This window comes from Sinorhizobium garamanticum (assembly GCF_029892065.1).
Taxonomy (GTDB): Bacteria; Pseudomonadota; Alphaproteobacteria; order Rhizobiales; family Rhizobiaceae; genus Sinorhizobium; species Sinorhizobium garamanticum.
In genome coordinates this window covers 344,480-402,150 of sequence record NZ_CP120375.1, presented here as the reverse complement: position 1 = coordinate 402,150, position 57,671 = coordinate 344,480, and the positions used below count along the sequence as shown (strand labels likewise).

General features: G+C 59.3%; 50 protein-coding genes and 6 pseudogenes (2 of these 56 running past the window's edge). 34 read left to right on the top strand and 22 right to left on the bottom strand.

All coding sequences use genetic code 11. From position 1 onward, the window contains the following. The 15 genes and pseudogenes from nifW to PZN02_RS31070 all read left to right on the top strand — a co-directional run. On the top strand, positions 1-216 hold the 3' portion of the coding sequence (nifW, locus tag PZN02_RS31130; protein ID WP_280663406.1) for a nitrogenase stabilizing/protective protein NifW. Its footprint begins 165 nt before the window's first position; only the last 216 of its 381 coding nucleotides appear in the window; the start codon falls outside the window, past its left edge; it ends in the stop codon at positions 214-216. A 181-nt stretch (positions 217-397) separates the two neighbouring features. Next, positions 398-1,246, top strand: a complete 849-nt coding sequence (locus PZN02_RS31125) for an electron transfer flavoprotein subunit beta/FixA family protein (RefSeq protein WP_280663405.1) — start codon at positions 398-400, stop codon at positions 1,244-1,246. A gap of 67 nt (positions 1,247-1,313) precedes the next feature. Next, positions 1,314-2,372, top strand: coding sequence for an electron transfer flavoprotein subunit alpha/FixB family protein (locus PZN02_RS31120; protein ID WP_425336390.1), 1,059 nt, complete (start codon positions 1,314-1,316; stop codon positions 2,370-2,372). Positions 2,373-2,382: 10 nt separating this feature from the next. After that, a complete protein-coding gene (locus PZN02_RS31115) occupies positions 2,383-3,690 on the top strand; it encodes an FAD-dependent oxidoreductase (RefSeq protein ID WP_280663404.1) in 1,308 nt (435 codons plus the stop codon). A 12-nt stretch (positions 3,691-3,702) separates the two neighbouring features. After that, positions 3,703-3,999: a ferredoxin family protein gene (locus PZN02_RS31110; RefSeq protein ID WP_280663403.1), complete on the top strand. Its 297-nt coding sequence runs from the start codon at positions 3,703-3,705 to the stop codon at positions 3,997-3,999. Between the two features lie 247 nt (positions 4,000-4,246). Next, positions 4,247-5,869 carry a nif-specific transcriptional activator NifA gene (gene nifA, locus PZN02_RS31105; RefSeq protein ID WP_280663782.1) on the top strand — a complete coding sequence of 541 codons (1,623 nt, stop codon included), beginning with the start codon at positions 4,247-4,249 and terminating at the stop codon, positions 5,867-5,869. Positions 5,870-6,054: 185 nt separating this feature from the next. Then, positions 6,055-7,662, top strand: coding sequence for an RNA polymerase factor sigma-54 (rpoN, locus tag PZN02_RS31100; RefSeq protein WP_280663402.1), 1,608 nt, complete (start codon positions 6,055-6,057; stop codon positions 7,660-7,662). A gap of 490 nt (positions 7,663-8,152) precedes the next feature. Beyond that, a pseudogene (locus PZN02_RS31095) lies at positions 8,153-8,522 on the top strand (IS66 family transposase); the annotation flags it as partial. A gap of 337 nt (positions 8,523-8,859) precedes the next feature. Next, a complete protein-coding gene (locus PZN02_RS32375; RefSeq protein ID WP_425336376.1) occupies positions 8,860-9,342 on the top strand; it encodes a tyrosine-type recombinase/integrase in 483 nt (160 codons plus the stop codon). Continuing rightward, positions 9,267-9,425 carry a helix-turn-helix domain-containing protein gene (locus PZN02_RS32370; RefSeq protein WP_425336375.1) on the top strand — a complete coding sequence of 53 codons (159 nt, stop codon included), beginning with the start codon at positions 9,267-9,269 and terminating at the stop codon, positions 9,423-9,425. The genes PZN02_RS32375 and PZN02_RS32370 overlap by 76 nt, the downstream gene beginning before the upstream one ends. Positions 9,426-9,952: 527 nt before the next feature. Beyond that, the gene (locus PZN02_RS31090; RefSeq protein ID WP_280663401.1) at positions 9,953-10,261 is read left to right on the top strand and encodes a DUF736 domain-containing protein; all 309 of its coding nucleotides are present in this window, start codon (positions 9,953-9,955) and stop codon (positions 10,259-10,261) included. Between the two features lie 137 nt (positions 10,262-10,398). After that, positions 10,399-10,665, top strand: coding sequence for a type II toxin-antitoxin system prevent-host-death family antitoxin (locus tag PZN02_RS31085; RefSeq protein WP_280663400.1), 267 nt, complete (start codon positions 10,399-10,401; stop codon positions 10,663-10,665). Then, positions 10,662-11,079, top strand: a pseudogene (locus PZN02_RS31080) (hypothetical protein). Before PZN02_RS31085 ends, PZN02_RS31080 begins: the two are co-directional and overlap by 4 nt. Positions 11,080-11,669: 590 nt before the next feature. Beyond that, positions 11,670-11,978, top strand: a complete 309-nt coding sequence (locus PZN02_RS31075; protein ID WP_280663399.1) for a DUF736 domain-containing protein — start codon at positions 11,670-11,672, stop codon at positions 11,976-11,978. A 558-nt stretch (positions 11,979-12,536) separates the two neighbouring features. Beyond that, positions 12,537-12,710: a hypothetical protein gene (locus PZN02_RS31070; RefSeq protein ID WP_280663398.1), complete on the top strand. Its 174-nt coding sequence runs from the start codon at positions 12,537-12,539 to the stop codon at positions 12,708-12,710. 33 nt (positions 12,711-12,743) lie between these two features. Here PZN02_RS31070 and PZN02_RS31065 read toward each other — a convergent pair whose 3' ends face one another. From PZN02_RS31065 to traC, 5 genes are all read right to left on the bottom strand, one after another. Next, entirely contained in the window at positions 12,744-13,001 is a 258-nt protein-coding gene (locus PZN02_RS31065) for a WGR domain-containing protein (RefSeq protein ID WP_280663781.1), read from the bottom strand. Positions 13,002-13,200: 199 nt separating this feature from the next. After that, positions 13,201-13,644 carry a thermonuclease family protein gene (locus PZN02_RS31060; protein WP_280663397.1) on the bottom strand — a complete coding sequence of 148 codons (444 nt, stop codon included), beginning with the start codon at positions 13,642-13,644 and terminating at the stop codon, positions 13,201-13,203. A 395-nt stretch (positions 13,645-14,039) separates the two neighbouring features. After that, entirely contained in the window at positions 14,040-16,016 is a 1,977-nt protein-coding gene (gene traG, locus PZN02_RS31055; RefSeq protein ID WP_280663396.1) for a Ti-type conjugative transfer system protein TraG, read from the bottom strand. Continuing rightward, positions 16,003-16,218 (bottom strand): type IV conjugative transfer system coupling protein TraD, encoded by a 216-nt coding sequence (gene traD / locus PZN02_RS31050; RefSeq protein WP_280663395.1) that lies wholly within the window; start codon positions 16,216-16,218, stop codon positions 16,003-16,005. Before traD ends, traG begins: the two co-directional genes overlap by 14 nt. Before the next feature lie 4 nt (positions 16,219-16,222). Further along, positions 16,223-16,519 carry a conjugal transfer protein TraC gene (gene traC / locus PZN02_RS31045; protein ID WP_280663394.1) on the bottom strand — a complete coding sequence of 99 codons (297 nt, stop codon included), beginning with the start codon at positions 16,517-16,519 and terminating at the stop codon, positions 16,223-16,225. A 257-nt stretch (positions 16,520-16,776) separates the two neighbouring features. Between traC and traA the strand changes: the two genes are divergently transcribed. The 4 genes and pseudogenes from traA to PZN02_RS31025 all read left to right on the top strand — a co-directional run. Next, positions 16,777-20,085 (top strand): Ti-type conjugative transfer relaxase TraA, encoded by a 3,309-nt coding sequence (gene traA / locus PZN02_RS31040; protein ID WP_280663393.1) that lies wholly within the window; start codon positions 16,777-16,779, stop codon positions 20,083-20,085. After that, positions 20,082-20,648: a conjugative transfer signal peptidase TraF gene (traF, locus tag PZN02_RS31035; RefSeq protein WP_280663392.1), complete on the top strand. Its 567-nt coding sequence runs from the start codon at positions 20,082-20,084 to the stop codon at positions 20,646-20,648. The genes traA and traF overlap by 4 nt, the downstream gene beginning before the upstream one ends. Continuing rightward, the gene (locus PZN02_RS31030) at positions 20,638-21,801 is read left to right on the top strand and encodes a conjugal transfer protein TraB (protein WP_280663391.1); all 1,164 of its coding nucleotides are present in this window, start codon (positions 20,638-20,640) and stop codon (positions 21,799-21,801) included. The genes traF and PZN02_RS31030 overlap by 11 nt, the downstream gene beginning before the upstream one ends. A 16-nt stretch (positions 21,802-21,817) precedes the next feature. After that, positions 21,818-22,038 (top strand): annotated as a pseudogene (locus PZN02_RS31025) (lysozyme family protein); the annotation flags it as partial. A 6-nt stretch (positions 22,039-22,044) separates the two neighbouring features. Here the strand turns inward: PZN02_RS31025 and PZN02_RS31020 are convergent. Together PZN02_RS31020 and PZN02_RS31015 are read right to left on the bottom strand one after the other, a co-directional pair. Continuing rightward, a pseudogene (locus tag PZN02_RS31020) lies at positions 22,045-22,365 on the bottom strand (DUF5615 family PIN-like protein); the annotation flags it as partial. 57 nt (positions 22,366-22,422) lie between these two features. Further along, a pseudogene (locus PZN02_RS31015) lies at positions 22,423-25,399 on the bottom strand (Tn3 family transposase). A gap of 165 nt (positions 25,400-25,564) precedes the next feature. On the opposite strand from PZN02_RS31015, the gene PZN02_RS31010 reads away from it, so the two are divergent. Then, entirely contained in the window at positions 25,565-26,158 is a 594-nt protein-coding gene (locus PZN02_RS31010) for a recombinase family protein (protein ID WP_280663390.1), read from the top strand. A gap of 28 nt (positions 26,159-26,186) precedes the next feature. On the opposite strand, the gene PZN02_RS31005 is transcribed toward PZN02_RS31010, so the two are convergent. Genes PZN02_RS31005 through PZN02_RS30995 form a run of 3 tightly spaced genes read right to left on the bottom strand, consistent with a single transcriptional unit; the run spans position 26,187 to position 31,839 of the window. After that, on the bottom strand, positions 26,187-29,321 hold the full coding sequence (locus PZN02_RS31005; RefSeq protein ID WP_280663389.1) for an efflux RND transporter permease subunit: 3,135 nt from the start codon (positions 29,319-29,321) through the stop codon (positions 26,187-26,189). Continuing rightward, positions 29,318-30,394: an efflux RND transporter periplasmic adaptor subunit gene (locus PZN02_RS31000; protein ID WP_425336374.1), complete on the bottom strand. Its 1,077-nt coding sequence runs from the start codon at positions 30,392-30,394 to the stop codon at positions 29,318-29,320. The genes PZN02_RS31005 and PZN02_RS31000 overlap by 4 nt, the downstream gene beginning before the upstream one ends. Beyond that, entirely contained in the window at positions 30,394-31,839 is a 1,446-nt protein-coding gene (locus tag PZN02_RS30995) for an efflux transporter outer membrane subunit (protein ID WP_280663388.1), read from the bottom strand. Before PZN02_RS30995 ends, PZN02_RS31000 begins: the two co-directional genes overlap by 1 nt. 151 nt (positions 31,840-31,990) lie before the next feature. Here PZN02_RS30995 and PZN02_RS30990 point away from each other — a divergent pair, with 151 nt between their 5' ends. Together PZN02_RS30990 and PZN02_RS30985 are read left to right on the top strand one after the other, a co-directional pair. Beyond that, positions 31,991-32,674, top strand: coding sequence for a response regulator transcription factor (locus PZN02_RS30990; RefSeq protein ID WP_280663387.1), 684 nt, complete (start codon positions 31,991-31,993; stop codon positions 32,672-32,674). Further along, positions 32,674-33,981, top strand: a complete 1,308-nt coding sequence (locus PZN02_RS30985) for a HAMP domain-containing sensor histidine kinase (RefSeq protein WP_280663386.1) — start codon at positions 32,674-32,676, stop codon at positions 33,979-33,981. Before PZN02_RS30990 ends, PZN02_RS30985 begins: the two co-directional genes overlap by 1 nt. Before the next feature lie 97 nt (positions 33,982-34,078). On the opposite strand, the pseudogene PZN02_RS30980 reads toward PZN02_RS30985, so the two are convergent. After that, a pseudogene (locus PZN02_RS30980) lies at positions 34,079-34,705 on the bottom strand (DUF433 domain-containing protein). Positions 34,706-35,570: 865 nt separating this feature from the next. On the opposite strand from PZN02_RS30980, the gene PZN02_RS30975 reads away from it, so the two are divergent. Genes PZN02_RS30975 through PZN02_RS32365 form a run of 8 tightly spaced genes read left to right on the top strand, consistent with a single transcriptional unit; the run spans position 35,571 to position 43,546 of the window. Beyond that, complete coding sequence (locus PZN02_RS30975) at positions 35,571-36,722, top strand: DegT/DnrJ/EryC1/StrS family aminotransferase (RefSeq protein WP_280663385.1); 1,152 nt, start codon at positions 35,571-35,573, stop codon at positions 36,720-36,722. 41 nt (positions 36,723-36,763) lie between these two features. Next, positions 36,764-37,516: an amino acid kinase family protein gene (locus PZN02_RS30970; protein ID WP_280663384.1), complete on the top strand. Its 753-nt coding sequence runs from the start codon at positions 36,764-36,766 to the stop codon at positions 37,514-37,516. After that, positions 37,517-38,299 (top strand): nucleoside-diphosphate kinase, encoded by a 783-nt coding sequence (locus tag PZN02_RS30965; protein ID WP_280663383.1) that lies wholly within the window; start codon positions 37,517-37,519, stop codon positions 38,297-38,299. After that, positions 38,296-38,850, top strand: coding sequence for a hypothetical protein (locus PZN02_RS30960; protein WP_280663382.1), 555 nt, complete (start codon positions 38,296-38,298; stop codon positions 38,848-38,850). The genes PZN02_RS30965 and PZN02_RS30960 overlap by 4 nt, the downstream gene beginning before the upstream one ends. Continuing rightward, positions 38,847-40,877 carry an aminotransferase class III-fold pyridoxal phosphate-dependent enzyme gene (locus PZN02_RS30955; protein ID WP_280663381.1) on the top strand — a complete coding sequence of 677 codons (2,031 nt, stop codon included), beginning with the start codon at positions 38,847-38,849 and terminating at the stop codon, positions 40,875-40,877. The genes PZN02_RS30960 and PZN02_RS30955 overlap by 4 nt, the downstream gene beginning before the upstream one ends. After that, positions 40,874-41,347, top strand: coding sequence for a hypothetical protein (locus PZN02_RS30950; RefSeq protein WP_280663380.1), 474 nt, complete (start codon positions 40,874-40,876; stop codon positions 41,345-41,347). The genes PZN02_RS30955 and PZN02_RS30950 overlap by 4 nt, the downstream gene beginning before the upstream one ends. After that, positions 41,337-43,049, top strand: coding sequence for a GMC family oxidoreductase (locus PZN02_RS30945; protein WP_280663379.1), 1,713 nt, complete (start codon positions 41,337-41,339; stop codon positions 43,047-43,049). The genes PZN02_RS30950 and PZN02_RS30945 overlap by 11 nt, the downstream gene beginning before the upstream one ends. A 2-nt stretch (positions 43,050-43,051) precedes the next feature. Beyond that, entirely contained in the window at positions 43,052-43,546 is a 495-nt protein-coding gene (locus PZN02_RS32365) for a GNAT family N-acetyltransferase (protein WP_425336373.1), read from the top strand. Between the two features lie 135 nt (positions 43,547-43,681). On the opposite strand, the gene PZN02_RS30940 is transcribed toward PZN02_RS32365, so the two are convergent. The 5 genes from PZN02_RS30940 to PZN02_RS30920 form a co-directional block, all read right to left on the bottom strand. Beyond that, a complete protein-coding gene (locus PZN02_RS30940; RefSeq protein ID WP_280663378.1) occupies positions 43,682-44,515 on the bottom strand; it encodes a phosphodiesterase in 834 nt (277 codons plus the stop codon). A 66-nt stretch (positions 44,516-44,581) separates the two neighbouring features. After that, positions 44,582-45,859 (bottom strand): ABC transporter substrate-binding protein, encoded by a 1,278-nt coding sequence (locus PZN02_RS30935; protein WP_280663377.1) that lies wholly within the window; start codon positions 45,857-45,859, stop codon positions 44,582-44,584. Positions 45,860-45,972: 113 nt separating this feature from the next. Further along, on the bottom strand, positions 45,973-46,845 hold the full coding sequence (locus PZN02_RS30930) for a carbohydrate ABC transporter permease (RefSeq protein WP_280663376.1): 873 nt from the start codon (positions 46,843-46,845) through the stop codon (positions 45,973-45,975). After that, positions 46,842-47,765, bottom strand: coding sequence for a carbohydrate ABC transporter permease (locus PZN02_RS30925; RefSeq protein ID WP_280663375.1), 924 nt, complete (start codon positions 47,763-47,765; stop codon positions 46,842-46,844). The genes PZN02_RS30930 and PZN02_RS30925 overlap by 4 nt, the downstream gene beginning before the upstream one ends. Next, on the bottom strand, positions 47,762-48,961 hold the full coding sequence (locus PZN02_RS30920) for an ABC transporter ATP-binding protein (RefSeq protein WP_280663374.1): 1,200 nt from the start codon (positions 48,959-48,961) through the stop codon (positions 47,762-47,764). The genes PZN02_RS30925 and PZN02_RS30920 overlap by 4 nt, the downstream gene beginning before the upstream one ends. A gap of 282 nt (positions 48,962-49,243) precedes the next feature. On the opposite strand from PZN02_RS30920, the gene PZN02_RS30915 reads away from it, so the two are divergent. The 3 genes from PZN02_RS30915 (at position 49,244) to PZN02_RS30905 (ending at position 52,599) form a co-directional block, all read left to right on the top strand. Continuing rightward, a complete protein-coding gene (locus PZN02_RS30915) occupies positions 49,244-50,098 on the top strand; it encodes a MurR/RpiR family transcriptional regulator (protein WP_280663373.1) in 855 nt (284 codons plus the stop codon). Positions 50,099-50,274: 176 nt separating this feature from the next. Then, on the top strand, positions 50,275-50,994 hold the full coding sequence (locus PZN02_RS30910; RefSeq protein ID WP_280663372.1) for an HAD family hydrolase: 720 nt from the start codon (positions 50,275-50,277) through the stop codon (positions 50,992-50,994). 96 nt (positions 50,995-51,090) lie between these two features. Then, the gene (locus tag PZN02_RS30905) at positions 51,091-52,599 is read left to right on the top strand and encodes an MFS transporter (protein WP_280663371.1); all 1,509 of its coding nucleotides are present in this window, start codon (positions 51,091-51,093) and stop codon (positions 52,597-52,599) included. Between the two features lie 216 nt (positions 52,600-52,815). Here PZN02_RS30905 and PZN02_RS30900 read toward each other — a convergent pair whose 3' ends face one another. Next, positions 52,816-53,055: a helix-turn-helix domain-containing protein gene (locus PZN02_RS30900; RefSeq protein ID WP_280663370.1), complete on the bottom strand. Its 240-nt coding sequence runs from the start codon at positions 53,053-53,055 to the stop codon at positions 52,816-52,818. 195 nt (positions 53,056-53,250) lie between these two features. Between PZN02_RS30900 and PZN02_RS30895 the strand changes: the two genes are divergently transcribed. Beyond that, entirely contained in the window at positions 53,251-53,574 is a 324-nt protein-coding gene (locus PZN02_RS30895) for a transcriptional repressor TraM (protein WP_280663369.1), read from the top strand. A gap of 3 nt (positions 53,575-53,577) precedes the next feature. On the opposite strand, the gene PZN02_RS30890 is transcribed toward PZN02_RS30895, so the two are convergent. The 5 genes from PZN02_RS30890 to PZN02_RS30870 form a co-directional block, all read right to left on the bottom strand. Beyond that, positions 53,578-54,288, bottom strand: a complete 711-nt coding sequence (locus PZN02_RS30890; protein WP_280663779.1) for an autoinducer binding domain-containing protein — start codon at positions 54,286-54,288, stop codon at positions 53,578-53,580. Positions 54,289-54,598: 310 nt separating this feature from the next. Further along, positions 54,599-55,897, bottom strand: coding sequence for an IncP-type conjugal transfer protein TrbI (trbI, locus tag PZN02_RS30885; RefSeq protein ID WP_280663368.1), 1,299 nt, complete (start codon positions 55,895-55,897; stop codon positions 54,599-54,601). 11 nt (positions 55,898-55,908) lie between these two features. Further along, on the bottom strand, positions 55,909-56,346 hold the full coding sequence (gene trbH / locus PZN02_RS30880) for a conjugal transfer protein TrbH (protein WP_280663367.1): 438 nt from the start codon (positions 56,344-56,346) through the stop codon (positions 55,909-55,911). Between the two features lie 3 nt (positions 56,347-56,349). Beyond that, entirely contained in the window at positions 56,350-57,162 is an 813-nt protein-coding gene (gene trbG, locus PZN02_RS30875; RefSeq protein ID WP_280663366.1) for a P-type conjugative transfer protein TrbG, read from the bottom strand. A gap of 16 nt (positions 57,163-57,178) precedes the next feature. Beyond that, on the bottom strand, positions 57,179-57,671 hold the 3' portion of the coding sequence (locus PZN02_RS30870; protein WP_280663365.1) for a conjugal transfer protein TrbF. The gene runs 170 nt beyond the window's last position; the window shows 493 of its 663 coding nt (coding positions 171-663); its start codon lies off the right edge, out of view — the gene reads right to left on this strand; the stop codon is at positions 57,179-57,181.

Genomic DNA, 57,671 nt, shown 5'->3' with positions numbered 1-57,671 from the left:
TACCTGGCCCGGGAGGATTTTTCCGATCTCGGCGATAGGACGGTGGCCGCCCGTGCGTGCGCCACACTCGAACGCGCTTACGAGGACTTTGCAACCTCGTCGCCGCTTGCGCGTAGAGTATTCAAGGTGCTCGAGGACCGCGATCCGGCTAAAGCCGCTACGCCCAGCCGCACCTTTGTACCCTTGGACTCCCTGAAGCCATTCGGGACTTGGTGAGTGCAGCAGGTTGCGACACGACAATGTCGCCGACGCGACAAGACTGTCACCGCGCCAGATTTCTCAAAAGGAAAATGGCCGAGACTTCAATCAGTTACTAATGGCAAATGCGATTGGCATGAATAATGCTGGGGGTAGACCAAAACGCCAAGCTCATTGTCGATCGGGAGCTAAAAACCACATGCACATCGTAGTCTGTATCAAGCAGGTGCCGGATTCAGCGCAGATCCGCGTCCACCCGGTGACGAACACGATCATGCGCCAGGGCGTGCCGACCATCATCAACCCCTACGACTTGTTCGCCCTTGAAGAAGCACTCAAATTACGCGACTCCCATGGCGGCAAGGTCACGGTACTCACCATGGGGCCGGCCATGGCAGAGGAAGCGCTGCGAAAGTCGCTTACTTATGGCGCCGACGGTGCGGTGCTCTTGACTGATCGTTGTTTTGCCGGGTCCGACACGCTGGCGACGTCATTCGCCCTTTCTAAGGCGATTGCGAAGATTGGCGATGCCTTCGGCACACCTGATATCGTCTTCACCGGCAAGCAGACGATCGACGGCGATACCGCCCAGGTCGGCCCCGGAATAGCCAAGCGCCTCAACTTCCGGCAGTTGACCTACGTCGCGAAAATTACCTCGATCGACCTTGCTTCGCGCGCGATCACGGTCGAACGCCGCTCCGAGGGCGGCACGCAGATCCTGAACAGCAGGTTGCCTTGCCTCATCACCATGCTGGAAGGCGTCAACGCGATTCGCCGTGGATCACTCGATGACGCCTTGCGTGCCGCATGCAGCGAGATCGTCAAGTGGAATGCGGCCGACGCTGGTATAGAGGAGATCACGAAATGCGGCCTGCGCGGTTCACCGACAGTCGTCAAGCGCGTTTTTGCTCCTACCCCGCGGGCGCAAAGCGCGGTGCAAATCGAAACTAGCGATAAGACACTTCGCCATGTCGCTGACGAGGTGGTTGCCTCAATCTTAACCCAGCAGCCGGCGCTGGAACTTGCGCTTTCATCCAACCTTGCGTGAACAGCAGGAGCAGACGATCGTGACTCAAATCCCCGAAACACCACCTCCCGCCAGCAGCCGGGCTGGCATGAAGAAGGAGCTGCCCGAGCACTTTAGGGAGTACCGGCACGTCTGGGTCTTCATGGAGCTGGAACGCGGCCAAGTCCACCCCGTCTCGTTTGAACTGCTCGGCGAAGGCCGCAGGCTAGCTGATCAACTAGGTGTTCAGCTCGCCGGCGCCGTTCTCGGACCGCCGGGAGAGGCAACCTCCCATGCGGTCACCGAGGCCTTCGCTTACGGTGCAGACCTTGTCTACCTGCTCGAGACGCCGCTTCTCACAGACTACCGAAACGAGCCTTTCACCAAAGCGCTGACGGATCTGGTCGTCACCTATAAGCCAGAAATCCTGCTTCTCGGTGCGACCACGCTCGGCCGCGACCTCGCCGGTTCCGTGGCGACGACCCTGCTGACCGGCCTCACAGCTGACTGCACCGAACTTGATGTGGATACGGACGGTTCGCTCGCGGCCACTCGACCAACGTTTGGCGGTTCCTTGCTGTGTACGATCTATACGCTAAATTGCCGCCCGCAAATGGCAACCGTGCGACCAAGGGTGATGCGAATGCCGCTGCGGACCAACAAGCCGGTTGGGCGGGTTATCCGGCACGACCTGCCGATGGTCGAGGAAGAGATCGCCACCAAAGTGCTTGGCTTCCTTTCCGATGGCAAGTCGGAGACAGCCAATCTCGCGTATGCTGACGTCGTGGTGGCCGGTGGGCTTGGCCTCGGCGCAGCGGAGAACATGCGGCTCTTGAAGAATCTCGCGCGGACGATCGGCGGTGAATATGGCTGTTCTCGACCGCTGGTCCAGAAGGGTTGGATGCCGGTTGATCGGCAGATCGGCCAAACTGGGAAAACCATCCGGCCGAAGCTCTACATAGCGGCCGGGATTTCGGGAGCAATCCAGCACCGGGTTGGCGTCGAAGGAGCTGATCTCATTCTCGCCGTCAACACGGACCCGAATGCCCCGATTTTTGAATTCGCCCATCTCGGCGTGGTGGCCGATGCGATCGGTCTCCTGCCGGCATTGACGGAAGTCTTCAGCAGGCGACTGGCGCCGAGCAGGCGTGTGAAGCTTGTGACTTGAGGGATAAGGCATGACCCATAAAAATTTTGACGCAATCGTCGTAGGTGCCGGCATGTCAGGCAATGCGGCTGCTTACACTATGGCTAGGCGCGGCCTAAGGGTGCTGCAGTTGGAGCGGGGGGAGTATGCGGGCTCCAAGAACGTTCAGGGCGCCATAATGTACGCGAACATGCTGGAGACGATCATTCCGGATTTCCGGAATGACGCACCTCTTGAGCGGCACTTGGTCGAGCAGCGATTCTGGATAATGGACGACACATCACATACAGGAATGCACTACCGGTCGGACGACTTCAATGAGTTGTCGCCAAACCGCTACACGATCATTCGCGCCCAGTTCGACAAATGGTTTTCGCGCAAGGTGCGCGAGGCAGGCGGGACGGTTCTATGCGAGACGACGGCGACTGAACTGGCCAGGGACAGTAGCGGCAAGGTGATAGGCGTCCACACTGATCGGGCCGGGGACGTAATCCAGGCAGATGTGGTCGTGCTCGCGGAAGGCGTCAATGGACTCCTCGGCACCCGGGCCGGTTTGCGTGAGACGCCGAAGCCGGAAAATGTGGCACTCGCGGTCAAGGAAATGCATTTCCTGCCCGAAGAGGTCATCGCAGAGCGCTTCGGCATGACCGGAGATGAAGGATGTGTGATCGAAGCGGCCGGGACAATCTCGCGCGGAATGCCCGGTTTGGGCTTCCTCTATACAAACAGGGAATCAATCTCACTCGGCATGGGCTGCCTCGTCTCCGGCCTCGCCGCGACCATGGAAAAACCATATGACCTCCTTGACGGCTTTAAGCGCCACCCTTCCGTCCGGCCTCTAATAGCGGGCTCGGAGGTCAAAGAATACGCCGCGCATCTCATTCCCGAGGGCGGCTTCAAAGCAATCCCACAGCTCTTCGGTGACGGTTGGGTCGTCGTTGGCGACGCGGCGCAACTTAACAATGCCGTGCACCGCGAAGGGTCGAACCTGGCGATGGCGTCGGGCCGCATGGCCGCCGAGGCAATCTCCCTCATAAACAGCCGTGGGAAGCCGATGACTAAGCACAACCTCTCCCTTTACAAAGCCATGCTGGACAAGTCGTTTGTTATGAAGGACCTGAGGAAGTACAAAGACATGCCCTCTCTGCTCCACACAAATTCTCGAAGTTTTTTCATGACCTACCCACAGCTGATATCGCAAGCCGCGAAGAACTTCCTCCGCGTTGACGGCACTCCTAAGATTGAGATGGAAAAGGCGACCACGGCCGCCTTCATCAAGGCACGTTCCCGGTGGGGTCTGCTCAGTGACGCAGTTCGCCTAGCCTTTGCGTGGCGCTGAAGGAGAAATGAGATGAAGACGGCAATCGCGGAGCGCATCGAAGACAAACTTTACCAAAACCGCTATCTGGTCGACCCGGGGCGCCCACACATCAAAGTGCGACCGCACCAATCGCCAAGCCCGAACCTGCTCGCGCTGACGCGAGTCTGCCCGGCTAATTGCTACGAGTTGAATGAATCCGGGCAAGTGGAAATCACTCCGGATGGCTGCATGGAGTGCGGCACATGTAGAGTCTTGTGCGAAGCGAGTGGTTACATCGAGTGGAATTATCCGCGAGGTGGGTTCGGTATCCTCTTCAAGTTCGGATGACCAGTCTAAGCTCGATTCACAACTTCTGAAACGGCGACCAGCATAGGGAACGAGCGTGCACGGATACTCGCCAGGAAACCATCCCGCCGTGTCCCAATAGATTGGATGGGTCTCATGCGCCCGGAGTGTCAACTAGATTGCTAAGAGTAAGAAGAGGACTGGACAATGCCTAAGGTGCTCTCATCGCTCATGTACTGCAAACGCGATTGATGGAGTAGGACCAGTGGCTGAACTGTCTCGAAAAAACATGCACAAACAGGACATGTTGTCCACCGGAATGTACCGGATATCAAAGTCTTTATTTGCTCCCACTGGTCTTGAGATCACGCTTGCGAATTTCGTAAATACCCTCTCCTTGCTTCTGCCAATGCGCCACTGCGGCATCGTCGTTCCGGCCGCTGACGGAGAGCCAGAGATAACCGTAACCTCCGGCGCTGGGCATGAATCTCCGGGAGCCGCTCACTACATCGTACCTAGGGTCGCAATAGACCGAATCATCGCGACCGGCGCGCGGCTCGTCATACCGGACGTTAGTACATCGGAACTATTCCAAGCCGAACTTCTATCGTCTTCAACCGGCAATGTTCCGGGTACGTTCATCGGTGTTCCGATGAAGGTCGATCAAAAAACGCTTGGAATATTATGGATCGAGCGCGCCAGAAACGTTACCTCCAATAATGATTGCGAGGAGGAAGTACGGTTCCTGACTATGGTCGCCAATCTTGCAGGCGCGGCCATCCGGCTCTATCGCAGTCTTAGAAGGGATGGCCAACCATTCGCCGAAGAGCAACAAGCACCGAAGAATTCCCGTGACGAGGAGAGGCAGGGCTCCACCCGGCATCGGCCTGTCAAAATCAGCTGGATTGTCGGGGAAAGTCCCGCACTCAAGGCGGTGGTCGAAACCATCACGGTCGTGGCAGAGACCAATTCAACCGTCCTTCTCAGGGGCGAAAGCGGGACTGGCAAGGAATCCTTTGCCAAGGCAATCCACGAACTCTCATCCCGGCGAAAGAAGCCCTTCGTCAAGTTGAATTGCGCCGCACTGTCTGAAGGCGTTTTGGAATCGGAGCTGTTTGGGCATGAGAAAGGTGCTTTCACCGGGGCTATCTCTCAGCGAGCAGGCCGCTTCGAACTCGCGGACGGCGGAACGTTGCTGCTTGATGAAATCGGCGAGATTTCGCCGGCATTTCAAGCGAAGCTGTTACGTGTCCTGCAGGAAGGTGAACTGGAGCGAGTCGGCGGCACAAAGACGCTGAAAGTCGACGTCCGACTCATATGCGCCACCAACAAGGACCTCGAGACGGCTGTCGCGAACGGGGAGTTCAGGGCCGACCTTTATTACCGCATCAATGTGGTCCCCATCACTTTGCCGCCACTTAGGGAGCGCGACGGTGACATTCCACGACTTGCGAAAGTTTTCCTTGACAGATTCAACAAGGAGAACGATCGCGAACTTACCTTCGCGCCCTCAGCACTGGAGTTCTTGGCGAAATGCGACTTCCCCGGCAACGTTCGCGAGCTAGAAAACTGCGTGCGAAGGACCGCGACACTCGCCCGTTCAACAACGATTATCGCATCAGATTTCGCCTGCCAGAATGGACAGTGCCATTCTTCACTCCTCTGGAAACGAGCTGGCGGTTGGCCTTGCGGCAATGCCATCAATGAGTTTACTCCCGGTAATCGAACCGCGATTGGACCGCCGGCCAACTCCGCAGGAGAAGCACCGCATCTGACCGATCGTGAGCGGCTGGTCAGCGCTATGGTGGAGGCCGGCTGGGTTCAGGCCAGGGCTGCTCGTATTCTCGGCCTGACACCGCGGCAGGTCGGCTATGCCCTGCGCCGGCATGGCATCCGGGTGAAGAAGTTCTAAGCTGCCGGTGAGATCAAAGCGTCGCCAGTGTCGCCGCTCTCCTGCCTCTCCGTTTGTCCTTAAACACGACTGATTCGAGACACAATTTGACCGCTGTCGCAGTCTGACATTTTTGGGCCAAATTGATAATGGCCCGTCTAAAAGAGACGTTGGCCGCGGAGATTTCACGGGAGCATCGCATCAGCATGGCCTTGTCCGCCAGCCTTCGTCTGCGCCAGTCACAGTCGCTGGTCATCACGCCGCAACTGATGCAGTCTATCCAGCTGCTGCAAATGACCCATCTGGAGCTGACACAGTTCATCGCACAGGAAGTCGAAAAAAATCCGCTGCTCGAATGTCAATCCGGCGATGAAATGGTGATCCCGCAGGATCGCGCCGGCCGCGAGGAAGCGGCATCCCTCTCCGTCGACACGGGCAGCGACACCGGAAGCGACGCGGACGAGGCTGGCACCCAGCGCGACCTTTACGATAGCGCCACATCGAGCACCAGCGAGAGGCTCAGTGAACAGCTCGACGCTGACTTCGCAAACGTCTTCCCGGACGACACGACGCCGCAGCGCGCCGATGCTCCGGAGTTGCTCGGCCAGTGGAAATCGATGCCCGGCGGGGGCGACGGCGACAATGGCGAGGGATACGATCTCGACGATTTTGTCGCCGGCCGAAAAACTCTGAGGGAGACCCTTCTCGAACAACTTCCCTTCGCGCTCGGCACGCCCGGAGACCGACTGATTGCCCAACATCTCATCGACCAGCTCGATGAAGCAGGCTACCTGCACGCTGACCTGGCGGAGACGGCGGCCAGGCTCGGCGCGGCGACAGAAGACGTGACGCGCGTGCTGCTCGTCCTGCAGCAATTCGATCCGCCGGGCGTCTTCGCACGCAGCCTCAGCGAATGTCTCGCCATTCAGCTGCGCGCGCGCGACCGCCTCGATCCGGCGATGGACGCGCTCGTCGCCAATCTGGAGCTTTTGGCGCGCCGCGATTTCGCCAGCCTCAAGAAAATCTGCGGCGTTGACGAGGAAGATCTGATCGACATGCTCGCCGAAATCCGCAAGCTCGACCCGAAACCGGGCACCAGCTTCGAAACCTGCGTCAGCGAGGCGATCATACCCGACGTCACCGTACGCGCGGCGCCGAACGGTAGCTGGCTGGTCGAACTCAATCCTGACGCCCTGCCCCGGGTTCTCGTCAATCACGACTATTTCGCCGAGATCTCGCGCGGCACCCAGAAAAACAGTGCCGACCAGGCCTTTCTCAGCGAATGCTTGCAGAGTGCCAACTGGCTGACGCGCAGCCTCGACCAGCGCGCCAGGACGATCATGAAGGTGGCGAGCGAGATCGTCAGGCAGCAGGACGCCTTCCTGCTGCACGGTGTCGATCATCTGCGGCCCTTAACCCTCAAGATCATCGCAGACGCGATCAAGATGCATGAATCGACAGTGAGCCGCGTCACCTCGAACAAATACATGCTGACGCCGCGCGGACTGTTCGAACTGAAGTATTTCTTCACGGTGTCGATCGGCTCCGCGGAAAACGGCGACGCCCATTCGGCAGAGTCCGTCCGTCATCGCATCCGCACGATGATCGCCCAGGAAACAGCCGACGCCTTGCTTTCTGACGATGACATCGTCGACATGCTCCGAGAGGCCGGCATTGAGATCGCGCGTCGTACCGTCGCAAAATATCGCGAGGCGATGAACATCCCGTCCTCCGTCCAGCGGCGGCGTGAAAAGCACGCTCTGGCCAAGGCTTCCGCCTTCTGTTCGTCTAGCGCGGGATGGGAAAGGGGATAAGGAAAAGGGTGCGCGGTCCCCCGCATCCCGGACTTACCTCTCGGAATCGTTCAGGTCTTACTACCTTAGAGCGGTATGCATTTAGGCGGAAACGGGGAACTTAACCGTCAACTATCTTGTGGGTAGTACGGTGCCCCGTCGCATGGCCAACGCGCGTCCCAATATCGTGCCCTATCAGGCTTTCCCGACCTCCGACGGCATCTCATCATCGCCTGCGGCAACGACCGGCAGTTTGCAGCTCTTTGCAGGCTGCTTGGCCTCAATGGGCGTTCGAGCTACCCCTGCTACGCCACAAACCCGGCGCGGTTGAGAACCGCAAGGCACTCTCAGTACGATCGCGGAGAAGACCTGTTAAAGGCCGAAGTGGTAGCTGATCGCCGAACTCGAGAAGGCGGGCGTTCCGGCAGCACCGATCAATACGGTGCCGGAAGCGATCAAGGAGCCGCATCGAACCCGGGGCTTGTCTAGCTTGCGGACCCCCGTTCTGCCGGCAGGCTGCTGTTCACACAGCCGGCGCAAGTTTTATGAGCTGCATGTCGCGGAAAGCTCGAAGGTCGCAACGGCGACGGGCGAGCGGATTGCGAAGCTGTGGCAGATCGAGGAGACCATCCGCGGCAAAAACCTTGACGGCCGTGTCGCGGCGCGTCAGCAAATCTCTGCGGTGGTTGCCGCCGACCTGTTCGTCCTTTGGCAGAAGACCCTGCCGCGGGTCTCCGGCAAATCGAAGGCTCGCCGAGGCGCTCCGTTATGCCCTCTCGCGTCCCGCCATCTTCGAACGCTTCCTGACCGACGGCCGCATCGAGCTCGGCTCCCAGCGTCGTCGAGCGAGCAATCCCCAGACCATAACGCGAAATTATTCGAAGCTCGGGATTATGCGCAGGCTCGCTAGCTCCTCGGCAAATAACCTTTGTTTTACAGCGATTGCGAAAGGCAGCGTGACGTTTCCAACTGCGCACAATTTTCATTCTCCCTGCTCCAATCACTGGAAGGAGATTTCCGTGAGGCCCATCATTTTGCAGCCTGGACCGCAAGCATGGCTGTCGTCCAGCATTCTGTCAGCTTACCAAGACCGCTATGTCGCTCGTCTGCGGGAAGACCGGTACGCGCACAATGTGTCCTGGGTGAAGTCGCGATTGGGGCGCCGGGGCAGTGCGCGTCGCGGGCAGTTCGATAGGCGGTTATCTGAAGTACCGACAGATGTGTGGCGGCAAGGTCAGCAAACTTCTGCAGACCATCCCGCGCGCGGCGCACTGGCGTCTGGCGTCACTACCCGAGACATTGTCACCAGCCCAGATTGACGGGCTTTTGGCATCGTTCGATGCGAATCTACCGTCTGGTCGACGGGCCTATTCCATGGTCAGATGCGTCACCGGCCTTGGCCTTCGCTGTGCGGAAGTGGTCAAGCTGCGCATCGAGGACATTGATTGGCGGAACGGAACAGTCAGGATCGCTCGCTCCAAGATGCATTTCATGGACTGGCAGCCGCTGCCCAGGGCAACCGGTGAGGCAATCGCCGACTACGTCAGCACGAGCGGTCCGAGACGGCAAGCCGGGCGACTCTTCGTTCGCCATGTCATCGCGTTTCGCCGGTGGGGCTGGGATCGGTGCGACCCGGAGGCAATAGGAAGCGTGCAGCCGAGATGCTCGGCATCAGCCGGGCGCAGGTCTATCGGCTGTTGAAGGAGCAAAGTCCTGCATGGCGGAGCATTTTCGTCGCGCATGACGTCGCTGCTACCCGGACATTCCGAACCGCATTCGGTTAAGAGCCCGGTCGCTGCCGTCAAGTAATAGATGATGCGCACTGGATAGACGAGCTGAATGGCAAATCAAACTGCCTACCTCCGCGAGGCTCCCGCCTGACCCGATCAGCCTGAGTGTGCTGATCATTGCCGTGGCGCGCCTGACGCCGAGAGGAGTTGAGGAGGAGCAAGAAGTTGTAGCCTGCAGCGGTCAGGACGGCATTGATGGCATCGCCGTGTTCGCCGGTTATTGCCCGCGCTCCCTTCTGCGGGCTCGATGGGGTATGTCTGACCGGAGAACGGCTTCGCCTCGATCGTCTTCCCGCAACGGCCCTCCAGAACTTTCTTCCCCTGTCGGACCCCACCCCGCTCTGGCCAAGCCGATCGGGAACCCCGAGGCGCCGCCATTCCTCGCGGAACAACAAAGTTCCTCCCGGCCGCCCTCCATTTCATTCCCGGCCATGTGAGGTGCGGTCCGATCGTCCCCGGTCTTTGCGACAGCCATCGAGGCCTTGAAGGGCGCGGCCCGACACAACGAAAGGAACATGAGAATGGCTACCATCGGCACCTTCACCTCTACCGAAAACGGCTTCACCGGCTCGATCCGCACCCTCGCCCTGAACGTGAAGGCTCGCATCGCCCGCATCGAAAATCCCTCGGACAAGGGCCCGCACTTCCGCATTTACGCCGGGGCCGTCGAACTGGGTGCCGCGTGGCAGAAGCGCTCCGAGCAGGACCGTGACTACCTCTCGGTCAAGCTCGACGACCCGAGCTTTCCGGCTCCGATCTACGCGACGCTGACGGCAGCCGAGGGCGAAGATGGCTTCCAGCTCATCTGGTCGCGCCCGAACCGGGACTGATATCCTCGGTTAAAGCCCCGCCGCCCAGGTGGGGCTTTAACCGCTGAATACACAGCATTTACAACAATGCTGTAAATGCTGGAATTGCGCCGGTTCCGATGTTATAGTGCAGTCGGCAAACACATCTGGAGATCAACATGCCCCGCACCGGTGGTTCCTATTCGACAAGCGATCTTTCCCGGAAGTCCGGCGATATCATCGCCGAGGCGTTGCGCCATCCGGTCACGATTACCCAACGCAACAAGCCGCGCCTCGTACTTCTTAACATCGATGACTACGAACGGCTGATGCGGCAATCCGATGCCCGTTCAGTCGGCACACTCGAAACCATGCCGGGCGAGCTGCTCAACGAATTCGAGGCGGCGGTCGACGCCTATGCGGAGACCGACGAGACCAACCGATGAGCAGCTATGATGACATCCAGACCGCCACGGTCATCCGTTATCCCTATTTATGGGCGCGGCAAGCCCGAAAAGGGGAGACAGAGGGGCGGAAGGATCGGCCAGTCGCTGTCGGCGTGAGGCTTGCCCGACGTGACGGCGATCTGGTGCTGTTTTTCCCGATCACCACCCAGCGGCCCGAGCAGGCTCGCTTCGCGGCTGAAATTCCGGCCATCGAGAAGCGGCGCGCCGGCCTCGATGCGGACCGGCGCCTCTGGATCATCCTCGATGAATTCAACACCGATATCGTTGGCCGCTCCTTTTTACATCGAGCCCGAGCCTCCGATCGGGCGGTTCAGCAAAGCGTTCTTTCTTCCCCGTCTCCGCGAGTTCATCGCGCGCCGCAAGTCGCTCACTAAGATCAGCCGGATCAGATAGCACACACGGAGATTCGTACTCGAACGACTGGCTGGCGCCGCCGTTCCGATGTCTTCGATGAGGTTGTGGCGATCGTGCGGGTTGGTGTTGGATCGCCGGCTGCTCGGGTCTGGTCGGGCCCGGCAAATCATCGATGGGAGGCGATGAGGCATATGTGCCAGCGCTTTTCGGCTCGGCCCGGTGCGCCTTGGAACGGCCATGACGGTGGCCGGAGGATAGCGGGACGCCGCCATGTCGGGGCGATGCCGTCTGCTGACGAGGGTCGCCATCGTCTTGTTCCTCCTACCGCTGTCGCTGACGCGTCCTCCGCGGGCTCTATGAGGCATGTCTGACCGGAGAACGGCTTCGCCTCGATCGTCTACCCGCAACGGCCCTCCAGAACTTTCTTCCCCTGCCGGACCCCACCCCGATCTTGCCAAGCCGATCGGGGACCCCGAGGCGCCGCCATTCCTCGCGGAACAACAAGGTTCCTCCCGGCCGCCCTTCATTTCATTCCGGCCTTGTGAGGTGCGGTCCGATCGTCCCCGGTCTTTGCGACAGCCATCGAGGCCGCGAAGGGCGCGGCCCGAAACAACGAAAGGAACTTGGACATGGCTACCATCGGCACCTTCACCGCAAACGAAAACGGCTTCACCGGCTCGATCCGCACCCTCGCCCTCAACGTCAAGGCTCGCATCGCCCGCATCGAGAACCCCTCCGACAAGGGCCCGCACTTCCGCATCTACGCGGGTGCCGTCGAACTGGGCGCCGCCTGGCAGAAGCGCTCCGAACAGGACCGTGACTACCTCTCGGTCAAGCTCGATGACCCGAGCTTCCCGGCACCGATCTACGCGACGCTGACGGAAGTCGAGTGCGAGGATGGCTTCCAGCTCATCTGGTCGCGCCCGAACCGGGACTGAGGACAATCGGCCCCGCTCGCCAAACGGGGCCAACCCTCATCGTAGAAGCCGGAAACAGGCATTGAGCCGTTTCCGGCTTTTTGCTGCCACACGAGAGGTAGGGTCTGCTCAGATATCGCTATTTTGCCGTGTGAAAGGGCCAGCCTCAAGGACGAGCGGTTCCCCCAAAATGCTGGCGCATTTCGGCTCCCCCACCCGCCGCGGTGCGGTCGCGTTCCGCGCTCCTTGACCCTGCCCTGTCGCCACGCCCGCGGTCGTCATCCTTCTCAAACATCAGGAGATGACGACGATGACCATCGAACAGCACATCGAAGAACTGCGCGCCGAGCTGCGCCTCTCCTTTCGACGCTGCTGTCATCTGCATCGGGGATGTTGCAGCCCGTTCGTCACGACGCAACCTGCCACCGCCAGAATTTTCCCCGCCGCGTTGCGGCTCCTCGCGGAGCCAAAATTCAGGCGGCGCGAGGTCCTCCACGTGGTTTCGGCCTTTCGGTGCGTCCCTCCTTCCCGGTCTGCCGCCTATCCCGGCGATGACCGCATTTCGAAAGGAGATCCATCATGCAACAGCTCGCTCAATTCCTCGCCGCCACCGGCCGCCAACTCCGCGGTCTCGGCAAGGTGATCAGCCACTTCTTCCGCAAGCGAAAGCTCGGCCTGAAGCTAGCCATCAAGATCCCGTTCTTTGTCGAGTTCGGAGTGTCCTTCGAGATCGACTGGAACCGGCGCCGATGAGGCGCTTTCTCGGTCCGTTTCGGCGGGCCATTTTTATTTCGGCAACGAAGCTCGCGGACGGTAGCCGCGTTTTCGTTTCTGTCGAAGCAGATCGAGAAACAGCCGGACCGCCTCCTCTTCCTGGCAGAAATGATGAACCATCATCTGTCCCCTGGTACCAATGCGGCCCCACTTGCGAAGCAGGCAGATGTCCCCGAACAGGTTCGGCTCGATCGACATGGCATAATAGCGAGCCATGTTCCTCGAGGGATCCGAGCGTTCGACATAGAGGCGGTAGGGTTGCGAGATCATGAGATCAGAATCGCTGATCTCGACAATCGCGTCCAATGACACTTATGAATCGGTGGACAGGGATCGATTCACATCGGTGATGATATGAGAAAGATCGTTAAGCACTTGAGCGAGACGCCTCGGCGCGGCTCTACTCGTTTCGCTCACGGAGCCCCCAAGCGGTCTCCGCCCGGTCGGGTGACGATCCTCTCGCGACCTCTCAGTCACACCAGCCGTGTCTCTCACCCTCCCAGCGCCTGGCAAGGCCCTCATGAACGAGCGTGCTGCCGAGCGACCGCCCCGCTCGTGTCACAGTACGGAGCTTGCGCCCATACTTGTCCTCATCTCGTAAGCCGGTCGAAAGCGAGAACGTCCCCGCGTTGAGCAGGGCGAGAAGGCGTGCTTTCGCCGCCTCCCCCTTTATCCGTTCGGCCTCGCATCGCGGAGGGCTCAACTCAGGTGTGTCGATATCGGCAATGCGGATTTTCTCGGCTTCGAACCAGAACGTATCGCCATCGACGACGCAGTTGATGTGACGGCCATCACCGCAGATCGAAAACGAAGCTGACAGCAAATCCGCCTTCAACGTGTGGGCCAAAGCCAGGAGGCTGTCGAAGTCGCCGGAGCCGCCATAAGCAAGCCACCCTCCTACAGCAATGCTCATCGCCAAAAGGATGGCTGCCAGTAGTTTGTGCGGACCACTTTGTCCGGATCTTGGCAGTCTACCGCGGGCGCGCTGTCGATCGCGGCCGCCTCCAGCCTTCCGCGGCTTTCTGAACGGAATCACATTCGATCTCGCCACTACCTATCCCCTCGTGTTCGACCCAGCCTATGCCGGACTCGGTTTCATCTGCGTTTACCGAGGAACTCCAACTGGGACTGAAGCGGGGCTGGAAAAGCTGTGTGCAGCAGCGGGGAGCAGTCGGTCCCGCCTCCCCTTTCGGGCCACTATGTTGAGGCTCCTGCGGCTGCCCTGTTCCCGCCCCTCGCACGACGAGAATTCCCGAAATCCCGCCCTTTGGGCGTCGCTCACGCTGATTTCTCCGATACTCTTCATTGTCATGGATCGGCCCTGCTCGTTGCACTGCGCGCCGGCTCGATCATGCGGGCCTCAGACGGTTTTCCGATCTTGTGAAATCTGTTCGTGCCGACGCAAGCCTTCATGTCCCCACGTCGGAACCAAATCGCTCGTCCGCAGCGAAGCGGCGGGTTGCCGGCGGTGAAGACGATCTGCTCGTCTGCCCGCATGCGAAGGACCTCATGCGCTTGGATCAGCGGCCGCGCCGCCAACTGCTTCGATCGAGTCCGTGATGATCCCTTCGCCTGGAAACTGCGGCTGACCTGGTCGATCTCGACGGTGGTCATGCCGCAGCGCCTCGAGATGTAGTCTGCCGTGTCCGGATCATTGATCGCTGCGAACGAGATCCAGCTCGCGCTCTCGAACCATTTGCTCGCCGCGTCGCGGCCGCCATAGGTCTCCCGCATCTGGCCTATCGACTGATAGATCATCGTCAGCGAGATACCATACTTGCGGCCGGCATCACGCGCGGTTTCCAGGATGCGCATGTAGCCGAGGCGCGCGACCTCGTCGAGAAGGAAGAGCGCCCTCCCCTTCACCTCGCCGTCGCGATTGTAGATCGCGTTGAGAAAGGAGCCGATGATCACGCGGGCAAGGCCGGAATGCGTCTCCAATGTCTTCAGGTCGATGTTGATGAAGACATCGGTCTCGCCGGCCGCAAGCGCGTCGGTCGAGAATGTCGAACCCGATACCAGTGCCGCGTAGTTTGGGTAGGACAGCCAGTGTGTTTCCTTCACCGCATTGGCGTAGACGCCGGAGAAGGTTTCCGGCGTCATGTTGACGAAGGCGGCGACGTTTTCCTTGACGAAGTCGGAATTTGAGTTGTCGTAGATCGATTGTAGCCGCTCACGCAGTTTCGGCTCCGGCTCCGCCAGATTGGCCCGAACCTGCCGTAAGGTCTGGTTCTCGCTGTCGGTATGGCCGGATAGGCAGACGTCGGCGATCAGCGCAGTCAACAGCTGCAGTGCCGATGCCCGGAAGAAGTCGTCGCGCACGCCACGCGGGCCGCCGCTGTCACTCATGATCCACGACGCGACGGAGGCGATGTCTTCCTCCTTCGTCCCGCCGAAGCGGCCAATCCAGTCGAGCGCGTTGAATCCCAATTCCGGCTCCTTCGGATCCAGAATCCGAATGAAACGCGCCGCATCCTTCCGATGCCTATAGACCATGGGCGCGACTTCGTTTGAAGGGTCGAGGACGACAAGCGCACCGCCCCATTTGAGCGCCGTTGGAATCGTCACCGACGTCGTCTTGAACCCGCCGGAACCCGCAAACACGATCCCGTGCGAGGATCCGAACGAACCGTCGAAGCAAAGGAGCGGCGACTTGCCGCCGGCCCCCCAGGTTTGGGGATCATCGGCACGAAACGAACGCGCCGCAATGCTGTCCTTGTCGACGCGGTAGCGCTCGCCAATGACCACGCCGCCGGTATCGGGAAAGAGCTTTGCCGCGTCCTGCATCTTCATCCAGTCGGCTTCACCATGCAGCGCCCGTTGTCCCCGGATGCGTTTCGGCTCGGCGCGTGTGAAGGCGGCATTTCCGACCAGCCCGACGCGCAGCGAGAAACACGCCGTCATCAGCGCCGCCGCCGCACCAATCATCGTTGCAGGATCAAGGTACGAGACGATGGACTTGCCCGCCGGCACCTCTCCGGCGAATGGGGCAAGACGTGTCGCTTCGCGTATCGCCGCGATCAGCATCGTTGCTACGCTTCCCGCCAGAACGCCCCAGCCGGCGAACTTGATGCTCGCCGAACCGGCGCTCGCGAACAGGAAGATCACGCCGATCGCCGCGGCGGTGACATAGGGAGCGGCGATTCCGACGCGGCCCAGCGTCAGCCTTGCGGCATCGGTCTTGCCGAAGGCCGAAAGCCATTGCTCGATCCCGGTCATGCCGATGACGGCCAAGATCATCAGCACGACAGGGACAGCGACGAGAGCAAGCCTATTCGCTGTCATCGCCGAAAGCCTGCGCGCCCACCGCGGTCAACCGCGCCCGCTCGCCCTCGTCGGACTTCAGCCGGCGGCTGAGTTCGACCAACGCCCCGAGCAGGAGCGCGCGCTTCTCGTATCGCAAGCCCGCCTTCACGATGAGCCCGCCAAGTTCGATCTTCTCCCGCGTGTCCCTTTTTCGGGCATCGGATGTCATTGTTCTCGCCATCCGCTCAAGCCTCGCCATTGCCGCCCTGAGCCGCGCCAGACGCGACCGCCGCCGACGGCGCGCCGGCGCCGACGTCGCCATTCGCCTTTTTCCCTCCGGTCGACGCGCCCTGCCCTCCGCGAAAGCGTTTCGCCAGACCCTCGAAGGCCGCCTGAAGCTCGGCCTCCTCGACCTCGATGTCGCCAAGGCCTGCCTTCAGCGCAATCCGGCCGATCCGCTCGGCTTCGCGTGTTTCCGCTTGTCTGAGCTGTTCCTGGAGTCTGGCGATTTCATCGCGAATTTTCGAGGAAGGTTTCTTCATGTCCGATGGTCTCCCTGGCTGAGAATGCTTGTCTATCTAGGCCAGTTTTTCGGAACGAAGTGCGGAACGCACTACTGTGAATCCTACAATCGCCAAGGGCGATGCTTTGGTGAATGATCCCGGCCGTTCCGAAGGAGCGGCTTCCAAGGGCGCAATTATACGTCGCGGTCGCGACGTCTTGCTTTGATACCCCTGGCGGGGCCGCTGCTCCTGACGAAACCATTGAATTCGTTTCGCAATCGGGAGCTCAGACCGCCGTGGCCGTTCCTCATTTTTCCGTTAGCGTCGTCGCCCGCGGCTCCGGCCGCAGCGCCGTGCTGTCGGCGGCCTATCGCCACTGCGCCAAGATGGAGTACGAGCGGGAAGCCCGAACGATCGACTACACTCGCAAGCAGGGTTTGCGGCACGAGGAGTTCGTGATCCCGGCAGACGCACCAGATTGGTTGTGGTCGATGATTGCCGATCGCTCGGTCGCGAGCGCGTCGGAAGCTTTCTGGAACAAGGTCGAGGATTTCGAAAAGCGCGTCGATGCTCAGCTCGCCAAGGACGTCACCATCGCGCTGCCGATCGAGCTGACGGCCGAGCAGAGCATCGCGCTTATCCGAGACTTCGTCGAGCAGCACGTCACCGCCAAGGGAATGGTGGCGGATTGGGTCTATCACGATGCACCGGGCAATCCGCATGTGCATCTGATGACGACGCTCAGACCACTGACTGAAGGCGGCTTCGGCGCCAAGAAGATCGCTGTCCGTGGACCGGACGGCAATCCGATCCGCAACGATGCCGGCAAGATCGTCTATGAACTCTGGGCGGGAGGCCTCGACGACTTCAATGCGTTTCGCGATGGTTGGTTTGCCTGCCAGAACCGGCATCTGGCGCTTGCCGGTCTCGACATCCGCATCGATGGTCGTTCCTTCGAAAAGCAGGGTATCGAGCTTACGCCGACCATTCATCTCGGGGTTGGCACCAAGGCAATTGAGCGGAAATCGGCGAGGAACGAACAGGCGGCTCCGCTCGAGCGGCTGGAACTGCAGGAGGAACGGCGAAGCGAAAATGCCCTGCGCATTCAGCGCCGGCCGGAGATCGTGCTCGACCTGATCACGCGCGAAAAGAGCGTCTTCGACGAGCGCGACGTGGCGAAGGTCCTGCACCGCTACATCGATGATCCCGGGATCTTCCAAAGCCTGATGGCGCGCATCCTTCAGAGCCCGGAAACACTCCGTCTTGAACGCGAGCAGGTCGCGTTTGCGACTGGCATCCGGGTGCCGGCAAAATACACGACGCGCGGGCTGATCCGGCTGGAAGCGGAGATGGCCAACCGCGCGATCTGGCTCTCGACGCGATCCTCACATGGCGTTCGGAAGGAAGTGCTGGAGACGACGTTCACGCGCCATTCGCGCCTGTCGGAGGAGCAGAAGACGGCGATCGAGCACATCGCGGGAGCCGAGCGGATCGCCGCCGTCATCGGTCGTGCCGGCGCCGGCAAGACAACGATGATGAAGACTGCACGCGAGGCGTGGGAGGCAGCCGGCTATCGTGTCGTCGGTGGCGCGCTTGCGGGCAAGGCCGCCGAAGGCTTGCAGAAGGAAGCGGGGATTGTCTCCCGCACGCTTTCTTCCTGGGAGCTGCGCTGGACCGAGGGTCGCAACCAGCTCGACGACAAGACGATCTTCGTTCTCGACGAGGCCGGCATGGTGTCGTCGCGGCAGATGGCGTTGTTTGTCGAAGCGGCGACCAAGGCTGGCGCCAAGCTTGTTCTGATCGGCGATCCGGAACAGCTTCAGCCGATCGAAGCGGGCGCGGCCTTCGGCGCCATTGCCGATCGCATCGGCTATGCCGAACTCGAAACCATCTATCGACAGCGCGAACAGTGGATGCGCGATGCCTCGCTCGACCTCGCCCGTGGCAAGGTCGGCAAGGCGGTCGATGCCTATCGTGCGAATGGCAGGATGATGGCCTCCGAGCTCAAGGCCGAGGCAGTTCAGTATCTCATCTCCGACTGGAACCGGGACTATGATCCGACGAAGACGACGTTGATCCTCGCCCATCTTCGGCGCGACGTGCGAATCCTCAACGAGATGGCGCGCGCCAAGCTCGTCGACCGCGGCATCGTCGGCGAAGGTTTCGTGTTCCGGACCGAGGATGGGAACCGCCGCTTCGCGCCCGGCGACCAGATCGTTTTCCTCAAGAACGAAGGATCGCTCGGCGTCAAGAACGGCATGCTCGGCAAGGTCGTCGACGCTTCCAAGAACCGCATCGTCGCGGAGATCGGCGAAGGCGAGCACCACCGGCAAGTGACGGTCGAACAACGCTTCTACAACAATCTCGACCACGGCTATGCGACGACGATCCACAAGAGCCAGGGCGCGACCGTTGACCGGGTGAAGGTGCTCGCTTCGCTCTCCCTCGACCGGCATCTGACTTATGTCGCGATGACCCGCCATCGCGAGGATCTCGGCGTCTATTATGGCGTCCGATCCTTCGCGAAGGCCGGGGGCCTGATCCAGACCCTGTCGCGGAAGAATTCGAAGGAAACCACGCTCGACTACGAGAAGGCGACCTTCTATCGGCAGGCGCTACGCTTCGCCGAAGCCCGCGGCCTGCACCTCGTCAACGTCGCCCGTACGATTGCCCGCGATCGGCTCGAATGGACGGTCCGGCAGAAACAGAAACTGACCGATCTTAGCTACAGACTCGTCGCCATCGGCGCGAAGCTCAGCCTCGCCAAAGGCACCAAACCAATCAACACGCAAAGCATCAAGGAGACCAGGCCGATGGTTGCCGGTATTTCCACGTTCCCGAAATCGATCGAGCAGGCAGTCGCCGACAAGCTCGAAGCCGATCCGGGTTTGAAGAAGCAATGGGAAGACGTCTCGACGCGCTTCCATCTCGTCTATGCCCAGCCCGAAGCCGCGTTCAAGGCCGTCAATGTCGACGCGATGCTGAAGGACGAGACTGCCGCGAAATCCACGATCGCGACGATCACCAGCCAGCCGGAAGCCTATGGCGCGCTCAAGGGGAAAACCGGTCTGCTCGCAAGCCGCGCCGACAAGCAGGACCGCGAGCGGGCGGAACGCAACGTTCCGGCTCTCGCCCAGAGCTTCAGCGATTACATGCGCCAGCGTAGCCAGGCCGAACAACGCTATCAGGCTGAGGAACTGGCAGTCCGCCGCAAGGTGGCGATCGCCATCCCGGCGCTGTCTCCGAGCGCCAGGCAAACACTGGAACGCGTGCGTGATGCCATCGACCGCAATGACCTGCCCGCAGCTTTGGAATTCGCTCTCGCCAACAAAATGGTGAAGGCCGAGCTGGAAAGATTTGCCAAGACGCTCACCGACCGTTTTGGGGAGCGCACCTTGCTGCCGTTGGCGGCCAAGGACACGAACGGGGAGAGCTTCAGGAGGATCACGGCTGGAATGAACCCGGGTCGACAGGCAGAGGTCCATTCGGCCTGGAACACGATGCGTACGGTGCAGCAACTCGGTGCCTATCAGCGAACGACCGAAGCCCTCAAGCAGGCCGAGACGCTGCGGCAGACCAAGAGCCAGGGGCTGTCGCTGAAATGACGATTCCTCTCATTGCAACGGCGCCGATGAGGCGACGCAACAAACCGCTGCTGCTCGGCTTGGCCACGATCACAATGGCGTTGCTGGGAACCACCTCGGGCGCCTGGTTCGGTAACTATCGGATCAATCTCACGCCGAGCGAACCTCTCGGTCTCTGGCATGTCGTCAAGCTGGATCGACCAGCGGCCGTCGGCGATCTCGTCTTCATTTGCCCGCCTCAAACCGCGGCCACGCGTGAGGCGCGAACGCGCGGTTACCTGCGCGCCGGCCTGTGCCCGGGCGGCGTCGCGCCGCTCATCAAGACGGTCATTGCCGTTGCGGGACAACGCGTCGATGTCGGCGCCGGCGTCAACGTGGACGGGCGTTCGGTTCCCTCCTCCGGTCTTGCGCAGCGAGACGGACAGGGACGGCCGATGACGCCGTTCCCAGGCGGGAACGTGCCGGCGGATTATGTCTTCCTTCACTCACCGTTCTCGGGCTCCTACGACTCCCGGTATTTCGGTCCTGTCCCCGCTGAGGGAATTCTCGGCCTGGCGCGAGAGGTGTTGACCTATGCGCCGTGATTACCTCCGTCCGTCACGCCTGTTCATCGCTTCCATTTTGGCCGGAACGACCGGGTGGAGCGGTCATGTCCTGCTTCTTCCGGTCGCGCTGGCGTTTCCGGTTCTTTGGTCACGGGCGCGAACGAGATCCGGAGCGGCATTAGTTTCAGCCGGCTATTTCCTGGCGGCGTCACGTAGTTTGCCGCAAGGCGTCGCGACCTTCTACGCGTCCGATCTCTGGCCGGGCTTGTTGCTCTGGCTGTGTGCCTCGGCGAGCTTTGTCGCTGTGCATGCGGTGCTCTGGACGAAGGGCCTAGGCGTTCGCCCGCTTCACTATCTCCTGGCGGCCGCCCTTACGGCGCTTCCGCCCTTCGGCATCACCGGCTGGGCACATCCTGTGACGACGGCCGGCGTCCTGTTTCCCGGATGGGGATGGTGGGGACTGCTTGCGACGACGGCCGGCCTCATGGGCCTCGTTACCCGCATGTGGCCGGCTGTCGCGATCGCCCTTACAGGCTTTTGGCTCTGGTCCGCCGCTGACTGGACCGATCCGAACCTACCCGAGGGCTGGCAGGGCGTCGATCTGCAAATGGGGTCATCGCTCGGCCGTGACGCCAGTATTCAGCGTCACCGTGATCTGATTGCCACGGTGAAGGATCGTGCACCCCGCGGCGTCGAAACTGTCGCTCTGCCGGAAAGCGCCCTGGGCATTTGGACGCCGACGGTCGAACGGCTCTGGGTCAAGGCTCTGCAGCGCACGGACATTTCCGTGGTCGCCGGTGCGGTCAGGGTTGACGCGGAGGGATATGACAATGTGCTCATCGCTGTCTCTGCCGGCGGCGGCAGAATACTCTATCGCGAGCGAATGCCGGTCCCGGGCTCGATGTGGCAGCCGTGGCGGTCATTGTTCGGGACAAGTGGCCGCGCCCGGGCGCATTTCTTTGCCAATCCAGTTGCGGCTGCAGGTGATCGTCGGATTGCGCCCCTGATTTGCTACGAGCAGCTCGTCGTCTGGCCGGTACTGCAGTCGATGCTCCACGACCCCGACTTGATCGTTGCAGTCGGAAACGGATGGTGGACCAAGGGGACATCCATCATCGCGATCCAGCGCGCCAGTGCCGTCGCCTGGGCAAAGCTCTTCGCAAAACCGCTTGTTCTTTCCTTCAACACCTGAAGCCCGAGGAGACGTCATGCTGGACGCTGCCCTGATAAATGAATGCGCAGATACTTCTCTCAAGCCCGCGATCGTCGCGCAGTTCGTGGCAACCGCGGGCTCGACGGACCCCTTCGCCGTCACTGTGAAATTGGGCGGCCGGTTAATCCTGGTACCGAAGGCCTCAACCGCCGACGAGGCGCTGGCGGTCGTGAGGCAGTAGCCGGACAGGCGGTGATCCGCGTCGGCCTGACGCGCATCGCCGTCGATCGTTACTTCGATCACCTCGTTCACGAGCTCGCTGTCGTTACCAAGTTCGTCGAGAATAACAGTGAAGAGCTCACGTTGCAGTCCATGAAGCACTTGCGGAATGATGATGATGAGGCCGGCGTGCAGTTCCTCTCTCGCATAGAGTTTCCGAAAGTCGCGAGCGTTGTTGGTTACGAACGTAAGATCCTCGTCGACGATCCGGGGCATCAGGTCCCAATCGGTCTCGCCGCTCAGGCCCAGCCAATTGACATGAAAGCAATCGTGGCCGAGCTCTTGCGCCACGGCCACGAGGGATGCGTGGAGGCGTTCATCGATGGGGCCGGAACAAGAGCTGCTCGAAATCGTACGGTAAGGACGAACAGAGCGGGAACATCATGCGGCGCGAAGAGCCGCACCAGATAAACGTAATTGCCTGAAGCCCTGGGGCATTTGCTGCTCGGTGTCCCAGGAATAGATGCCGGTGAGATTGATGTGCTCCCAGCTAAGCGGCGAGACGTGCTTGAGGAGGGCGTCCGGGATATTTCGGCGGCGCTGCCGAAAATGGGCTACAGCACGGCTGAGGTAAACCGTGTTCCAGTGGACAATGGCGCTGACGACCAGGTTGAGGCCAGATGCGCGGAAAGCCTGACTCTCGAAGGATCGATCACGGATTTCGCCGCGCTCGTGGAAAAATACGGCACGCTTGAGCTTGTGGGCTGCCTCGCCCTTGTTGAGCCCGGCCTGACAGCGACGGCGAAGCGCCAGGCTCGAATACCACTCGATCATGAACAGAGATCGCTCGATGCGGCCGAGCTCGCGTAGCGCCTTGGCCAACTGGCTCGGTTTGGATGATGCCGCGAGCTTCTTGAGGATCATGGATGGGGCAACGGAGCGAGTCGTTATCGATGCCGCAAGGTGTAGGATATCATCCCAGTGTTCGAGAATGAGAGCCGTGTTGATCGGCGCACCGATATGGTTGGCAAGGGTCGGATAGGTATCGGCCCTCTCGAAAGAGTGAAATTTGCGGTTCTTCAGGTTGCGCAGCCGTGGCGCGAAGCGCCTGCCGATCAGGGCAAAGAGGGCAAATACGTGGTCACTGGCCCCGCCGGTATCGGTGAAGTGTTCCTCAATTTCCAGGATGGTGTCATGGTCGAACAGGCCGTCGAGAACATAGGTCGCCTCGCTCTCGGTCGGGCTGATCGGCAGGATGCTGAAATAGCCGTACTGGTCGGAAAGGTGGCTGTAGAATTTCGAGCCTGGCTCGCTGCCGTAATGGAGATTGATATCGCCGCGCTTGGCGGCGCGGTCGCTGGCTCGGAAAAATTGGCCGTCCGAGGATGCCGTGGTCCCATTTCCCCATAGCTGAGCATGGGGATGGCGCGCATGCGCGTCGGTGATGCAGGCCTGCGCGGCCCGGTAGGTGTCAGATCGGGCGTGGAACATGCGCATCCAGCCGATCTGATGGGCGCTAATGCCCTTCGACGCTCCGGCCATGCGTTTCGGGCCGAGATTCGTAGCGTCGGCGAGGACGCCGGCAAGCATGGCGGAGATATTCTGCGGCGCATCGCCCGTGCGGACATGGGTGAACTGATCGGCAAAACCGGTCCAGTGGTGAACCTCGCGGAGAAGATCCGGGACCTCCACAAGCGGATACATGTCGTTCAGCTCCACATTCAGATCGTCGGCCGCGGCGGGAACCTCGCTGGCGAGCGGCGTCACGATCAGCGTTCCGGCCTCGAGCCGGACACCTTCAAGCTTGCCGTAGCGGGCGCGATAGGCGAGGCGCTTCAGGTTGAAGTCGAGGAGCTGGCGCATCTCGGCAAGCCAGGTTGCACCGTCCCCCCTGCACGCCAAGGCCGAGTTGGCCGGCTTCCTTCAAGGCGGTGAACGCCGGTCGCGGCATGAGGTGCTCGTTTATCGGACGAAAGGCGCGGCTTCCCTCGACCCAGATGTCGGCGGAGCGAAGGCGTTCACGCAAGGCCGCGAGCGTGGCGATTTCATAGAGACGGCGATCGGGCTTTGCCTGCCCGAAGATCAATTTGCGTTCCGTCGTGCCGAGATGCGCCACTGGAACACGATCAGGCAGCACGCGTCGCCCTTCCGTATAGAGCCGTTTCAGGACGTCGATGGCGGCCAGCAACGGGTCGTGCCGGCGCGTAGAGTGGAAGGTGAATGTCTCCAGGAAGGCTCCGGCATATTTGCGAACATTGGCATATTGTTCGGCAGCCAGCACCAGCGGCGAGGCCTCGTTATCCTCCACCATGGCTTCGAGCTCGGGCTTCATACGCAGGAGCCGGTGCCAGCCGACCGCGCGGTCGAGCGCTTCGATCGCATTTTCCTCACGGTCGTTTGCCGCCTGAAGCGCCGATATTGTATCGAGGAACAGACGCAATGCCTTGGATGTCTCCGTTCGAGCGTTCACGTGACGTTGCTTTTTTCGGTTGTTCGCTTGGGAAAACGGCCTGCCGATCAGCTTAATGAACATGGTCACGGCATCGTCGGTGAGCTTCTGGCCAAGCTTGATGATCTGGGCGACGATTGTCGCGTGCCGGCGCCTGGCGTTGAAGTCGCTGGCAAGCCACGCTGGCGTCACATCGCTTTCCCGGATCATCTGCTCCCAACGCCCGGCCGGAATGTGCGCTTGCAGGCGCGGGTCGATGCCGAGCGTGCGCAGGAAGGCGATCCTCTCCGTCAATCCGACCAGGTTCGTCGCCCCCGGCGCTTCCACCGCTGATCGCAGCCAGTGGAATCGTGTCTGACCGATCACGGCATCAACCTTCAAAAGCCTGTCGCGCAGTTGCAGCTTTTCGGCAGAAAGATCGGAGATCAATGCCACTTCCGCGCGTCGGCGGGCGATCCCACGTGCTGCAAGGCCAAGACGCTCTATGGTGTCCGGAGCCGGCAGCAACACATGGCGGTCCCGTAGTGTGGCAATAATGGCTTCGGCGATCGGACGCCCCTTGTCAGTTTCTGCCGCCGCTTCTATCGCCGACTGCATGGCGGCGCGCCGGTCCTGAGCCGTTGCCGATCGCTTTCCCAGATAGGAGAGCAAATGCGCAATGTGCTCGCGACGGGTTTCCTCCCGCTGGGCATAGCGACGGAAACTGCCCGGATCGGCATCAAGCTGCTCGGCAACATACTGGAGCATGGCACTCGGCGGGGTCTCGCCCGGCATCAGCGTTCGCCCCAGGTGGCGCATCATGCAAAGCTGAATGGCGAAACCAAGCTGATTGTGCTTACGTCGGCGTATTTCGATTTCCAGTCGGCCCGCCGGCGAGAGCGTGTAATGCCGGATGAGGCTATCTTCATCGACAGCCACCCCGAAAAGCTCCTCCCGATCCTGAATCTTAAGAAGCTTTCGACGCGCCATTTTCTACTCCAGCCTACCTTCGAACTGCTGCACCGATGGTTCATGCCCCTGTACGAAACCGCTCGGTTTCGTACAGGGGCAAAACGGCCTGTCCACAAATTATCTTGACTTCATTTTGGACATGTCCCACATTTCGGACAGCCTATTCGGACGAAATTGAGCGTAATGTCACGCACCTTTGCCTGTGTCCGCGTCTCCACGACCGGACAAACCACGGAAAACCAGATTCAGGAAATCGAATCCGCCGGTTTCCAGGTCGAGCCGCACCGGATCGTCACCGAGACGGTTTCCGGTAGTGTCGCCATCGCCAAGCGCCGGGGATTTGCCCGTCTCATGGACAGGCTGGAATCCGGGGACGTGCTGATTGTCACCAAGCTCGACCGCCTCGGCCGTGACGCGATTGACGTCAGCACTACGGTGAAGGCACTGGCCGAAATGGGCGTGCGCGTCTATTGCCTCGCGCTCGGCGGGGCTGACCTCACCAGTTCGGCCGGAACAATGACCATGAACGTGCTCAATGCTGTCGCACAGTTTGAGCGGGATTTGCTGATCGAGCGGACGCAGTCCGGTCTCAAGCGGGCGAAATCGGAGGGCAAGGCCCTCGGCCGACCCTCGACGCTCAGCGACAAGCAGAAGCAGGACGTGCGTAACGATCTCGCGACGGGGATGAGCGTTTCGGCTATCGCACGAAAGTTCGCGACCAGCCGACAGACCATTATGCGGGTTCGCCACGAAGGTTCACTATCCATTCAACCTTAACGCAGAATTTTGAACAAAGCCTGTTCTGCTAGCTTCTCCGAGAAAAGCGGGCAACCTGTGGGCCTTTATCTCCGTCATCTTTCAGGTAGACCTCACTGGGCATCTCGTTTGCATCCTGATATCGACGCCTCAACCGCTTGAGGATTTCGAGGAAGTCGTCGACGAATGTGAATATGACCGGGATGACGAGCAGGCTGAGGAACGTCGAGGTCAGCAGCCCGCCAATGACGACGATCGCCATGGGCTGGCGGAAACTTCCATCGCCGCCGCTGAGGCTGAGCGCCGCGGGCAGCATGCCGCATCCCATGGCGATGGTCGTCATGATGATCGGCCGCGCCCGCTTGTGGCAGGCATCCACCAGGGCATCGAAGCGTGCCATGCCGCCACGCCGTGCCATGATGGCGTATTCGACCAGCAAGATGGAGTTCTTCGTCACCACGCCCATCAGCATGAGCAGTCCGATGACCGCCGGCAGGGAGAAGCTCGTGTCGGTGACGATGAGCGGCAGAAGCGCTCCGCCGAGCGACAGTGGCAGTGCCATGAGGATCGTCAGAGGCTGGAGGAAATCGTGGAAGAGCAGGACCAGCACGGCATAGATACAGAACACGCCGATCGCCATTGCGATGCCGAAGCTTGCGAACAGTTCGGAACTGCGCTGCAACTCGCCTTGCTCAACGAGCCGGACACCTTGCGGCAGGTTCTTGAGCGCGGGCAACGCCTGGGCTTCACGATTGACATCGCCGAGGATTCGACCGTTCAGCTCGACCGAGAGCGTGATGTTGCGTGATCGATCGATGCGGTTGATCTCGGACGGACTGCCACCAATGCGGATGTCTGCGATGGAGCCGAGGTCCACATTGCCGTTCGCACCGCTCACGCGAAGGTTCGCGATATCGTCCAGCGTCACTCTATTCCTGGGGTCCAGTCGCACTCGGATGGCGATTTGCCGCTGTGGCAGATTAAGCTTCGACATGGACGATGAATAGTCGCCATTTGTCGCTACGCGGACCGCTTCGGAGATCGCTTCCGAGGTGACGCCGAGCGCGGCCGCCCGCGTGAAATCAGGCACGATCTGGACCTCGGGCGCCTGGAGCGAGGCGCTGGAGGTGACGGCGCCGATACCCTGAAGGGTGCGCAACTGCTCCTCGAGCGCGCTGCCGGCCTGATCGAGGGCGTCGGCATCGTCGCTGGCGAGCGTGATTTCCAGCGTCGTCCCGTTTCCGCCCGTCCCGACTTCGAGCCGCACGCCCGGCAGCACGGCAAGCGCCTGCCGGATGTCGTTCTCGATCTCGGATTGTTTCCGGTCGCGGTCGCCGATCGGCGTCAGATTAACGACGAGGGTTGCCGAGGCGACGTCGCTCGTCGTCGAGGCATCCAGGCCACCGCCCGAGGAAGCACTTCCAACCGACGAGAACACGCGGGTTACGTCCGGAAGCTTCGTGATGATGTCCACGGCATGCCGCGTCGTCGCATCCGTCTGATCGATGGTGCTGCCGGGTTGCAACGTCAGCGTGACTTTCGTCTGCGCGTCGTCGGAGGCCGGCATAAAGCCCGATTTGAGAAGGGGGATTGTCGACAGAGACAGGCCGAGAAAGACGCAAACGCCAAGCACCGTCAGCTTCCGATGGCTGAGGCAGGCTTTCATGATCGCCACATAGGCGCGCATAATGCGGCCGTCCTTCTTTTCAGACGGATGGGCTTTCATCATGTAGGCCGCCATCATCGGCGTCAGCAGACGCGCGACCAGAAGCGAGGCCAGCACCGCGACGGCCGCGGTGACGCCGAACTGGCGGAAGATGAGGCCTGGAATGCCGCTCATAAAGGCGGTCGGCAGGAACACGGCGACCAGCGTGAAGGTCGTGGCGATGACGGCAAGGCCGATCTCGTCTGCAGCCTCCAGCGCCGCATCCATCGGCGATTTTCCCATGTTCAGGTGACGGGCGATATTCTCGACTTCCACGATGGCGTCGTCGACGAGGATGCCGACAACCAAGGAGAGCGCGAGCAGCGTCACCGTGTTCAGGCTGAATTCCGCCAGATACATCACCAGGAAGGTCGGGATGACCGACAGGGGGAGTGCTATCGCCGACAGGAAGGTTGCCCGCCAGTCGCGCAGGAACAGCCAGACCACGACGACGGCGAGGATGGCGCCCTCGTAAAGCATGTGCATCGAGCCGTCATAGTTCTCGATGATCGGCCCGACCGTGCTGTAGGCCTCGACAATTTCCACGTCGGGATTGGCGGCCGCAAAGTCCTGCATCGCGGCCTGGATGACGGCTGCGACGCCGGTGTCCGAAAAGCCGTTGGAACGCTTGATTTCGACGCCGATCACCGGTTGTCCGTCGAGATAGGCAAGCGAAGAGCGGTCGGCGAAGCTGTCGGTCACCGTGCCGATCTCGTCGAGGCGCACCAGCTTGCCGTTTGGCAGCGGTATCGCGAGCGCCTTGAGTTCCTCCACCGAGGCGACGGCGCCGAGCGTGCGGATCGTCTGCCTGTTGCCGCCGATCTCGCCACGGCCGCCCGAACTGTCCGCCTGGACGGATCTCAGGCGGGAAGAGACCGTGGCGGCCGTGATCCCGAGCGATCCCATGATCTGCGGGTTGAGGTCGACATGCACCTCGCGGTCGATCCCCCCTATGCGGCTCACCTCACCGACCCCGGACACGGACAGCAGGGCCTTGGTCATGTCATTGTCGACGAACCAGGACAGCTCCGTCTCGTTGAGCCGGGTCGAGCGGACGGCATAGGTGATCAGCGGTGAGCTTTGCACCGTGACCTTGGTGACGCTCGGCGATTCCATGTCGGCCGGCAGGTCCGTCGTGCTGTCCACGGCGTTGCGGACCTCGTTGAGGGCCGCCTCGCTGTCCTTCTCCAGTTCGAAGGACACGCTGATCGACACGGACCCGTCGGTGATGGTCGTGGTGATGTGATCGAGCAGGCTGAGCGAGGCGAGATTGTCCTCGATCTTGCGGGCGACCTCGGTCTCCAGTTGCGACGGGGCAGCACCCTCCAGCGTCGCGGTGATTTTCACCGTCGGCAGGTCCATGTCGGGAAAATTCTGGACGGCGAGCCGCTCGAAGGCGAGCAAGCCGCCCACGGTCAGCAGGACAAAAAGCAGAATCGAGGGAACGGGATTGCGGATTGACCAGGCGGAGAAGTTCATTGCGCTTCTCCCTCGACGCGCACAAGCGCGTTGTCGGAGAGGAACGCTCCACCGGATTTCACGACTTTTGTCGATTGGTCTATACCTGAGAGTATTTCGACCTCGCTGGCGTTGCGTCGACCTGTCTCGACGCGTAAGCGCGTGGCGCGCTGATCCTTGTTGACAGCAAAGAGGTAGTTGAGGCCGTCACGAAACACGAGCGCTGTCTCGGGCACCGTCAGCGCATTTGTCGTTTGAAGATCTATCTGCCCTGTCACATAGATGCCGACGGGAGGATGATCTTCCGCCGCCAACGCGACATAGACGATCGCCCGCCCCGTGTCGGTGCTCACCGTCGGTCCGACCAGCCTGACCGTTCCCTCAACGCGCTTGTCGCCAGGGCTAGGACCGACGATTGAGGCGCGGAGGCCCTCCTTGATACGGGGAAGATACCGTGCCGATACTTCTGCCTGCCATTCGACCCGTTGCTGCCGCACGAGCCGAAAAAGCTCGGTGCCGGAGGAGACCACGGCGCCTAACTGGGCCGAGCGGGATGTGATCAGTCCATCGTCGACCGCAACGATTTTTGTCTGCTCAACCTTGATCTTCTGGCTTTCGAGCGCGGCTTCTTCCGATTCGAGGGTTGCCTTCGCTGTCTCCTCGGTGGTCAGCCGTTCGACGATACTCTGATCGGAAAGCGCGCCGGACTGGCGTAGTTGCCGCGCCCGGTCAGCATCCGCCGTGGCGTTCGCCAGATTCGCCTTGGCGGTTTTGACCGCCGCCTCTTGCTTGCGGAGGTCAGCCAGGACGCTGTCTTGCGAGAGTTGGACGAGCGTCTGTCCTTTTTTCACGACGGACCCGACATCGACCAGAACATCGGTTATGCGAAGACCGCTCGTTTCTGAGGCGATGATCGCCTCGTGCCAAGGCCGCAGCCAACCACTGGTGGGCACGGACTCGGGCCATTGGCGTTCCGTCGGCTTCACGACGGCGACGGTCAGGGCCGCAGCCTCCTCCTGAGCACGCGAGGGCCCGCCGGAAAAAGCAAGGGCTGCCCCAGTAAGGAGGGCCATAAGAAAATGGGCTGATCGCATCAAAGAGAATTTCCTTGTGACTTTGTTTGGCCCTGAGGCGGCAACGCGTTGGCGGTAGTCCAGCCTCCGCCGAGGGCCTTGTAGAGCGCGATCCAATAGCGGACGGCGTCGCGTCGGGTTTCGATAAGCGTGATCTCAGCCGACTGTGCCGAACGCCGGGCCTCTTCCCGGTCGAGGAGGCTGACGCCGCCCGCTCGCCAGTTTGAATCGACTGAATTGAAGTAGGTCCTGTAGTTGCGTGCCGCACTGCTCGCGTCGCCGATCTGCCTGCGGGTACTGTCTATCCGCACGAGAGCGGTCTCGACTTCTGCAATCGCACTCAAAACACCGGATTTGTAGCTGGCGACCGCTGTGTCGTAATCGGCGATCGCACTCTTGACGGCGGCACGGCGCGAACCGCCGTCAAACAACGGAACCGACAGGGCCGGACCGAAAGACCAGGGCAGGGAATCGCCCGTCAACGTCGAGCTGCTTATCGTCACGGAACCGCCGAGGCTGAGGCTGGGATAAAGATCGGCCTTCGCCGCGCCGAGGTCGGCAATGGATGCGGCAAGCTCCAGTTCGAGCGCGCTGATATCCGGGCGCTGCCGTAACGCTTCCGCAGACACCGCATCAATCCGGAAGTTCTTCGGCGTCGGAATGGCAGTCTTGCCTTTGGTCAGGATGGCGCGGACCCGCGCCTCGTCACTGCCGGTGACTTGAGCCAGGGACTTGATCAGGACCTCGCATTCGGCGCGCTGCGCCGTCAGCGTTGACGAGGAAGACGCCGCGCTTGCACGCGCGAGTGCCAGGTCCGCAGTCGATGTGAGGCCGGACGCCGCTGCCGTTTCAGTCGCGCGGACTGTCTGCCGCTGCGAGGCAAGCTCCACGCTATAGGCATTCTCGATCTGCCGACAGGCGCGATACTGCACGTAATAATCAGCCACCTCCGCTGCGAGAGAGACACGCGCTTCATGCCAGTTGGCGATCTGCTCATGGACTCGCAGCCGTGCCGCTTCGCTCTTTTGCCGCGCCTTGCCGAACAGATCGATCTCCCATGAGGCATCGAGACCGCCGCCGGAGGTCGTGGAAGCAGCAACGCGGTTGATCACATCACCATCTGTTTTCGAGCGCGTGACGGAACCCGAGCCGTCCAGTCCCGGAAACAGGCCCGCCCGTGCAGAAGCCAGTGTTGCACGGGCTTTGTCGATGTCGGCAGCAGCCGAGGCGAGGCTGGGGTTACCCTGTTGCGCGTAGCCGATGAGAGAGGTGAGCGACGGGTCGTTGAACGTCGACCACCAGTTCACCAGGTCGGACGTCCGCCCGTCATGCGGCAGCGTCGCGTGCCAAACATTGGCGACCTGCACTCCCACCGTTCGAAGCTCGGAAAAACTGGCGCACCCCGTAAGCACCAGACAAGCAACGACAGTACTGTAACTAAATATATTGCGATGCGTCGCCGTCATCACAGCCCTTTACGAAACACGATCTCCGTTCGACGCATCTACAGGATCGAATGTAAAGTGGTGTTAAGAGAGTGTTAAGATAGGTAAAATCCGATGCTTTGACGGGCCTTAGCCTGTATGTGTGCCCGACATCGACAGTGGACATGGCGATATGGAAAAAGTTCTTTTGATCGATGATGACGAGGAGCTCACGATGCTCCTCACGGAGTACCTCGTCGAGGAGGGCTTCGATGTATCGGCAGCACATGACGGACGCGCCGCAATCGGAGAAGCGACATCGGGTTCTGTTGATATTGTCGTGCTCGACATCATGATGCCGCACATGAACGGGATCGAAGTGCTGCAGCGTATCAGGCGATTGAGTGCCGTCCCTGTCCTTATGCTCACCGCCAAAGGCGATGATGTCGATCGCATAGCCGGGCTTAATCTTGGCGCCGACGATTATGTGCCGAAACCGTGTTCACCTGGCGAAATTGCTGCGCGGCTGCGCGCGATCCTTCGGCGTGCGGGTCGCTACGCTCCTGCCCCGGAAGTACTCCGGGCCGGCGAGCTTGTTCTCTATCTCGCAAGCAGGGTCGCTGAGTGGCGGGGCAAGCCACTCGACCTGACCGGAACCGAGTTCAGCCTGCTCGAGATCCTTGCGCGCAATGCCGGTCAGCTCGTGCCGAAGCAGGACATCTCAAAACGAGCCTTCGGCAGAGCACTGACACCCTTCGATCGACGCATCGACGTTCACATCAGCAGCGTCCGACAAAAGCTTGGCGCACGAGAGGACGGTCAATCCTGGATTCAGTCAGTGCGTGGCCAAGGCTACCAACTTCTACAGAACTATTAATGCAACGGCTGTTCTGGAAGTTTTTCATTATTATTTGGTTAACCGTGGCGGGTTCGATCGCTGCGCTATTCGCTGTTACAATTGTCTTTAAGGTCGTGCCGTTCTCTCAAGAAATCCAGCAAGGGCAAGAGACGTTCGCACTTGAGGTCGCATCACGGATCCTGGCGAGTGACGGGAAAGACGCCGCGATTGCCTTCGCGACTGAAGCAGCCAAAACTCCGGAACAGGTCAACCTCTCTATCTCACGGATCGAACCTCCCAGCGGTTGTTCCGCAGACGCGAACGAAAGCGCACGAATCGTCCAAACTGGTGACGGCTGTTATCGTATCAGTGTTCACACTCAGGCAACCGGCCTTGTAACGTATACGTGGTCGAGGCTAGCACCCTGGGTCTCTGCACTGGTGGCTGCGGCGGTCGCAGCCTATTGCCTCGCCCGATATCTAATTCGTCCCGTTGCTCATCTACGCAGCGGGCTTAGCGCACTTGCCAGCGGCCATTTCGACGTGCGAATTGGCGACAAAATCGACGGTCGTAAGGATGAGGTCGCCGAACTCGCCCACGACTTCGACGCGACAGCGGAACGGTTGGAACAATTCCACAGGACCCAGCAACGGCTGTTCCACGACGTGTCGCACGAGTTGCGCTCGCCTTTATCACGCCTTCAGGCAGCAATTGGCGTGCTGCAACAGAATCCGTCCAAGCTTGCCACCATGCTGGAGCGTATGACTCACGAGGTCGAACGCATCGACGGACTTGTCGGCGAGATACTCATGCTGGCACGGTTGACGGATCGATCGAGTGACACGCTCGAGGTGCAGACCCTCGACATCATCGATCTCCTGAATGACATCGTCGCTGACGCCGCTTTCGAAGCACAGGCCCGCAGCGTTCGCGTGCGCTACGAGGGGGATCAGTCATTTGTTGCCGAAGTCAATGGAGAGCTGATCTATCGAGCGTTGGAGAACGTTATCCGTAACGCTGTGAAGTATACCGCCGACTCCTCTGAAGTTCTCGTCCGGGCCGACACGAAAGCCGACACACTACACGTCCTTGTCACAGACGAAGGACCGGGAGTGCCGGCTTCTGACCTCTCCAGGATATTTCAACCGTTTTCGCGCGGGGAGGATGGCATTGCCCTCGGCGGACACGGTCTTGGTCTCGCAATCACCAAACAGGCCGTCGAGCGACATGGGGGACGCGTCGCCGCTGCCGTCGCCGATACCGGAGGCCTCGTTGTCAAAATGGAGATTCCGCGATCAATCAGATCGAACAGCAAATGCCCGAGGGGTTCAGGCGACTGCGTCTAACTGATGCAGGTCTTCGTGCAACATGATGTTTATGGTCTGTTCGAGCTTAGCGTACGATTTCGAACAGCTCTTGTTCCGACCCCATCGATGAGAAATTTCACGCAGGCGTATCCGGGCTTTCGGATGCGCCATCGCTTGGACGCGGAATACTCTTGATTGATTTCACCCTTAGCCTCTGCTCTGAAGCCTTTTCGGCCGTCCCCGAGCGGGATGAGCCGCAGCCCAAATCTCCGCAAGCTCGACCATGTGTGCCGTGAGCGGAGGATATCCTTCGACGATGTCCTCGGTCGTGGCTCCCTGGGCTTTCATGACGGCGATCAACCGCACGGGAATACGTGCCTTTGAACACCGGTTCACGGCCGAGCACACCTTTGGACCTATGAACGAGATCCTCAGCTTCGCAACGAGCATCGGCACGGGTCGCGAGCTGTTCCCTTGCGCGCGCGACGTCGACAATCAAATAGTCGTCTGCCCTGACCGTCTCGGCGCCAGGATTTTCGTCGATGGCGTCGAAGAGGCGTTTTCGGCGGTCGGCCGAAAGGATCGACCCGACGCCGTACCAAAGCTTCAGACGAAGCAGATCGTTATCAGTGATCGTGCGGCTTCGGTGACCGGAAAAGCGGCTTCCGATGATCCGTTTATCGATGGCATTGTGGACCGACTTGATGCCGACCTCACTCACGGCGCCGACGTCAGGATCATTGGCCTGACTCCCGACAGACACACGGTGCAAAAAATACACGCGTCGTGCTTCCATTAGCCGTCGCCATCCGGCTCTTCGAAGACGACAGGTCGAGCGGCGCCATGTGCGCCCTGACTGACGGTTAGGACATTTTCGTTAAGCGAAATTTCGCATAGCATACCTGCTCACACGTTCACACGCCATTCCACGAAGATCGTTCGGCATCCGACACCTCCTGTGGGTTTTGTGAAATCCGCGACACGGCGCTGTGCCGCTTTGCGTCCTGCCACATTTTCATTGAAGCCATTGCATAACGTGCACAAGTATTTTTTTGGACGCGATTTTTGCGCCCTTGGCACGCCTTTTGCAGTTTCTTTGTCGAGAGACCGCAGGTGCATGGCTTCCCATGTTCTGGGTACTGGAGAAACAACATTGACATACAGGACAGGGCTTGCCAGGCGCTGGCAATACACCCCAACGCGTCCTACCTGGCGTGATTCGCAGCATTGACGGAAGCGCGGGCCTCCGCGGAGCCTGACGGCGATGCGAAGAACCTCGGTGCCCCGGCCCTCCGGCAAACGACGCTGCCCCTCCCTGAAGCCTGAGCAGCTGAGGGGGACTGGGGGAAAACGAGAACGGGCCGGCGGGGATGAGACGAAATATGGGCCTGGAGGACTGCCAGTGATCTCAATCCGTAGCTGGACCTATGTTCCTGTCCCGACGGCAACCAGTTGGCCAACTTGCCCTGAGAGCAATGTCGGCAGCGGTGTGTGATCTAATGGAGGGCCTGAATGAACAAGTATGTCAGTTTGGACTTGAATGCTTCCTCAAGGGCTAAGGATCGACTTGGAGCATCTGTCGCACTTTTCGGCGGAAACCCTGTCGTCGCTCCGGGACGGATTACGCCGTGGCCGGCCGCAAAAGGAAGCATTTGAAGGCCCTTGGGGCAGTTGTGGATAGCGGCAGGTATCATCGGGTCAATCATTCGGTTGTTACTGACCTTGAGCGGCGCTTCACGAACTGGGCAGGAAATTGGACAACACGGGCGGTCGGCAGCGGCACTGCGGCAATACACGTTGAAATCGATTACTACAAAGATCGAGGACACCACGTCGTTACTGCAGCGCTCAACTGGCCAGGGGCGGTTGGCCCGATCTCGATCAGCGGCCTAGAGCCGAGATTCGTCGATGTTGATCTAACGCTTGCCGGTATTGACGACGAAGCAGCAGCCGACACTATGGGATCGGATGTGGCGGCGGTCCTTGTTACACACCTATTTGGCAACAATATTCGCGCCCCGAGAACGCGGGCTGCAGCCCGGAGCCGAGGGATAGCAATCATCGATGACGTGTGCCAGTCAATCGGTGCCGTGAAGGATATCGTGGATGGTGTGTACCTTGAGAGCGACGCCCTCGCGTTGTCGGGAAATGGCGCCAAACATCTTGGAGCGGGAGAACTAGGTTTCGTTCTCACGAAGGACCTTGGCCTCATCGAGCATGTCGACCATGTTTCATTGACAAGTTCATCTCGGAGTGGAGCGCGACTATTTTCAGCTTACTCCCAGGGCTACAACTATCGGCCAAACGTTTTCTCTGCGGCGATAGCAGGATCGCGCATCAAGAGCTTAGACCAGCAACTCCAGAAGCGGAGAAGTAATGCGACGACTCTATGGCAGATGATCAGGGATCTTCCCGGGCTGTCGCCTCTATTCGATCCTACGGACCATAACCAATCAATGCTTAACTTTCCTCTGCGGCTCGAACCAGAAATGTTGGGCTTTTTCCAGGCCTCTGCTGGTAGAGATTTTATAGTTGAGCTGCTTCGGGCAGAGGGCGTACCGGTTTTGGTTTGGCTCACGCGACCTGTATTCGAATACTTACCCGCAGTGTGCGGAAGATGGAATGCAGCCGATTTTCCGAACACCATGAGGCTTTTGGACACAATGTTCTGCGTTTCGGAGATCGCTCCACCGAACGACGCCGAAATTATGAAACTCTACGCTGACGCCTTTCACAAGATATGGAGTGCCCTTCCTAAAATCCTCGGAAGGGGTGCGTGAGGTTGCGACAGCCGCATAGGAGATTCAAGGGCGAGGGAAAGATGGAACCAGCTTCGAATGGGTTTCCTCCTTATGGCATTTCCGCAGTGGTGAAGTTCGGCGGAAGTCTCATGCGCAATCTGGAGACCTGCAGAACGGTTCTCGCTGGACTTGAGCACGTCCGTAGCGCCGGTCACCGAATCTTGGTTGTCCCCGGAGGCGGTCTTCCGGACAAGGTCATAGAGGCGGTAGACGCAGCACATCCTCTCGCGGCGTTTACCGCACATCATGCATGTGCGCTCGCACAGGACCAGACGGGATACATGATTACCGATCCAGCATTCTCATCGAACCTAGCTGCGTGCTCGACCCTAGGCGAGTGCCGGTTGCTTATCAAGGAAGGTAAGATTCCCGTGTTGCTACCTTCTCGGATCCTTTTTGCACTCGACCCGGTTGAGTGGAGCTGGGATATCACTTCCGATTCGATCGCCGCCTGGGTTGCATGGCTGACAAATACCGAGAAACTCGCGATTCTGACAGACGTTGATGGCGTCTACCGGAACGGCAGAACAGATCAACCTGCAGCGCTGATGTCCGAAGTTGCTTCTGATGAGTTGGCGCGCCTCGGTCACACGTCGATCGACGCATGTGCGGCTCACTTTATGGCAGAACGAGGTCTCTCGGGTGCCGTGCTGAATGGTGCATTTCCGCAGCGATTGGGTGATTGGCTTGAAGGACGCAAAGTAACCGGCACCCTTATTAGGAACCCCTCACAGCGGGAACAGCCAGTGCAGACTGGGAGGGGAGCAGCGTAAATGGCGTCGGTGGGCTTAACCGTGTATGGACCCGAGGTCGCAAGATCCGGCCTGACGAGCAAACTTGATCAATTTATCACCCGTGAAGGAAGGCTGGAGCCTGGTAAACGATTCTTTGCCGTCCACAGTCGCAGTTCCATTGAAGCATTCTACTCCCTTACGGGATCAACCCACGCGAAACACTGGCCGCTCGTGCTGGACCTTTTCGACATGCGCCCGGTGTGTGCAACACTGTGGATCGGGGACGAAGCTTTATCATACCTTCAAAATCTGAAGGGCAAGGCCCAGCCTGCCCAATCAGCCAAAGGAACCATTCGCAGTCGCTTTTACTGCGATAATCCAGTCACGAACCTTGTCCACGTGAGCGACAGCGAGAGCTTGATGCGCGAGGAACTCAGAATTCTTCGCGCTCACTCCACCGGGACGGGTGAGGCTAGTTGGAAGGCGCTCAATTCCGGCCGGATTTCACACTCGTCATTCCGCGTGCTGCTTACAAGCTTGGGGAATACCCAAGCACCTCATTCCGACATCTATAACATAGGCGACGATGCTGTTGCGAACGCACGCGCTGCGTTCGAGCAGGCGGAAGCGCTCGCCGTGGGCTGCGGAATGCTGGAAACAATCCAAGGATTTCTCGCAGGTGAGGTTGCCAGCCTCAAAGACCTCCTCAACAGAGTAGGCGGACTTTCAGCCTGGGACCGCCTTCTGCTCGAAGCGGGCCTTCTTGCCATGCCTTGCTGGAACTCACTCATCCACGCGTCGCCCGCATGGGAGGGAGCATGATGTCGCGTGTATTATGCAGTGCGCTCACGGCGATGGCGCCTAATCGGTCAGAAGAGAGTTGGCTCGCAGGCAGCAGCGTCATCGCTCATCTCCTAAAGCGAATTCCGAACGACATTGATATCCATCACCTTCAACAAGTCGCTTTTGAACATGCGATCGGGCAGGACACCAACGTTCTGACACGATCGGGGTTCGTGGCAATTGAGTCAAAGGTTTCGTCTAGCGAACTCGAAAGAACCTTTGCCCATGCGCAAGGAACCGTAAAGATCAACTGGGTTCTAGAGTCGGAGAGGCCAATGCCTCTTATTTCTGATCCGACCATCGGTGTGCGCGCCAACTATACGGCCATCGTGGCACGCAAAATTGAGATGTACAAACACGATCGCCTAGCCAAGCACCGCGAGGATCTTCTTTGCCTTCTCCGCAAGGAATCTTGCATGGAGACCGAGCTTGACATCGCTTGCTTCGAATCTCAGCTCGCCGCGTTGGAATTGAGAACGCCAACCATGACACGAAGCTGGTGTACCTGGCCACAGGGAGGCCTCAAATGATGACTGTAGAAGGAATCAGAGAGACTCTGGCCGCAAGCCAAAAACGTAGTTTTCCGTTCCTCATGACCGAGTTTGGGTTAGACTTGGTTGTGCATGAAGGAGTTTTTCCTCCAGAAGAGTTCGGTGGCTGGCGATGGGCGACTGAGAATTTCCCCCCGGTTCAAGGACTAGATGTCCTAGAAATCGGGTGCGGGTTTGGCCTGCCTAGCCTGCACCTCGCGAGAGCGGGGGCCAGATCTGTGACGTCCGTTGATATAAACGCCCGCGCAGTCGCCAACACGATTGAAAATGCAGTCCGCAACAACATCTCTAATCTTAAAGCTTTCGAAAGCGACGTTTTCTCTAATGTGCGGCCTAAACGACAATTTGATATCATTTTCTGGAATTTCCCCAGCCAGTTCGCCCCCGACGGCTTTGAATATGAAAACGATCTTGAACGTGGGATCATCGACGCCGGATATACTTTGCTACGGAGGTTCTTATCAGAGGGGCCGGACTGGCTTACGAACGATGGCCGGATAATCATGGGTTTCGGCAGCTACGCCCGCGATGACATCCTTTCAGAGATCGTATGCCAAAACCGGCTTGAAGCATCCATACTAGTTAAGGGAGCGCAACAGACTAGGACAGCGACCTATAGGCTTGTGCAAATCCGTAAAGGTCACGAACAGCCACGTAGTCGTTTCAGCCAGTCTCGGGCACTCACCGAGCGCGCTCGGGGCCTATATCCGGCCGGCGTTACCAGAGTTTCGGTAGGAACAGTTCCAATTGGTAAGAGAAATGATGGTCTGTCCATCTACGCGCACGCGGGAGAGGGCGCACGCATACAAGATGCCGACGGGAACAGCTATGTTGATTTTCACAGCAATTTTTCGACATTGATCCACGGTCATCGGCACCCGGAAACCGTCGGAGCTATTGCTTCTCAACTGGAGCGTGGCACTTGTTTTGGCAATCCAACGGTAGCTGACATCGATCTCGCACAGGCGATTTGCGAGCGTATTCCTGCCATTGAGCGTGTTCGCTTCTTGAACAGTGGGACCGAAGCCGTAATGTTCGCGATAAAAGCGGCCAGAGCCATGACCAACCGTACTCGCCTAGCAAAGCTCGAGGGAGCTTTTCATGGTACTTACGATTGGGCTGAGGTGAGCGCACGCAACTGCCCGGAAAATTGGGGAGCTGACTTCCCGAACTCAAATCCACCGTATTCCAATACGCCCCCAAATGTATGCGAGGAAGTCGTCGTTTTGCCACTCAACGACACCCAACGATCAAGGACAATTATTGAGCAGCATCGTTCCGACCTCGCCTGCATCATTGTCGATGTGCTTCCCTGCGCCGCGGGCATGATCCCGCTCAATCCCGACTATCTGGCCATGCTACAGGACACTGCGCGACAGCATGGGATTTTGTTGATCAGCGACGAGGTTGTCTGCTTTCGACTTGGCTACCACGGTGCTTCTGCAGCGAGAGGGCTCGAGCCTGATTTCGTGACATTGGGCAAGGTCGTAGGGGGCGGATTACCTATCGGCGTAGTAGGCGGGCGCTCAGCGACTATGGAAGCTTTCGCTCCGCAGGATAGTGCCCCAGTACCTCAAGGTGGAACGTTTTCAGCGAACGCACTTACGATGGCCGCCGGTCGCGCTGCACTTACCGCGTTGACGGTGTCCGAAATTGAGCGGATCGACGAACTTGGTAACTACCTCCGTCAACAAGCGGAGGAGTCTGCTGCCCAGGCGGGCATAGCTATTACAGTGCAAGGGGCCGGATCCCTGTTTCGATTCCATTCAAAGCAGGCCCGACCATTGTCATATCGCGAAGCCTATCATGATGTCGCGGAGAGCGAGGCCCTGCGACGGCTGCACGCCGGCATGCTTGAACGCGGCTTCTATGTAGCAGCCCCTTTCTGGGGGAGTATCTCGACATCAATGACAATACTTCACGTCGACGATTTCCTCGATGCCTTCCGAGCATGTCTCCGCGAAATTCCCGATCTTAAGAGACTCGATAGGAGAACCGCTACATGAGCCTAACCGCTTCGCCATCGGAATCGGAAATTGCCCTGTTCAGCTTGTTGGTCTGCGACCTTACTGCGTTCGACGACTTTGACACGCAGCTTCTCGCCCTCAATCTGTCCACTTTAAGAGCAGAAAGAGCTGCCGTGGGCGATATTGATCGACTACTCAGCGCATACAGAATACTACGCGCAGAATGCGCTGATGGGGATGTCGCGTTTCGCTGCCAAGCCCTTCGGAGCAATGGAGAGTTCGCCGAAACGCTCAAGCAGATCCTCTATCTGTTCTATTTGGGGTCGATTCGCATCAACGGACACTGGAAGCGTTGCGGTTGGAGGCAGCATGAGGACGCGCTTGTTTGGAAGGCGCTTGGGGTTCATTCCCCTATGACCCGCGGTGAGGGTGAGTTTGGCGATTGGGCCGAAAGGCCGCGAGACCGTGCTCGGACGGACCAGCGAAACGAGCGGCGGGATGAGCACTGACTTCCGCGACGTGGCGATAATCGGATCTGGATTCGCAGGCTCCCTGATCGCAAGTTCATTGGCTGAAGCGGGCATGGATGTTGTGTTAATCGAAGCTGGCTTGCCAGTCGAAGACGAGAGGCACGTCAGGCAAGGGCTACGGGAGACATTTGCCAACTCGGATGAAGCCGAGATCTTCGCCCCATATGCGGACCTCCTTCCCCCACAAGATAGGGAACATAAATCCGAATACTTCATCCAAGGAGCTACCGGACCCGGCCGTTTCGAAGGCCAATATCTGCGGCTTGCTGGTGGAACAGGCCTCGCTTGGCTGGGGACAGCGTTGCGTATGTGCCCGAACGACTTTCGCATGCGGACGACGTATGGTCGCGGGCAAGACTGGCCGATCTCTTATGCTGACTTGGAGCCATGGTACTGCATGGCTGAAGAAGCAATTGGCGTGGCGGGCAGCCCGGAAGCCGACCTCTCCTTGAATTCATCGAGAAGTAAGCCCTTTCCCATGCCAGCTATTCCGCAGAGCTACACTGATCAATACGCAATTGCTCGGATCAAGGGCTTGCAATTTGCGTCCAAGGAAATCCGTATTGTCCCTACTCCTCAAGCGCGTAACTCAATCGACGGGTATAACGGCCGGCCACTTTGTGAAGGCTATTCGTCCTGCGTGCCACTTTGCCCAGTAGGCGCAAAATACGATCCCTTAGTGCATTTACGACGCGCATTGCTGCGCGGAGCGGAACTGCTTGCGGGCGCGGTTGTCTCGAAACTGGACTCGTCCAACGACGGCCGGGTAACTACTGCTTGGTTCGTGGACAGCGACGGTTCGACCGGAAGCCTCCAAGCCCGCATATTCGTGTTGGCTGCAAACGGGATAGAGACACCGAAGTTGCTGATGCAGTCCAACCATCAACATGCCGCTGGCTTGGCGAATGAAAGTGGTCTGGTCGGGTGTAATCTTATGGATCATGCTGAGAAGCACTCCTGGGCCGTCGTTCCTGATCCGATTTTTGCTTACAGAGGACCGCAATCCACATCGGGAATAGAGATTCTTCGCGACGGTCCATTTCGGACAGATCGGGCAGCATTTCGGACCGCGCTGCGCAATGACGGCTGGCGCAACGTTAATGGCGCCCCCTACGGTGATGGAGCTTTATCCTCCGCTGCGGTCGGAGGCACGTTAATTGGGTTAATCGACCAGCAGGGTCTTGTCGGTGAGCATTTGTTCAATGCGGTCCACAGCATAGGAACTCGACAATTTGCACTGCAGAGCGTTATCGAAATGCTTCCAGACCCGTCTAACTTGATTAGGCTCTCGTCGGAGAAAGACCGCCTTGGCTTGCCTCGTCCGGAAATTCATTTCCGGCTCGACAAATACAGCCGCGATGGGATCGCGGCCGCAGCACGCCTTCATCGAGAGATCTTTCGCGCATTACGCTGCAAGCAAACGGCGTTCGGCATTCATATGCAAGACGACAGAACAGCGTCGGATGCCGGAGGCAGTCATATCATGGGCACCACTGTCATGGGAAACGACCCAAAGACGTCGGCAGTAGATGCGAATTGCATGGCACATTCCCACAAAAATCTATTTGTTGCCAGCAGCGCGGTTTTTCCGACAGGAGCAGCGGCGAATCCGACGTTAACAGTGTGCGCACTTTCCCTTCGGCTCGCCGAATATCTCAAAGATACAATGCATACTCGCTAGCCATGGTCGCCGTTCTTCCGCAAATGTGGGATGGGGTACTGGAACTTCGTCCCGTGATTCCCAGCGACCTCGTCCAGCTTCTTCCGCTTTGCGTCGAGCACGCCGCATACGAAGGGTCCACAATCCATGAAAACGACCAGGTTATGCGTTGGAATTCTGCGTTTTTTGGCACGCCTCCACAGCTATATGGCTGGGTCTGCAGCGAAGGTGGACACTTGGGCGCAGTGCTGAAAGGATACATAACCGCCTCGATCTCTATTTCGACGTGGTCCGCAAAGCCATACGTGTTTCTAGACTGTATTTACCTCAAGCCCATCATTCGACGCATGGGTATCGGCCGGTCAATGCTAATGACGTTGCGAGAGTTTGCACGAGGACAAGGGTGTCAAGAGATCCAGTGGCAGACTATCTTGTCAAACGAAACAGGAAGTGCGTTCTACAGTTCGCTCGGAGCGATACCGGTCACGAAGACGAGATGGAGCTTACCAGTCGAGTGAGAATCGCAGCCGCCTACAATTCGTCTCGAGCAGCAGTTGACGGCCCGTGCAATTAAAAATAGCTCCGGCGGACTAACTGATGTCGCCGGAGCCGCGTGCTTCGGGCACATTGGAAAACCTTCAGTCGCTTTTGGTTCAGCGGCGCGCGAACTCGATGAGCCCGATCCCATCGTCCGTAGGATACTCGCGAGCGATGATGTCGTCATCCTCTACTGGAGCGGTGTGATGCACGAGTACGCCAGCCTCGGTTATTGTCACGATGTCATAAGTCGGCTCCGATTCCATAAATTCGGTGATCCCTGGCTTAAAGCTCAACGCAATACGGTGCGAGACGCCCCGATTGCAGCTGAAAGGAATTCCGTGCCAAACGCCGCTTGTCGTCAGGTGAAGATGACCAAAGGCGATGTGCATGATCGACTTTTCAGCGCGGATTTTCGAAAGGAAAGGATACGGATCGTTGAGTAAGATGTCGTCAAAGATTGGCACCCCGACCGAAAACGGAGGGTGATGCATGAATATTACCGATCGTCGTGACCCGTTGTCTTCGAACACGTCATGCAGCCACTGAGTGCGCTTGGTGCACATACGACCCCAGCCGGGATGGTCATCGTCGAGAGTGTCGAGAAAGATGAGCCGAACGTCACCTAAATCGGTTGTGGACTGAACAAATCCAAATTGATCGATCGGTTCATTTGGAAATACTCGTCGGAAGTTGTCTCGATTATCGTGATTACCTAAGAGCAAGCGATATGGAACACGCAGTTCAGCTAGTATTGTAGCGAGGGCTTCGTAAGCTGGAATCTGCCCTCGGTCGGTCAGATCGCCTGTGATGACGCAAAACGCCGCGTCACTGTGATACCGATTAATTGCCGTGACCACCGCGGACAGGCGGGCGCAAGGATCAAGCCCAACGACGGGTTGACCAAAAGGCGCAACATGCGTGTCGGTGATGTGGATAACTTTCAGCATTTATATTGACCTTCGGAAAAGAAAATTGAGGAACAAGAAGGGGCCGTCGCCCCCTCTCATTCTGGCCTATTCGTTGACGATCTCTTCGGTGGACTGGACCATCTCCTTGAGCCCGTCTGCCGGCGCGACATCGCCGTTTCCGATGCGGAACAGGATCTCGGACTGTGCCTTCCAGACTTTGATGCTCTTGACGTTCGGGTAGCCGAACCAAGCCACGGCAATAGGCCATTGTGTGAGGCTCGTCTTCCAATCGGGATTCGACGCGTAGAACTCGCCGAGATATTCGTTCTTCAGGGCCTGCTTATTGGTTGGCATGTAGCCGGAACCCAGGACGGTGACCTTCTGACCGGCAGGGCTGGTGAGGAATTTTACGAACTCCCAGGCCGCCTTCTGCTTTTCGGGATCCTGCGTCAGGATCGTGGCGAAGTTGCCGCCGGTCGGGACGTGGCCTTCTTCGGCTCCCATCGGAAACGTGCCGGTGACCAGCTTGAACTTGCCGCCGATCGCGTCACCCATAATTCGGATGTCGCCAGTCGAACCGATGAAGATGCCGAGCTTTCCGGCCGCAAACTGCGCCATGCCCGCATCCTCGTCGATCCAGGGCATGCCGACCTCATCGACCAGACGTCGAACAGTCGTCGCCGCCTTCAGGCCGGCCTGATCACCATAGGTGACTGTGGTCCTGTCCGGGCTCATCATCGTGCCGCCATAGCTGTAGACCATGGCCTGCCAGAACCAGTCGCCGAGCGCGAGATTGATTTGCATCCCGTCGACCTCACCATTGGCCTGCTTGATCCTCTTGGCCGCTTCGATGAATTCGTCCCAGGTCTTGGGGAGGTTCTCGGAGTCCAGGCCCGCCTTTTTCATGAGGTCGGCGTTGAAGTACGATATCGGCGTGGACGCGTTGAACGGCAGGCCCCACTGGTGCCCGTCGATTCGGCCAAGCTCGAGCACGTTCGTGTCATAGTTCTCGTTGATCCAAGCCTCACCTTCCTTGTCGAGGAAAGGCTTCATGTCGACGATCTGCTTGCGCGGAGCCAGCGTCGAGACGAGGTCGGGCAGAAGGTTCATGCCTGCGAAAAAGATGTCCGGCGATTGACCGGTCATCGCCTCGCGGGCGACGGCCAGGTGCCCCTCATAATAATCGGTCGCCGGCGCGCGGAAATTGATCTTGATGTCCGGATGTTCCTTCATGAAGGCATCGGCGAGCGGCTGGTAGAAGCGCTCGCGGAATGCTCCATAGGCATGTACGACCTCAAGGGTGGTTTCCGCGTGCGCCGGCGCGGCGCTGAAGCCGGCGGCCGTGAAACCGGCAGCTAACAGGCAAGCCAAAGTCTGTCTCATCGCGATGTTCCTTTCGCTGAGTTGATAGGAGGAGATGGTTGCTCTTCTTGATGTTGGCGGTCGCGCCACGGATGCCACGGCCGGACGTTCTCGTCCGGGTGGGAGCTCGAAAATCACTTCACTCCGGTCATCGTCACCCCTTCGACGAAATACCGCCGCGCCAGAAGAAACACGCAGATCAGCGGCAAGGTGATGATGGTCGCGGCGGCCATGAGCGGTCCGTAGCTGACGCCTTCGGCCGACTGGAAGTTCAAGAGGCCGAGCGGCGCAGTCATCCGGTCGGTCACGTTGACGACGATCAGCGGCCAATAGAGATCGTTCCAGTGGGCGGTCACGGAAAAGACCGAGAACGCCGCGATTGCTGGCAGGGCGCTCGGAACGATGAGGCGGAGCACGATCTCGATTTCCGTGAAACCGTCGATTCTTGCGGCGTTAATGATCTCCTGCGGAAAGGTGCGGAAGTGCTGGCGGAACAGGAAAATCGCGAAAGCCGAAAAGAACCAGGGAAACATCAGCGCGAAATAGCTGTTGAGCAGCCCGAGCTTCGCAAGGGCGACGTACATCGGAAGTGCGGGGACCTGAACCGGGATGCAGAGCGCAAACAAGACAAGCCCGAACAGGAGCGCCTGCCCGCGGAACTTCATCTGCGCCAGCGCATAGGCCGCGGCAATGGAGGTCACGAGCTGGACGCTCAAAACTCCAACGACCACGATCAGGCTGTTGAGCATGAAGAGGCCCATCGGCGCGGCGCTCAAGGCCTTGCCGAAGTTTTCGCCAGCCCGCAGCGTCGCCGGGTCGAGCGAGAACGGGTGGGAGAAGATGTCCGCGGGATCCTTTACTGCTGCAAGGATCATCCAGGCGAACGGGAGAAGGATGGTCGCGGCGCACAGCAGCAGCAGACCGTGTTTCAGGGCGGCAGCGAAAATCGGCGCCAGCGGGAGTCCAGCAGGTTTGTCGAGAGACACGGCGCGCGTGGCGGATGTCATGAGTAGTGCACTCCCCTCGCTGCAAAGATCTGAACAGCCGAGATCGCCATCATGATGATCAGGAAGAATACCGTCAGCGCCGATGCATACCCGGTCTCGAAATACTGGAAGCTTGCCTGGTAAAGCTGATGGAGGATCACCTCGGTCGATCCCGCCGGCCCGCCATGCGTGATGACGGCGACGGTGTCGAAGACCTGGAAGGCGGTAATTGTCGAGGTGATGGTCACGAATATCGTCGTGGGCCCAAGCATTGGCCATGTCACACGAAACAGCCGGTCCCAGAAACCGTCGGCGCCATCGACTGCGGCCGCCTGATAAAGGTCCCGCGGGATGCCGGTAAGCCCGGCCAGAAACAGGATCATATTGAAGCCGACGAGGTGCCAGACACCGATCGCAGCAAGCGCGAAGATAGCGATGGACGGGTTGTTGAAGAAGTCGATGCGTTGGAAGCCGAGCGCTGCGATCAGCTCGTTGACCGGCCCGACACGGCTATGCAGCATGAACTTCCAGACGAGCCCAAGCGCAACGAGCGTGCTGGCGACCGGCAAAAAGAAGATGACCTCGTAAACCCGTCTCATGCGACCGGTGCCATGCACCAGGATTGCCAAAAGCAGACCAAGGAGTACCGACCCGGAGACCACGACGCAGACATAGAGAGCCGTATTCGACAGCGCATTCAGGAAGCTGCGATCATGGGCGAGATTGGCATAATTGCGAATTCCCACGAGCGACCAGTCGGTTGCTCCAAGGCTGTAGTCCGAGAAGCTCAGTCCAATGACGATGCCTATCGGAGCAAGGACAACAATGGCAAGCAGCGTGGCGGCCGGCAGAGCAAACAAGTAGGCCGGGTTGATCCCGTCGGCTTTTTGTCGCGCTCGATGATCTTCGCTGAAGGCTTCGGAAGTCGCAAGCGAACTCATGACACCGCCTCAAGCCGCGCGGCGTCCCGGAGCTTTTCAGATCGTGCGAGCCGCCCGGCGCCATCGAACACGAGAAAGCGCTCTGGCCACAGACCTACCCGGACTAGATCAGGATCGCCACCGCTCGCGCGAACCTCCGCCCAATCCCGCTGCGGCAGCCGCGCCGTCACTGGAACCTGGCCGTCTCCAGTGAGTATAAGGTGAATGATGACCTCGTTTCCGAGGTTCTCGATCAGACGTATGCGCGCGTGCTTTAGAGAAGACGCGCCAAGCGGTTGGGTCTGAGCGACAACAGCCACATCTTCCGGGCGTATGCCTATTTGGATTCGCTCTCCCGGCGCCAAGTCGGTCCGCAGTTTCTGGCTTTCGCCAAACAGGCGAATGTCGCCCCGTTCGCCGATCTGGGCTGGCAGGATGTTGATCGGCGGCGAGCCGATGAAACGCGCCACGCGGATGTCTGCAGGCGCGGCGTAGACCTCCGCCGGGGTTGCGACCTGCACGAGTGCGCCGTTCATCATGACGGCGATTTTTCCGGACATAGTCATGGCTTCAACCTGGTCGTGGGTGACGTAGAGGAAGGTCGCATTCAGGCGTCTTTGCAGCTCGACCAGTTCGGTCCGAACCTGCGTTCTCAGGGCGGCATCGAGATTGGAGAGCGGTTCATCCATCAGAAAGACGCCGGGGTGGCGCACCATCGCGCGTCCGAGCGCGACGCGCTGCCGTTGGCCCCCCGACAGTTCGCTTGGCTTGCGCTCGAGGAGCGCCTCGATTCCAAGCGACTTCGCCACCTCGCCGATGGTCGAGCCTACCTGCCGGCGCCTGGCGCTCATTCCCGGCACAAGATGACCGATCACAGGCATTCGCGCGACGAATGGCAGATTTGCCATGATCAACGGCATTGCAAGGTTGTCCCGGACCCGCATATGCGGATAAAGTGCATAGGACTGAAACACCATGGCTATGTCGCGTTGGCTGGGACGCAGCCGATTTACGAGCTCGCCACCGATTTCGATTGATCCTGCATCCGGCTGATCGAGACCGGCCAGGATTTTGAGCAGTGTCGACTTACCGCAGCCCGATGGTCCGACGAGCGTCATGAACTCGCCGGCCTCAACCGTAAGATCGATGTTCCGAAGGACCTGACTCGCGCCATATCCTTTTTCGATTTTTGATAGTCGAACTGCCGATCCCGTCATCACGCTCTCCTTGATGAAGGTCTCCATAGTGGAGTTATTTATCACTTCTGTGACATGACATGGATTTTTTCTCCGCATCACGTCTGGAGTGGCGCTCCACCGTGTGCGACAGTGAATCGCCGCATGGCGGCCGGTCGTGGCATGCGGAGCATCGCCATTGGTTAAGGCTTCCCGACCGTGTCTGACACTTGTTTACAATGATCGGACGATAGAGAGTTCGAACCCGGCGAGATTCGGGCGGCGCGACGGCGCCAGACGAGTATTATGGATGCGGAGTACAACATGGCCATACATGGCGAGAGCATGCGAACGACCTCAAAGGATGGAGAGACACTTACGCCGGTTCTTTTGAAGGTCGAAACTGCGCTCGATTATCCCAACGCCCTGGCCCGGGTTGCGCAATATATCCTTGAGAACCCCAAGAAAGCGGTGCGTCAGTCGCTTGGCGAATTGAGCGCTGCTTCGCAAAGTGGGCAAGCGACGATATTCCGCCTTTGTCGCGAACTGGGGTTCAAAGGATTCACTGATTTCAAGCTCGCGCTTGCCGCAGAGGTCGGCCAGCGGGAAACCGAGCCGAACCGGAGCGAGAACCTGACCGTCAACTCGCTGGATGAGACGGTTTCGCTGATTTCGCGCTCGGTATCCAATACGCGTCAGCTTGTGCAGCAGGAAGTCCTGGCCTCTGCCGCTCCGCCGCTATTGAGCGCGCGCCACGTCAACATCTATGGCTCCGGCGACTCTGGACTTGCTGCCGAGGTTCTGTTTCATCGTCTGCGGCGCATCGGCGTGAACGCCCGAATTTTCGTCAATGTCGGCTATGCCCATGAAGCTGCAGAAGCCATGACGGCGGACGATGCGGCAATTGCCGTTTCCCAATCAGGAGCCTCGCCTGACACGGTGGAGTTCCTGCGCAAGGCCCACCATATCGGCGCTTTTTCGCTCGCGATCACCTGCCATCCAAAATCCAGCCTTGCAAAGGTCGCGAACGTTGTCCTGCAAATGGCACGGCTTCCGCAACCCGGCCTCAGCGAGCAGATGATCGCTCTGCCACGTGCGGTCTTCATTGCAGAAGCGCTGGCCATCGCGATCGCCGATCATGCGAAAGCCGTAACGAAGTCGGCACGCGCCACACGCTAGTCACACTCCATTCAATCCATTGCATTTGGATTTTTAATCCACTATTTCTGCTTTGTCGGGGCCACATCCTGGTGAGCTCGACACCAAAGTTGTCGACGGGCCGGTAACGTTCGATCAGGCTTTGGTTACCTCAAATCGTGGTGCGCGGGCGCAAGCCGGCTGCTTGGAGCGTGAATATGGATTTCGTACCAAAACTGATCATTTTCGATTGCGACGGAGTGCTGGTCGACAGCGAGATCATCGTCAGCACGGCAGAAGCCGCGGAGATCACGAGGGCCGGCCATCGGATCAGCGTCGAAGAAGCAGTCGAACAGTTCGTCGGGGTTCCTGCGAGCGACATGTATCGCATCATCGAGGATCGATTGGGCGCACCCTTGCCGTTGGATTTTTCCACCCGCATCGATGCACGTGTCCGCGAATTATATCTCTCTGAACTCACCGCGATCGATGGCGTGCGCGAGACGGTCCGTCGGCTTCGGACACCATGCTGCGTCGCCTCGAGTTCCGGCCCGAATCGACTCGCCCTTGCGCTTTCGAAGACGGAGCTTTTCGAGCTTTTTTATCCGAATGTCTTCTCCACCGTCCTCGTGCGACACGGCAAGCCCGCGCCGGATATCTTTCTCTACGCGGCAGCAAAGATGGGCGTGCCGGCGGCCGACTGCATGGTCGTTGAGGACAGCATCGCAGGTGTCACGGCGGCAAAATCAGCTGGTATGACGGCTCTGGGCTTCGTGGGTGGAGGACACTGCCCGCCCTCTCACGCTGCACGTCTCAAGGAGGCAGGAGCAAAGCACGTTTTCGACCGCTTCGAAGATCTGCTGGCGATCGTCGAAGGGAGTCCGAAGCAAAGTCACCGCCTCGCTGAGCCCCATAACGAAGTCGCCGTCACAGTCTAAGCTCCAGCGGATGGGAGCGGGTGCGGATAATCTGATCCGGACCGTTGGCCGCCTGTCCGCGGCTTCACGCCATCCATTGCACTCCCGGATCTTTACATGAAACCTCGCCCATGGTTTTGCCTGGCAGCCTTGTCAGGTGCGCTGGCCATCATCGGCATCGATATGACGGTCCTCAACGTCACCCTGCCGCGTCTTACAGAGCAGTTGGGGGCGTCGACATCCGAGAAGCTATGGATGGTCAATGCCTATTCGCTTCTGATGGCCGGGCTTCTACCAGGCTTCGGCGCCTTGTCCGACAAGATCGGGCATCGGAGGATGTTGTGCAGCGGACTTGTGGCCTTCGGTGTAGCGTCGTTTGCCGCCGCGTTCTCGTCAACGCCATTAATGCTAATTGCGGCCCGCGGTTTGCTCGGCATGGCGGCGGCGGCCGTCGTACCTGCCGCGCTTGCGATCGTCCGCACACAGTTCTCAAACAATTCTGAGCGGTCGATGGCCATCGGGGTCTGCGGGGTGATCTGGTCTGGAGCTGCGGCAATTGGACCTGTGGTGGGCGGTATGCTGCTTGAAAACTTCTGGTGGGGTGCTGCCTTCCTGATCAACGTGCCTGTCGTTGCTATTTCCTTGGTCCTGTCGCATCGATGGATCCCGCCTTACCCCGCCAATCCGAACAGGCCATGGGACCCTGTCGCGTCGCTCCTTTTGACAGCGGGCTTGGTAGCGCTGCTCTTCGCGCTCAAGACCGCGTTGAAGTCGAATGGTGCATGGACAGTCTCTGTTGCTGCTGCTTCCGCGGGAGCCGCACTGATTGCCGTGTTCGTAAAACGGGAAAGGTCGGCGGCCGCCCCGCTACTCGACTTCGATATGTTTCGGGTGCCGCTGTTCTCTCTCGGCGCCTTGGTCGCTTTTTTCATCGGTTTCGCGTTCGCCGCCCTTCAATTTGCGTTGAGCCTAGAGCTTCAGCTGTTCCGTGGGCTTTCGCCTGCAGTCGCAGGCCTGCAGCTGCTGCCGATCGCGGCCGCATCCCTGGCGGCTGGTTTCTTGGTTGGTACCCTCATAGCCAAGCTTGGCATAGAAGGGCTGCTCGTCATCAGTCTGTCGGTCGCAACAGCGGGCGCCGGTCTGTTCACCTACATGGGATTTCGATCGGGCGCGCCACTTGAGCTGACCATACTTACCCTCCTCGGCTTGGGGATAGGCGCGGTCATGTCGACTGCATCGACCGCAATTTTGACCAACGCACCGGAGGATCAATCCGGAGCAGCAGCTTCTATCGAAGCGATCTCATACGAACTTGGCGGTACCCTAGGCGTTGCTGTCGCAGGAAGCGTCATGGCCAGGGTTTACTCTCAAGCGTTTGCGGCGCCGCGCTCCCTTGCGTTGCCAACAGCTGCATGGGAGGGGATGGACCAGACGATGGTTGCCGCTGATGCGCTCGACGCCCCAGATCGAATCGCAGTGATGGCCGCCGCTCAGGACGCGTTCTCAGCAGCCATGGATACAGTGTTGCAGGACATTACAGTCGCCGTCTTGGTATTGTGGATCGTTGTCGCTCTGATGGTGGCTCTGCGGCGTTCGAACACATCCATTTCGCGGCTGGAGAGCTGAGGCTTTCCGGTACTCAGCCGGACCTGGACGTACCGCGTTCGGCAGCTTGGTTGCGGGGTAGAAAACACTACGATTTGTACCTACGCCTGTAAGTCGTTGATTTCGCTGAGGCGCTGATTTTCGCTCCAGTTTCCCCGAGTGTAACAGACTGAATTTGCACGAGTTTCGCATCCATGTTGGTTGCCAGGGCTCGATTTGAACCTGCAGTCTGTAGTATTACGCGCCTCGCGTGCCAAACTGGCTCTCTTCGGTCGGGGTGACCAGTTCGACGTGGCTAACACCCAAGGCTTGAGCCAGCTCGTAGAGAGTAATCACGGTAGGGTTGCGCCGCCCGCGCTCAAGGCTGCTCAAATATTGCTGGCTGAAACCGGAAAGAGCCTCGACCTCTTCCTGTGTCAGGCCTTTCTCCCGACGCAGGCGGGCGAAATTCGAGCCGACCAGTTTGCGCATATCCATGCGCCAAAAGATCGTCGTTTACACACTTTAAGTTTATCAACTAAAGTATGTAAACGCAGAGCTCGGTATCCCGAAGCAGCTGTTTAAAGAGTCAATTGCCTTGCCTCGACCCCAGAGATGGATGTAGCGGCTGAACTCATACAATGCGGTACTTGGGTTCCGGGCAGTGAGGAAATGAAAAACAGGGAGAAGGGGATGAACGATATGGGCTCATCCGAGGTGCACGACGAAAGCAACGAGAAAGAAGCGCGCTACAGTGTCATGACAAGGTCAGACCTTGAGGCCCTCGCAGTTTCCGCGATCTGCGAACACCGTCGGCTTCTAGAGGTCGATCAGGCCGTCTACGAGGAGTGGTTGCGCGCAAACGATGATCCGTCGATCTCTAGTTCCGAGCTCCAGACGCTCCAGGACGAATATATCGCGCGCCAAAAGATCTCCGAGGCTCAGCAGGAGGAACTCTCGGAAATTCTGGATGCACTGGGCTTCATTCCAGTCGTGCCCTTCAAGGATGACAATTAGAGCTCAGACTAGGCCACGATCCTTGGCGATGGCAACGAGTTGCGGCACCGTCTTTGCGTCGAGCTTTTCACGAGCGTTATCCAGATGGTGCTGCACGGTTCTGGGAGTGATGCCGGTAAGCTTCGCGGTGTCAGGCGTGTTCTTTCCCCTCGTCGCCCACATGACGCACATCAGCTCGCGCGGCGACAGCATTCGCTTAGGACTGATTGCCATCTTGGCCGCAAGGATCTTCAGTTGATAGTGAACGGCCATCACCACTTGAACCGCCTTTTTGGCATCCAGCAGGCCCGAAATGTCCACGTTTCTTTCCGGCGATGCGAAGGTCAGCATCATGGCGGATCCGTAGCTTCCCTCCACGGGAATGGTGACTCCACAGCGAATGCCGTGGCCGATTGCCTCGTCACGAAACCGCCGAAGAGGAGATGATCCCCGGGCAGGCCAGGCGTCGGCGGTCCAGAAGAAAACGTCCCGCCGCCGCTTCGCTTCCGCCAGCACGGGATCGATGTTGAAATAGTCGCTACCGAGGTAGATGCTTTCCCATGGTCCGGGATAGGAATTGAACGTCCTAACTTGGGTGCCGTCTTTTTGCAGGTAGGCGAACCGCTCATACCCGCAGGAATGCGCGAAGCTTCTAAGCGCACTCTTGATCATGGGCCCATCTTGCGCGGCTTCCAGCATATCGATGAGCGAGCGAAGGTTTCCGTTCACGGACATCTCTCCTAATCTTCTTGACCCGGCGAGTTCGTCCTTTGGCGAAACGATCGGCCCACGCTGGCCTTTAGCCGTTTGGGCAATCGGGTCATGACTGCGATTTACGCACACAATCACGTTTGGCGGCAACCTCGGGTTCATCTCGCATGCGAAGCATTCCCTCGTGCCGTGTACGTTAGCACTACCTGCGGAGATGCAGCTTTCAAGCTACGTCAGCCTAGAAATACGACAAACTGAGGAAAGGTTTTGCGCTGCAGTGATTGTGGCGCCACACCGCGCGTCAACCAGCCCGCAGACACGGGGATCAGGGCCGCTAATTCCCACGATAGGCGGACGGAAAGATGATGTCCTGGTCGACGAGGACATTGAACTTATAGCCGGGTCGAATGCGGATTGTTGGTTGGACGTTCAGGTTCTTCGAAATGGTCTGCTCAGCCACCCGGCCGAACGATTCAGCGAAGTTTCGGCGTGCGGCGTCCGAGGCAGTATCCTGTGTCGCCAGCGTCGAGTTCTCGGGCATCGACATGTCGATTCCGGTTCCAATCAGCGCGATCAGCGCTGCCGAACCGAATGTCCGCCAGAGATGCCGATCGACCTTGTCCTTAAAGCCCCCATAACCTTCGGCGTCCGTCCCCGCCATGCCACCGATCTGCAGCGTCGAGCCGTTGGGGAATATGAGGTCGGTCCAGACGACGAGAACGCGCTCCTGACCGAAGGAGACCTTGGAATCATAACGCCCAAACAGTTTCGCGCCCTGTGGGATCAGGAGCCGGTAGCCGGTGGCACTATCATAGACATGCTGACTGACCTGCGCACTGATCCTGCCAGGCAAGTCGGAATTGAGTCCGGTGATCAATGTGGCGGGAATGACCGAGCCGCGCTTCAACTCATAGGGTGAGATCTGCGGCACGACCTTGTTCGGCAGATAGCCTAAATCCTTGATATCCTGGTTAAAGAAATCCTCCTTCGACGTCTGGCCAGTTTGATCGACGTGCTGCTCCAGGAGCCCGGATTTCCTGGCGGCGGCGTAGAGGTCCGAGGCGCTGTTCATCGTCGCCGCCGTATTCTGACGACCGGTGTCCGTGGCATTTGCCGTCTTCTCGACATCGGAGGTATCGACCTTCAAGGGCGAATCGAGCGCCGTGGCGCGTGCCTGAAGGCGTGCCATCCGCTGGCGCTGAGCCTCGCGAATATACTGCTCGTCCTGCTCGCGCTTCAGTCGAGCCTTCCATTCTTCTTCGGACTCCAACCTGGGGCGTCGTTCTTCGCGCGCCGCCGGCCGGCGATCGACAACCGGCTCCTGTTTCTCGACCGTCTGCTCGGTGACTGGCGTCGGCTGGAAGGTCTCGCGTTCGACTGGCTCGCCGATAATTCCGTCCGTCACGCCGCGTTTGAGTTGGTCGCCGAAACTGGTAGCGGGTATGTTGGAGGCGCTGTCGATGTCATTACCGCGGTTGAAGTAGAGACCCCGCCACGAGAGGCCGATCACAACGACGCCGACAAAGAGAACGATGACAATGATGGCCACGATAATCGGCACGCGATTGAGACGACGCATGCCCTTCTGATCGCCGCTCTGAGCGGACGCACCGAGTTGGAGCGACTGAACCATGTTCCCCCCTGTCAGTCGCGCTGCATGATCGAGAGCGGGCTTGCTGGTACAGCGCCTGCTGACGTCGCGTTATAGGCACGGCCAAGTGCGATCGACGGGGTCGAAAGTCGTGCGAGCACCTGACCATCGACGCCATCGATCGAATAGGCGAGTTCGACCGGCTTGACGTCCTTTCCGGCTTTCCCGTCGGTGATGACCGTGTAGCCCCAGCCCTTCAACGCCGCCTCGAGCGCGGATGCGAACTCCGACTGATCCCTCACCATTTTGATAGTCGTGCTGCCGGCGGGACCGATCTGTTCGGCAAGGCGGCTTGCCATGTCGCCCGCGATGGCGCTCGCAGCGGGGCCAGTCACAGGCATAGGGGTAGAGCTCGTCGTCAAGCCAACGTCGTCCATCTGGCAACCGGAAAGAAGGGCAGTGGCGAGAAGGAAGGGAAGAAGTTTCCGCATCGTTCAACCTCCCCGCCGGATGGTGATCTTCTGCTTGCGCCAGCCAACGCCGGAAACAAGGATCGCCTTATCGACGGCATAGTCGACGATCATCATGTTGTTCTTCATGCGATAGTTGACGATGCGATTCTGCCCGCCGGAGACGACGAAAAGCGCCGGCGCATCCTGTCCGGAGATCGACCTCGGAAACTGAATGTAAGTCTTTGTGCCGTCCGAATAGACCCGCTTCGGTCTCCACGGCGCGCTGCCGCTGACCGAATAGGAGAAGTTCAGCTTGTCCGGCGCTGTCCCTGGAACGCCTCCCGTTTCGAGCCGCGCATTGATGTCGGCGAGCTTGGTCGACACGTCCTCGGGATATTCGAAGCCGATGCGGGCCATATATTGGCTCGGATGGGATTTGAGCTGAATATGGTATGTGCGCCGCGACGTCGTCACCACCATCGAGGTGACGAGACCGGGCTCCGATGGCTTGACGATCAGGTGGATCGCCTGCCCACCGGTCGCGCCTGATGTCGCCGGTTCGACTTTCCAGCGCACGGTGTCGCCGACCAGGACGTCGCGGACGATTTCTCCGCCCTGCAGCTCGATATCGCAAACCTGCAGCGGCGAGCAGACGACGGACGGTTGCGTTTCGCCAAACAGAAAGATCACCTTTCCGTCCGCTCCCGTGGTGACGAGACCCGGCGTGCCGCGCCACTTGCTTGATAGCTTAGTGCCACGCACCTCGTTGGTGGTCATGTTTTGTGCGTGAGCGCCCACCGCAAAGATGAGTCCGGTCATGCAGCCTGCGGCTGCGATCAATCCTATTTTGTGCATGTGATAACCCCTGCCCTTAAAGCTGTGCCGTCCAGTCGAAATCCCGGACATAAAGACCGATCGGATTGAGGCGGATCGTCGCCTCGTCCTGCGGCGCGGTCAGCGCGACCGTCGCGATCCCGCGGAACCGGCGCGTGCCGGTCTCCTTGCCCTTGCGATCCCGCTCGTATTCGGTCCAGTCGATCTGATAGGTCTGGTTCGAGAGCGCCACGATGTTGTTGACCTCGATAGCCACCGTGGAGGTCTTCGCCTTTTCGAACGGTGAATTCCCCCGAAACCACGCGTTGATCTTCTCCGTCGATGGGTCGGACGTTCGAAGAAGCGCGTAGGTGCGGTCGATATATTGTTTCTGGACGACGGCATCGGGTGTGATCGAACGGAAGCTGGTTACGAAATTGCCGAGTGTCGCACGTACCACACGGACATCCGCATATTCGATCTGTGCGGGGAAGCCGGCTGTCACCGACGTTCCAAGTTTGTCGACCTCAACAATGTAAGGCACGAGCTTG

Coding starts and splice junctions, on each gene's coding strand:
- traC (WP_280663394.1), bottom strand. CDS start 16,519: ATGAAGAAACCTTCCTCGAAAATTCGCGATGAAATCGCCAGACTCCAG.
- traG (WP_280663396.1), bottom strand. CDS start 16,016: ATGACAGCGAATAGGCTTGCTCTCGTCGCTGTCCCTGTCGTGCTGATG.
- PZN02_RS31070 (WP_280663398.1), top strand. CDS start 12,537: ATGCAACAGCTCGCTCAATTCCTCGCCGCCACCGGCCGCCAACTCCGC.
- trbH (WP_280663367.1), bottom strand. CDS start 56,346: ATGCGGAAACTTCTTCCCTTCCTTCTCGCCACTGCCCTTCTTTCCGGT.
- PZN02_RS30990 (WP_280663387.1), top strand. CDS start 31,991: ATGGAAAAAGTTCTTTTGATCGATGATGACGAGGAGCTCACGATGCTC.
- PZN02_RS31110 (WP_280663403.1), top strand. CDS start 3,703: ATGAAGACGGCAATCGCGGAGCGCATCGAAGACAAACTTTACCAAAAC.
- rpoN (WP_280663402.1), top strand. CDS start 6,055: ATGGCCTTGTCCGCCAGCCTTCGTCTGCGCCAGTCACAGTCGCTGGTC.
- nifA (WP_280663782.1), top strand. CDS start 4,247: ATGCACAAACAGGACATGTTGTCCACCGGAATGTACCGGATATCAAAG.
- PZN02_RS30940 (WP_280663378.1), bottom strand. CDS start 44,515: ATGCTGAAAGTTATCCACATCACCGACACGCATGTTGCGCCTTTTGGT.
- PZN02_RS30910 (WP_280663372.1), top strand. CDS start 50,275: ATGGATTTCGTACCAAAACTGATCATTTTCGATTGCGACGGAGTGCTG.
- PZN02_RS30905 (WP_280663371.1), top strand. CDS start 51,091: ATGAAACCTCGCCCATGGTTTTGCCTGGCAGCCTTGTCAGGTGCGCTG.
- PZN02_RS30950 (WP_280663380.1), top strand. CDS start 40,874: ATGAGCCTAACCGCTTCGCCATCGGAATCGGAAATTGCCCTGTTCAGC.
- PZN02_RS30965 (WP_280663383.1), top strand. CDS start 37,517: ATGGCGTCGGTGGGCTTAACCGTGTATGGACCCGAGGTCGCAAGATCC.
- PZN02_RS30930 (WP_280663376.1), bottom strand. CDS start 46,845: ATGACATCCGCCACGCGCGCCGTGTCTCTCGACAAACCTGCTGGACTC.
- PZN02_RS31060 (WP_280663397.1), bottom strand. CDS start 13,644: ATGAGCATTGCTGTAGGAGGGTGGCTTGCTTATGGCGGCTCCGGCGAC.
- PZN02_RS31120 (WP_425336390.1), top strand. CDS start 1,314: ATGAAGAAGGAGCTGCCCGAGCACTTTAGGGAGTACCGGCACGTCTGG.
- PZN02_RS30890 (WP_280663779.1), bottom strand. CDS start 54,288: ATGTCCGTGAACGGAAACCTTCGCTCGCTCATCGATATGCTGGAAGCC.
- traD (WP_280663395.1), bottom strand. CDS start 16,218: ATGGCGAGAACAATGACATCCGATGCCCGAAAAAGGGACACGCGGGAG.
- PZN02_RS30925 (WP_280663375.1), bottom strand. CDS start 47,765: ATGAGTTCGCTTGCGACTTCCGAAGCCTTCAGCGAAGATCATCGAGCG.
- PZN02_RS30960 (WP_280663382.1), top strand. CDS start 38,296: ATGATGTCGCGTGTATTATGCAGTGCGCTCACGGCGATGGCGCCTAAT.
- traF (WP_280663392.1), top strand. CDS start 20,082: ATGACGATTCCTCTCATTGCAACGGCGCCGATGAGGCGACGCAACAAA.
- PZN02_RS31065 (WP_280663781.1), bottom strand. CDS start 13,001: ATGATCTCGCAACCCTACCGCCTCTATGTCGAACGCTCGGATCCCTCG.
- PZN02_RS31085 (WP_280663400.1), top strand. CDS start 10,399: ATGCCCCGCACCGGTGGTTCCTATTCGACAAGCGATCTTTCCCGGAAG.
- PZN02_RS30945 (WP_280663379.1), top strand. CDS start 41,337: ATGAGCACTGACTTCCGCGACGTGGCGATAATCGGATCTGGATTCGCA.
- PZN02_RS30970 (WP_280663384.1), top strand. CDS start 36,764: ATGGAACCAGCTTCGAATGGGTTTCCTCCTTATGGCATTTCCGCAGTG.
- PZN02_RS31125 (WP_280663405.1), top strand. CDS start 398: ATGCACATCGTAGTCTGTATCAAGCAGGTGCCGGATTCAGCGCAGATC.
- PZN02_RS30995 (WP_280663388.1), bottom strand. CDS start 31,839: ATGACGGCGACGCATCGCAATATATTTAGTTACAGTACTGTCGTTGCT.
- PZN02_RS30955 (WP_280663381.1), top strand. CDS start 38,847: ATGATGACTGTAGAAGGAATCAGAGAGACTCTGGCCGCAAGCCAAAAA.
- PZN02_RS30935 (WP_280663377.1), bottom strand. CDS start 45,859: ATGAGACAGACTTTGGCTTGCCTGTTAGCTGCCGGTTTCACGGCCGCC.
- PZN02_RS31075 (WP_280663399.1), top strand. CDS start 11,670: ATGGCTACCATCGGCACCTTCACCGCAAACGAAAACGGCTTCACCGGC.
- PZN02_RS30900 (WP_280663370.1), bottom strand. CDS start 53,055: ATGGATATGCGCAAACTGGTCGGCTCGAATTTCGCCCGCCTGCGTCGG.
- PZN02_RS30895 (WP_280663369.1), top strand. CDS start 53,251: ATGAACGATATGGGCTCATCCGAGGTGCACGACGAAAGCAACGAGAAA.
- PZN02_RS31005 (WP_280663389.1), bottom strand. CDS start 29,321: ATGAACTTCTCCGCCTGGTCAATCCGCAATCCCGTTCCCTCGATTCTG.
- PZN02_RS32375 (WP_425336376.1), top strand. CDS start 8,860: ATGTGTGGCGGCAAGGTCAGCAAACTTCTGCAGACCATCCCGCGCGCG.
- PZN02_RS32365 (WP_425336373.1), top strand. CDS start 43,052: ATGGTCGCCGTTCTTCCGCAAATGTGGGATGGGGTACTGGAACTTCGT.
- PZN02_RS31010 (WP_280663390.1), top strand. CDS start 25,565: ATGTCACGCACCTTTGCCTGTGTCCGCGTCTCCACGACCGGACAAACC.
- PZN02_RS30920 (WP_280663374.1), bottom strand. CDS start 48,961: ATGACGGGATCGGCAGTTCGACTATCAAAAATCGAAAAAGGATATGGC.
- PZN02_RS30985 (WP_280663386.1), top strand. CDS start 32,674: ATGCAACGGCTGTTCTGGAAGTTTTTCATTATTATTTGGTTAACCGTG.
- trbI (WP_280663368.1), bottom strand. CDS start 55,897: ATGGTTCAGTCGCTCCAACTCGGTGCGTCCGCTCAGAGCGGCGATCAG.
- PZN02_RS30915 (WP_280663373.1), top strand. CDS start 49,244: ATGGCCATACATGGCGAGAGCATGCGAACGACCTCAAAGGATGGAGAG.
- trbG (WP_280663366.1), bottom strand. CDS start 57,162: ATGCACAAAATAGGATTGATCGCAGCCGCAGGCTGCATGACCGGACTC.
- PZN02_RS31090 (WP_280663401.1), top strand. CDS start 9,953: ATGGCTACCATCGGCACCTTCACCTCTACCGAAAACGGCTTCACCGGC.
- PZN02_RS31030 (WP_280663391.1), top strand. CDS start 20,638: ATGCGCCGTGATTACCTCCGTCCGTCACGCCTGTTCATCGCTTCCATT.
- PZN02_RS31000 (WP_425336374.1), bottom strand. CDS start 30,394: ATGCGATCAGCCCATTTTCTTATGGCCCTCCTTACTGGGGCAGCCCTT.
- PZN02_RS31115 (WP_280663404.1), top strand. CDS start 2,383: ATGACCCATAAAAATTTTGACGCAATCGTCGTAGGTGCCGGCATGTCA.